The 57,671-nt window shown below is 45.9% G+C and carries 44 protein-coding genes and 4 pseudogenes (2 of these 48 cut by a window edge); 22 read left to right on the top strand and 26 right to left on the bottom strand.

Going from position 1 to position 57,671, the window contains the following annotated elements; translation table 11 throughout:
- A protein-coding gene (locus tag U2F10_RS33940; protein WP_499874618.1) for a trypsin-like serine peptidase crosses the window boundary here: on the bottom strand, positions 1-500 show its 5' portion. It extends 421 nt beyond the left edge of the window; only the first 500 of its 921 coding nucleotides appear in the window; its start codon is at positions 498-500; its stop codon lies beyond the left edge, outside the window.
- 318 nt (positions 501-818) lie between these two features.
- Between U2F10_RS33940 and U2F10_RS33935 the strand changes: the two genes are divergently transcribed.
- Positions 819-3,251, top strand: coding sequence for a CHAT domain-containing protein (locus tag U2F10_RS33935; RefSeq protein WP_499874616.1), 2,433 nt, complete (start codon positions 819-821; stop codon positions 3,249-3,251).
- 249 nt (positions 3,252-3,500) lie between these two features.
- On the opposite strand, the gene U2F10_RS33930 is transcribed toward U2F10_RS33935, so the two are convergent.
- From U2F10_RS33930 to U2F10_RS33920, 3 genes are read right to left on the bottom strand one after another with little or no spacing between them, the layout of a single operon-like run.
- Positions 3,501-4,283, bottom strand: coding sequence for a hypothetical protein (locus tag U2F10_RS33930; protein WP_499874614.1), 783 nt, complete (start codon positions 4,281-4,283; stop codon positions 3,501-3,503).
- 6 nt (positions 4,284-4,289) lie between these two features.
- Positions 4,290-4,745 (bottom strand): hypothetical protein, encoded by a 456-nt coding sequence (locus tag U2F10_RS33925; protein ID WP_163702207.1) that lies wholly within the window; start codon positions 4,743-4,745, stop codon positions 4,290-4,292.
- The gene (locus U2F10_RS33920; protein ID WP_499874612.1) at positions 4,723-5,136 is read right to left on the bottom strand and encodes a hypothetical protein; all 414 of its coding nucleotides are present in this window, start codon (positions 5,134-5,136) and stop codon (positions 4,723-4,725) included. Before U2F10_RS33920 ends, U2F10_RS33925 begins: the two co-directional genes overlap by 23 nt.
- 781 nt (positions 5,137-5,917) lie before the next feature.
- Between U2F10_RS33920 and U2F10_RS33915 the strand changes: the two genes are divergently transcribed.
- From U2F10_RS33915 to U2F10_RS33890, 6 genes and pseudogenes are all read left to right on the top strand, one after another.
- Positions 5,918-7,057: a betaine/proline/choline family ABC transporter ATP-binding protein gene (locus U2F10_RS33915; protein ID WP_499874611.1), complete on the top strand. Its 1,140-nt coding sequence runs from the start codon at positions 5,918-5,920 to the stop codon at positions 7,055-7,057.
- A gap of 21 nt (positions 7,058-7,078) precedes the next feature.
- The gene (locus U2F10_RS33910; RefSeq protein WP_499874609.1) at positions 7,079-7,759 is read left to right on the top strand and encodes an ABC transporter permease; all 681 of its coding nucleotides are present in this window, start codon (positions 7,079-7,081) and stop codon (positions 7,757-7,759) included.
- Positions 7,760-7,770: 11 nt separating this feature from the next.
- Positions 7,771-8,850 carry an ABC transporter permease gene (locus U2F10_RS33905; RefSeq protein WP_499874608.1) on the top strand — a complete coding sequence of 360 codons (1,080 nt, stop codon included), beginning with the start codon at positions 7,771-7,773 and terminating at the stop codon, positions 8,848-8,850.
- Positions 8,851-8,930: 80 nt separating this feature from the next.
- Positions 8,931-9,836: a glycine betaine ABC transporter substrate-binding protein gene (locus U2F10_RS33900; RefSeq protein WP_163669209.1), complete on the top strand. Its 906-nt coding sequence runs from the start codon at positions 8,931-8,933 to the stop codon at positions 9,834-9,836.
- A gap of 11 nt (positions 9,837-9,847) precedes the next feature.
- Positions 9,848-10,122: pseudogene (locus U2F10_RS33895) on the top strand (transposase); the annotation flags it as partial.
- Between the two features lie 1,065 nt (positions 10,123-11,187).
- Positions 11,188-12,036, top strand: a complete 849-nt coding sequence (locus tag U2F10_RS33890; protein ID WP_499874606.1) for a class I SAM-dependent methyltransferase — start codon at positions 11,188-11,190, stop codon at positions 12,034-12,036.
- Positions 12,037-12,297: 261 nt separating this feature from the next.
- Here the strand turns inward: U2F10_RS33890 and cruG are convergent, their stop codons facing one another.
- The 4 genes from cruG to U2F10_RS33870 form a co-directional block, all read right to left on the bottom strand.
- Positions 12,298-13,497 carry a 2'-O-glycosyltransferase CruG gene (gene cruG / locus U2F10_RS33885; protein ID WP_163703051.1) on the bottom strand — a complete coding sequence of 400 codons (1,200 nt, stop codon included), beginning with the start codon at positions 13,495-13,497 and terminating at the stop codon, positions 12,298-12,300.
- A 17-nt stretch (positions 13,498-13,514) separates the two neighbouring features.
- Positions 13,515-14,426 carry a gamma-carotene 1'-hydroxylase CruF gene (gene cruF / locus U2F10_RS33880; RefSeq protein ID WP_163703052.1) on the bottom strand — a complete coding sequence of 304 codons (912 nt, stop codon included), beginning with the start codon at positions 14,424-14,426 and terminating at the stop codon, positions 13,515-13,517.
- A gap of 742 nt (positions 14,427-15,168) precedes the next feature.
- Entirely contained in the window at positions 15,169-15,699 is a 531-nt protein-coding gene (locus U2F10_RS33875) for a hypothetical protein (protein WP_499874604.1), read from the bottom strand.
- 729 nt (positions 15,700-16,428) lie between these two features.
- Entirely contained in the window at positions 16,429-16,803 is a 375-nt protein-coding gene (locus tag U2F10_RS33870) for a rhodanese-like domain-containing protein (protein ID WP_163703054.1), read from the bottom strand.
- Between the two features lie 362 nt (positions 16,804-17,165).
- On the opposite strand from U2F10_RS33870, the gene U2F10_RS33865 reads away from it, so the two are divergent.
- Both U2F10_RS33865 and U2F10_RS33860 read left to right on the top strand, forming a co-directional pair.
- Positions 17,166-17,345, top strand: a complete 180-nt coding sequence (locus tag U2F10_RS33865; protein ID WP_499061421.1) for an NblA/ycf18 family protein — start codon at positions 17,166-17,168, stop codon at positions 17,343-17,345.
- A 64-nt stretch (positions 17,346-17,409) separates the two neighbouring features.
- Positions 17,410-17,625, top strand: coding sequence for a hypothetical protein (locus tag U2F10_RS33860; protein WP_499874602.1), 216 nt, complete (start codon positions 17,410-17,412; stop codon positions 17,623-17,625).
- Positions 17,626-17,636: 11 nt separating this feature from the next.
- On the opposite strand, the gene U2F10_RS33855 is transcribed toward U2F10_RS33860, so the two are convergent.
- Entirely contained in the window at positions 17,637-19,157 is a 1,521-nt protein-coding gene (locus U2F10_RS33855; RefSeq protein ID WP_499874601.1) for a cryptochrome/photolyase family protein, read from the bottom strand.
- 321 nt (positions 19,158-19,478) lie between these two features.
- Between U2F10_RS33855 and U2F10_RS33850 the strand changes: the two genes are divergently transcribed.
- The 3 genes from U2F10_RS33850 to U2F10_RS33840 are packed head-to-tail and all read left to right on the top strand — an operon-like array spanning position 19,479 to position 22,002.
- Positions 19,479-20,315 (top strand): DUF3598 family protein, encoded by an 837-nt coding sequence (locus tag U2F10_RS33850; protein WP_499874599.1) that lies wholly within the window; start codon positions 19,479-19,481, stop codon positions 20,313-20,315.
- 32 nt (positions 20,316-20,347) lie between these two features.
- Positions 20,348-21,802 carry a DASH family cryptochrome gene (locus U2F10_RS33845; RefSeq protein ID WP_499874598.1) on the top strand — a complete coding sequence of 485 codons (1,455 nt, stop codon included), beginning with the start codon at positions 20,348-20,350 and terminating at the stop codon, positions 21,800-21,802.
- A gap of 17 nt (positions 21,803-21,819) precedes the next feature.
- Positions 21,820-22,002, top strand: a complete 183-nt coding sequence (locus tag U2F10_RS33840; RefSeq protein ID WP_163669231.1) for a DUF2256 domain-containing protein — start codon at positions 21,820-21,822, stop codon at positions 22,000-22,002.
- Positions 22,003-22,107: 105 nt separating this feature from the next.
- On the opposite strand, the gene U2F10_RS33835 is transcribed toward U2F10_RS33840, so the two are convergent.
- From U2F10_RS33835 to U2F10_RS33810, 6 genes and pseudogenes are all read right to left on the bottom strand, one after another.
- Positions 22,108-22,365 carry a TIGR03643 family protein gene (locus tag U2F10_RS33835; protein WP_163669233.1) on the bottom strand — a complete coding sequence of 86 codons (258 nt, stop codon included), beginning with the start codon at positions 22,363-22,365 and terminating at the stop codon, positions 22,108-22,110.
- A gap of 210 nt (positions 22,366-22,575) precedes the next feature.
- Complete coding sequence (locus tag U2F10_RS33830; protein ID WP_163697611.1) at positions 22,576-23,955, bottom strand: MATE family efflux transporter; 1,380 nt, start codon at positions 23,953-23,955, stop codon at positions 22,576-22,578.
- A gap of 273 nt (positions 23,956-24,228) precedes the next feature.
- Positions 24,229-24,726, bottom strand: a complete 498-nt coding sequence (locus tag U2F10_RS33825; protein ID WP_163697608.1) for an orange carotenoid protein N-terminal domain-containing protein — start codon at positions 24,724-24,726, stop codon at positions 24,229-24,231.
- A 214-nt stretch (positions 24,727-24,940) separates the two neighbouring features.
- Positions 24,941-25,519: a DUF1997 domain-containing protein gene (locus U2F10_RS33820; protein WP_163697607.1), complete on the bottom strand. Its 579-nt coding sequence runs from the start codon at positions 25,517-25,519 to the stop codon at positions 24,941-24,943.
- A gap of 707 nt (positions 25,520-26,226) precedes the next feature.
- Positions 26,227-27,192 carry an NAD(P)-dependent alcohol dehydrogenase gene (locus tag U2F10_RS33815; RefSeq protein WP_499874596.1) on the bottom strand — a complete coding sequence of 322 codons (966 nt, stop codon included), beginning with the start codon at positions 27,190-27,192 and terminating at the stop codon, positions 26,227-26,229.
- Between the two features lie 15 nt (positions 27,193-27,207).
- Positions 27,208-27,327 (bottom strand): annotated as a pseudogene (locus U2F10_RS33810) (class I SAM-dependent methyltransferase); the annotation flags it as partial.
- Positions 27,328-27,463: 136 nt separating this feature from the next.
- Between U2F10_RS33810 and U2F10_RS33805 the strand changes: the two are divergent.
- The 4 genes from U2F10_RS33805 (at position 27,464) to U2F10_RS33790 (ending at position 36,916) form a co-directional block, all read left to right on the top strand.
- A complete protein-coding gene (locus tag U2F10_RS33805; RefSeq protein ID WP_499874595.1) occupies positions 27,464-27,646 on the top strand; it encodes a pyridoxamine 5'-phosphate oxidase family protein in 183 nt (60 codons plus the stop codon).
- A gap of 681 nt (positions 27,647-28,327) precedes the next feature.
- Entirely contained in the window at positions 28,328-29,932 is a 1,605-nt protein-coding gene (locus U2F10_RS33800) for an SIR2 family protein (protein WP_499874593.1), read from the top strand.
- A gap of 115 nt (positions 29,933-30,047) precedes the next feature.
- Entirely contained in the window at positions 30,048-33,926 is a 3,879-nt protein-coding gene (locus tag U2F10_RS33795) for an nSTAND1 domain-containing NTPase (RefSeq protein WP_499874591.1), read from the top strand.
- A 458-nt stretch (positions 33,927-34,384) separates the two neighbouring features.
- Positions 34,385-36,916 carry a CBS domain-containing protein gene (locus tag U2F10_RS33790; protein WP_163669244.1) on the top strand — a complete coding sequence of 844 codons (2,532 nt, stop codon included), beginning with the start codon at positions 34,385-34,387 and terminating at the stop codon, positions 36,914-36,916.
- 266 nt (positions 36,917-37,182) lie between these two features.
- Here U2F10_RS33790 and U2F10_RS33785 read toward each other — a convergent pair whose 3' ends face one another.
- The gene (locus tag U2F10_RS33785) at positions 37,183-38,517 is read right to left on the bottom strand and encodes a copper amine oxidase N-terminal domain-containing protein (protein ID WP_499874589.1); all 1,335 of its coding nucleotides are present in this window, start codon (positions 38,515-38,517) and stop codon (positions 37,183-37,185) included.
- A gap of 820 nt (positions 38,518-39,337) precedes the next feature.
- Between U2F10_RS33785 and U2F10_RS33780 the strand changes: the two genes are divergently transcribed.
- Both U2F10_RS33780 and U2F10_RS33775 read left to right on the top strand, forming a co-directional pair.
- On the top strand, positions 39,338-41,353 hold the full coding sequence (locus U2F10_RS33780; RefSeq protein ID WP_499874587.1) for a mechanosensitive ion channel family protein: 2,016 nt from the start codon (positions 39,338-39,340) through the stop codon (positions 41,351-41,353).
- A 138-nt stretch (positions 41,354-41,491) separates the two neighbouring features.
- Positions 41,492-41,770 (top strand): annotated as a pseudogene (locus tag U2F10_RS33775) (M48 family metalloprotease); the annotation flags it as partial.
- 44 nt (positions 41,771-41,814) lie between these two features.
- Here U2F10_RS33775 and U2F10_RS33770 read toward each other — a convergent pair.
- The 4 genes and pseudogenes from U2F10_RS33770 to U2F10_RS33755 form a co-directional block, all read right to left on the bottom strand.
- Positions 41,815-42,135, bottom strand: a complete 321-nt coding sequence (locus U2F10_RS33770) for an immunity protein PIM1 family protein (protein ID WP_499874586.1) — start codon at positions 42,133-42,135, stop codon at positions 41,815-41,817.
- Between the two features lie 22 nt (positions 42,136-42,157).
- On the bottom strand, positions 42,158-43,252 hold the full coding sequence (locus U2F10_RS33765; RefSeq protein WP_499874584.1) for a GNAT family N-acetyltransferase: 1,095 nt from the start codon (positions 43,250-43,252) through the stop codon (positions 42,158-42,160).
- Positions 43,253-43,326: 74 nt separating this feature from the next.
- Positions 43,327-43,527: a hypothetical protein gene (locus tag U2F10_RS33760; protein WP_499874583.1), complete on the bottom strand. Its 201-nt coding sequence runs from the start codon at positions 43,525-43,527 to the stop codon at positions 43,327-43,329.
- Positions 43,528-43,530: 3 nt separating this feature from the next.
- Positions 43,531-43,638: pseudogene (locus U2F10_RS33755) on the bottom strand (SDR family NAD(P)-dependent oxidoreductase); the annotation flags it as partial.
- Between the two features lie 284 nt (positions 43,639-43,922).
- Between U2F10_RS33755 and U2F10_RS33750 the strand changes: the two are divergent.
- A complete protein-coding gene (locus tag U2F10_RS33750; RefSeq protein ID WP_499874581.1) occupies positions 43,923-45,293 on the top strand; it encodes an NAD(P)H-dependent oxidoreductase in 1,371 nt (456 codons plus the stop codon).
- A 59-nt stretch (positions 45,294-45,352) separates the two neighbouring features.
- On the opposite strand, the gene U2F10_RS33745 is transcribed toward U2F10_RS33750, so the two are convergent.
- Positions 45,353-46,207, bottom strand: a complete 855-nt coding sequence (locus U2F10_RS33745; protein WP_499874579.1) for an SDR family NAD(P)-dependent oxidoreductase — start codon at positions 46,205-46,207, stop codon at positions 45,353-45,355.
- 275 nt (positions 46,208-46,482) lie between these two features.
- Here U2F10_RS33745 and U2F10_RS33740 point away from each other — a divergent pair, with 275 nt between their 5' ends.
- Positions 46,483-47,559, top strand: coding sequence for an acyltransferase family protein (locus tag U2F10_RS33740; RefSeq protein WP_499874577.1), 1,077 nt, complete (start codon positions 46,483-46,485; stop codon positions 47,557-47,559).
- Between the two features lie 4 nt (positions 47,560-47,563).
- Here U2F10_RS33740 and U2F10_RS33735 read toward each other — a convergent pair whose 3' ends face one another.
- The 4 genes from U2F10_RS33735 to U2F10_RS33720 form a co-directional block, all read right to left on the bottom strand.
- Entirely contained in the window at positions 47,564-47,935 is a 372-nt protein-coding gene (locus U2F10_RS33735) for a hypothetical protein (protein ID WP_499874576.1), read from the bottom strand.
- Positions 47,936-48,335: 400 nt separating this feature from the next.
- Complete coding sequence (locus U2F10_RS33730; protein WP_163669275.1) at positions 48,336-49,040, bottom strand: DevA family ABC transporter ATP-binding protein; 705 nt, start codon at positions 49,038-49,040, stop codon at positions 48,336-48,338.
- Between the two features lie 104 nt (positions 49,041-49,144).
- Positions 49,145-50,332 (bottom strand): ABC transporter permease DevC, encoded by a 1,188-nt coding sequence (gene devC, locus U2F10_RS33725; RefSeq protein WP_163669277.1) that lies wholly within the window; start codon positions 50,330-50,332, stop codon positions 49,145-49,147.
- An 11-nt stretch (positions 50,333-50,343) separates the two neighbouring features.
- Positions 50,344-51,534, bottom strand: coding sequence for an HlyD family secretion protein (locus U2F10_RS33720; protein ID WP_499874574.1), 1,191 nt, complete (start codon positions 51,532-51,534; stop codon positions 50,344-50,346).
- Positions 51,535-51,710: 176 nt separating this feature from the next.
- On the opposite strand from U2F10_RS33720, the gene U2F10_RS33715 reads away from it, so the two are divergent.
- The gene (locus tag U2F10_RS33715; RefSeq protein ID WP_499869444.1) at positions 51,711-52,286 is read left to right on the top strand and encodes a pentapeptide repeat-containing protein; all 576 of its coding nucleotides are present in this window, start codon (positions 51,711-51,713) and stop codon (positions 52,284-52,286) included.
- Positions 52,287-52,461: 175 nt separating this feature from the next.
- Here the strand turns inward: U2F10_RS33715 and U2F10_RS33710 are convergent, their stop codons facing one another.
- Positions 52,462-55,257 carry a protein-arginine deiminase family protein gene (locus U2F10_RS33710; protein ID WP_499874572.1) on the bottom strand — a complete coding sequence of 932 codons (2,796 nt, stop codon included), beginning with the start codon at positions 55,255-55,257 and terminating at the stop codon, positions 52,462-52,464.
- A gap of 437 nt (positions 55,258-55,694) precedes the next feature.
- Here U2F10_RS33710 and U2F10_RS33705 point away from each other — a divergent pair, with 437 nt between their 5' ends.
- Positions 55,695-57,671: the 5' portion of a hypothetical protein gene (locus tag U2F10_RS33705; RefSeq protein ID WP_499874571.1), read on the top strand. Its footprint extends 1,209 nt past the window's final position; the window shows 1,977 of its 3,186 coding nt (coding positions 1-1,977); it begins with the start codon at positions 55,695-55,697; its stop codon lies beyond the right edge, outside the window.

Genomic DNA, 57,671 nt, shown 5'->3' with positions numbered 1-57,671 from the left:
CGGTCTTGAAATTCTGTACCGAGCAGCCCGTCAATGACCTCTGTACGGTCTAGGGGGGAACTAACGGTGCCATCGATAACATTCGGTGAAAAGACTAGCCGAGCAGCAAATTGACTGGTTTCAGGGTCAATGACACAGTGAGAATTAGTCAGAATAATATCGACATCAATTAGGGTGGCGGTGCAATGGTAGCGGCCACCGTCCTGGGTCATGCCATCTAAACGGCCAATGGCTGTCCAAGGGTAGGCGCGTAGGCGCACCTCAGTACGGTCATCAGGGCCAATGATGCCACGACCGCCGTCAGGTTCATTAGAAATGGGCAGATTATCGGGCACAAACGCCGATGTGGAAAGATCAAGTTCGCTGGGGTCAAGGGTGAATGTAGGGGCTGAACGCCGAATCGTTACATCTGCCTTAGCAGACTGTAGCTGTCGCCAGTTCAATCCACTGGTAAAAAGAATACCAATGCCAACGATAGAAGAGAACACTAATTTCTTCATGGGTTAGTCTAAAATCAATCTGATAAACGAAGTCAATTGCAATGTGGTGATCCGTTGATGCACTCTTTGCACTACATCTATCGTTACCGCTCGATGCACCCAGGTTATTCGAACGAGCTGTAATTTTAAGATTTCATTCAGATAGCAGAAGGATGCTGACAACAGTTACAAAATGACCATATATCAATGGAAAGACTGCGATCTAAAGCGACTCTCAATCTATGGTAATGATTGATATTAAATTAGTTAGACTTAATTTGACGGCCTAGCTAAAAATAACGTTTGCCCCAGAGGTGTCCGCATTAATGCCAGTGCCCTATGCTCCACCGTTATTGTCTGCTCCTATCCTGCCTGCTGCTATTTATCCCTAGCAGCGTTACTGCCAGTAGTACACCTGCTGTAAATAGCGTACGATCAACCCTCGCCCAAACAGCTTCTTCTCAAGAGCTAAAAGACCAAGCTGATGGTTTACTCCAGACAGGTGTCACCGCCTATGGTGAAAACCGTTTAGACGATGCTATTGACTCTCTCCAAACCGCCCTCAGTCTCTACCAACAGATTAATGACACGGCTTCTCTATCGTTGATCTGGCAAACCCTGGCTTTGATCTATGGTCAACAAGGATTGGTAGCCTTTAGTGCCGCTGACTATACCGCTGCCATCACCCACTACCAGCAACAGCTCAATGTCGCCCAACAGCTAGGTGATCCATCGCTCACAGCCCAGGCATTCGGCAATCTAGGCAGTGCCGCAGTGCAGGCCGAGCAGTTTGATGTGGCTGAGACCTATTTGCAGCAGAGTTTGGCCCTTTCTCAAACAGACCCGCTGAACCAGGCTAGGGCCCTGAGTTTGCTGGCAGTCACCTATTCTGTTCTAGGCAATTATGATCGTCTGTTGAATACGGCACAGGAGTTGGAGGAGGTGGCAACGTTAACCCAAAATCCAAGCCTCCAAATACAGGCTGCCCAAAGTCTGGGCATCGCCTACTTCTTCCAGGGAGACTATCCCCAAGCCCTGACGTATCATCAACAGGTTGTCACCCTGGCAGAAGCATTAGAAGATCCCTATTTTCAAGCCATAGGACGGGCCAACGTTGGTGAAACCCAGCTGGCGCTAAAACAACCCGAGATCGCTCTAGAAACCTTGCCCCAGGCGCTAACACTAGCCCAAGCAACGGGTGATCCGACCCTCATTGGCAATGTTCTAGGCACCCTGGGGTTAGCCCATGCCACCCTGGGTAACTATGGCCAAGCCACCGACCTGCTGCAACAGCGGCTACAGGCGGAACAGGCGGCAGGTAGTCTGTTAGGGACTGCCCAAACCCTCAATAATCTGGGTAATGTGGCCTTTCTTGATGACCGTCTGGACGAAGCTGCTATCTACCTACAACAAGCCATTCGTTTGTGGGAAGACCAACGCTCTACCCTGGGGACCGATGATCAAAGTCGGATTCAGCTGTTTGATACCCAGGTATTAACCTATCGCACCCTGCAGCAGGTATTTGTTGCCCAAGGCCAGCCTGAGTTAGCCCTGGAAGTGACTGAACAAGGGCGCGCCCGCTCCTTTGTTGAACAGCTGGCAAAAGAGAACCCAACACCTGCCCAACCAAAGCCCACCCTGGCAGGTCTTAAACGAATTGCCCAAGAGCAGCAAATTACGGTAGTAGAATATGCCCTCATTGTTGATAACCAAGAGATTTTTGCACCCCAGCGACGGGATAATCAACTGCAAAATCAGCCTATGGAGCTCCTCATCTGGGTGGTACAACCCACCGGAGAGATTCAGTTTGAGCAGGTTGACCTGACAGACTATCCTGCCCTGGGTGATTTGGTGGCTGATGCTCGTTCAGACTTGGGTGTACTGGGTCGGGGTGGCATTAAGGTTGTTTCTACGTTTGATCCGGAACAACAAGGTAACTCATTACGCCAGCTCCACGATATATTAATAGCTCCCATTGTCCAGCATTTACCCCCAGACCCCACTGAGCCAGTTGTGGTTATTCCCCAGGAAAGTTTGTTGCTGGTGCCGTTTGCAGCCTTACTGGATGATGATAATCGCTATCTTATTGAGCACCATACCCTACTCAGTGCGCCCTCTTTGCAAGCCTTAGGGTTCATTCAACCTGCCAGTGGGTCTGGCGCTGTTGTAGTGGGTGATCCAACGATGCCAGAGGTGCCAGGGTTTGAGCTGGCCCCATTGCCAGGGGCCGAGAAGGAAGCGATTGCGATCGCACCCCTCCTTAATACCACTCCCTTACTAGGGGAGGCTGCAACTGAAGCAACCGTAGTTCCTCAATTGGCCAATGCCCGATGGATTCATTTAGCGACCCATGGATTACTGGATTACGCTGGTGAGGATGAATCGATTACGGTCCCCGGTGCGATCGCGTTAGCTGCCGGAGATGGTCAGGACGGCTTACTAACGGCAACAGAAATTGCCAACCTATCCTTATCAGCAGAGCTAGTGGTGTTAAGCGCCTGTGATACTGGGCGTGGTGAGATTACGGGCGATGGCGTAGTTGGGTTATCCCGTTCTCTTTTGCTAGCCGGAGCAGAGCAGGTGATGGTTTCTTTATGGGCAGTTCCCGATGCCCCAACAGCGGACCTGATGCAAGATTTTTATCAACAAGTGACCAAAAATCCTCATCTTTCTTATGCCCAAGCCCTACGTCAAGCTATGTTACAAGCAATTGAACAGGATCGTACTCCCAGAGAATGGGCCGGATTTAACCTGATTGGCAACAGTCTGTAATCGGCTCAGTTACACCTAAACTTCCACAAGATTAAGAAGTCCCCTTTTCTCAAGGGGGAGACAACAGTGCCCAATAGTTTGATATACAAGCCATCCAGCGAATATATCCCCAGAATCGCATAAGCCTCCTCACCCCAGAAATAGCCAATCAACATCCTAGCCTTCACCCCCATCACCCCATCCCTCACCATTCCCATCCCTCAGCAGAACGTTTGTTGATTTAGAGTTAGGGGTGAGCGATGTTGTGGCTCACCTGCTTGAGTTCATTTCAATTGCCTGTTGCACAGCCTGTTGCCGTCTAGCCTGGTCCCAGCGGATGGAGTTTAGGGTGTTACCTAGACCAGGGGCATTCCAGTGACCGCTATCGGGATCAAGAAATGCATGGGTTCTGGCCCAGATAATGCGGTCGGTTGCACTCATTGTTTGCAGGTTGATGTTGGTGTTGTCACGTCTGTAGAGCTTTGCCAGCCAATTGATATAGCCTCGATCTAGAGCCGCTAAGGGGGCCTGATTAGCTAGATCGATGCCGTTGAGTTCCTCAGCAAGGGATAGAGTGATCTGTTGTGCACTAGCCTGTTGCCGGAGCTCAATAGCCTGGTTGTACAGGCGCTGGAGCTGTTTGTTATCGGCTTCGCCAGGGGAGTTGGCTCCATGCTGATAAGAAAAGCTGCCCAGATTCCACTTGTGGTTGCCAGGATCTATATGGCCGTAGTAAGCAGAGGTATAGCCACCGTCGGGGGTGCGGGTGCCCTCAGCACTGCCCACAGCACGAGCAACTAAGGAGTTGCTCCCGCCGTGGAATAACGTGTCTAAAGTATGGAGAACCTGGGTAACTGGTACTGGTGCCCCTTGAGGCTTGGGCGCAAAGCTGAGACTAACTGCGTTGTTGTTGTCTGTGTTTTTGATTTGTTGGGGAGGATGAGCCTTTGGTGAATCAAATGTCAGGGCAATATCTTTGGCTGGAGCCGGAGCGGCCCACAGTAAGACAATACCCATAGGAATTGACCAGTGAACTGACCAGCGATAGGTCATGATGCATTACTCCGTCAGAAATTGTTCAATCAGATCAGTGGCCGGTTCGATCAGTGCCCAAGTACCATCAGGTTCTTTTCTAAAAGCGGCAAAAACTAGCTGCTGAGCCCGACCAATGATGTGACCTTTGTTGTTTTGCCCTAACTTGGGGCTATTGATGCCGCAGAGTCGAAACAGATAAGCGGGCACCTCGGGGCTGGTGATCGCAATGCAATGCGGATCCATAGGCTGGACTTGGCCATCAAAGGGTAGCCGCACTGGATCATCATCCAATTCAAGAGTAACGTCCCCAAGACCGCTACTAATGCGATAGTCTCCTACCTGATTACCCACCTGGAGTTCCCAGGTTTGTTGAATGGTAATGTTGCGAGTTGGGGGATCTGACTGGCAGGCCGTCAGCAGAGTGAGCAGTGCTCCACCAGTGATTTTTAGTATGTGTTTAGTGCTGAAGTTTAAAGCCATAGCCGACATACTCCTCCTCTTCGTAAAGCACAACCAACCAGGTATTGGGATCAAATGCCAGGGGATAGGCAGTGCGTTCAGCGATGACCCCAGCCCTCACCTCAAGGGTGGTTAGTGTGCAGTAAGGCTCTTCTGCAATGGCTTCGATGGCCTGGCGATTTTCTCGTTCGGGGATCGTGAGCAATTGGGTAAGTTGTTGTCGTGAGAGAACGGCTTGGCTGGATATTATATCCTGGCAGAGGTCTTTCTTGGCTGAGGCAGCTTTGGCTTGGAAGCGAAGGCCGATACCAAGGCTGAAACCTAGGAGTATAAGCATGCTACCGCTGATAAGGCGATAACGCCGTTGTTGTCTGGGCCGTCGTTTGGGTTGTCGTTTGGAGCGTTGGTTCATGGGGTACTCCTTGTGTCCAGATGATGTGAGTATAGACGTGTTTATCTACAAGAAACAATGGCTAAATCCTTATGTATTAGAGGGTTCAGGTTTTGTGCAATAGCCTCTAAAGGAGCAGCAACAAGGGGTGATTAGCTGTTAAAAAAATAAAACTATTTTTGCAACAGCTAGGGCTGGTGGATGCAACAGAGTCGTTGATATAGAAGAACTCTTTTCTACTCCCCAGAACTGGGATAACAGAAAGTGATTATCACCATTAATGATCAGCTCAATTGAGTACTGGAGTTGTTCTTTGCTCAAAAACAATCGTTAGTTTACTCTTGATTTAGTGAGAAAGTTGTTCTGTAATATCTATGTTACTAAAGTAGTATGGAACAACTTAGCCCTTGACCTCAAATTGATATTTAGATATATCACCCCAATTAATTGTTTTTAGGTGAGTTCATCTTTTTGAAGAGAGCCAATCAGCTTAGAAGGGAGTTGTTCATGAATGCTCAGACACCTTCGAATCAAGGTGTTTTAAGAGCCAAATATTCAATTATTATTAATATTCTTCTGAGGTTAAGCTTTGACAATATCTTTGCCAATTACTTGTGGTGTGGCATTAAAGATGAGAAGGTGTCTTTTGTAGCTTGACGAGACACAGTCAAGGATATGGACTTGTTGTATGGCTCTTATCCCTAACAATTACACTATAAAAAATAACTATAGGAAGAACTAAATCTTAAGAATGACTGTTCTCAACTACTGGTATTGATTTTTCACAATCCAGGTAAATGCAATGATACCAATGATTCAATTTGATGATGTCACGAAATACTATCCCAGTTCAGGCAAGCCTGCGGTTCAGAGGTTAACGATTGCCGTGCCTGAAGGCGAAACCTGTGTCGTCATTGGTCCTTCTGGATGTGGCAAAACAACGGCTCTAAAAATGGTCAACCGTCTGATTGAACCCACCAGTGGCAATATCTTTGTTGGGGGACGCAATATCCTGAAGCAGGATACGATTGAGCTCCGTCGTAATATTGGTTACGTTATTCAGCAGGTCGGTCTATTTCCCCATTTCACAATTCGAGACAATGTTGCCCTTGTTCCTCAAATGTTGGGTTGGAGTAAGAGGCGCATTGATCGTCGTGTGAATGAGCTTTTAGACATTGTTGGACTAGATCCTTCGCAGTTTTGCGATCGCTATCCTCGACAGCTTTCAGGGGGGCAGCGTCAGCGCGTGGGTGTGGCAAGAGCACTGGCGGCTGATCCACCGGTAATGCTGATGGATGAACCCTTTGGGGCCATTGACCCCATGACTCGAGATCGGTTGCAAAACGAATTCCTGCGTCTGCAAAAGCAGCTGAAAAAAACCATTGTGTTCGTTACTCACGACATCAATGAAGCCCTCAAAATGGGAACGCTTATCTGTATTTTGCAAGTCGGGGGAGTCCTGCAACAGTTTGATACACCGACTAATATTCTGTCCAATCCGGCTAACCGCTTTGTTGCAGATTTTGTCGGTTCAGATCGAGGCTTAAAAAAGCTTACCCTGGTGCGTGTCGGTGAGGTGATGCAGACCACTCTAATTCAAGGTCAATGTAATGAGTCTGCGTCGGATTTGGCCACTCGCATGCAGCAGTACAACCTGGATAGCATATTTATCGTTGATGATGCTCAAACGCTTATTGGCTATGTCACCCTTGACGGTGCACAAGCTCATCCGGGTAAATATGCCCATGAGATTGTGCATGAGATTATTACGACAACTGAAGAGGAAGCCACCATGCGAGATGCATTCTCTGTAATGTTGAGCTATGGGATAAGTCTTTTGCCTGTGCTTGACAGCGCGCACCACTTAGTGGGACTGGTTTCAGCGGACGATGCCCAGCGTCTGATCAAACGCTCCAAGGTTCTGACTACCTCCGTAAAATAGGCCGTTAACCCCAGTGTAATAATGGAAAATTTCGTTCGTTTTCTAGTCAGTATCAAAGATGGTTTGCTGTATTACCTGCCTGGTGTAGGACGTCCTGACCGAGTGCTAGATTTTTTGGGAGGACACCTGTTGATCACATTGGTGACACTGGTGCTTGCTGTCCTAATTAGTGTGCCATTGGGGATTTTAATCACGCGTGTACGCGTTCTTTATGATCCGGTCATTAAACTTGCTGGAATGTTGTATACCGTCCCCAGCTTAGCGATGTTTGGTATGCTGGTGCCGCTGGTAGGCATTGGGTTTAAGGCGGCGATTATTGCCCTCACCCTGTATTCTTTGCTGGCGATTATCCGTAACACAGCGGTTGGTATTGACGGCGTTGATGCCGCTGTCATTGAAACTGCTCGCGGCATGGGCATGCGCGATCGCAGTATTTTACTTAAGGTTGAACTCCCCCTTGCTTTACCGGTCATATTTGCAGGAATCCGCATTGCAACGGTTTCGACCATTAGTTTGGCCACGTTAGCTTCGTTTTTTGGAGCAACTAGTCTAGGCAATCTAATTTTTGAAGGGATTTCTGCAGGCGGTACCCGGAACGACAAAATTGCGGCTGGCGCGATTGGTGCCGCTGTCCTTGCTGTTTTATTTGATCAGGTCATTGGATACATTGAGCGAGCCTTGCCCGGCTCCGCCACTCAGTAGGAGGAGTCCGCATGTTGAGGGAAATGTTCGATTACATTGTCAGTCAGTCTCAAGAGTTTACAATTGCATTGAGTCAGCATTTGCAGATTACATTCATTGCGCTGGCCATTTCGATTGTCCTAGGCCTGGTGTTAGGCATCTTGAGTTCACGGGTGAGATGGTTACGAGACCCTTTGCTCACCATCAGTAAAATTGGTCGTACCATCCCAAGTTTGGCAATTTTGGCGCTTGCCTTACCATTGTTGGGAATTGGTACGCCACCCACCTTAGTTGCATTGGGATTCATTGGTACCTTACCTGTGTTGCTCAACACAACCGTTGGCATTGAACAAGTTAACCCAGATACCAAAGAAGCGGCCTATGGCATGGGGATGAGAGATCTCCACATTTTACTAAAACTTGAGCTGCCGATTGCGTTGCCCATCATTATGGCAGGTGTGAGAACCGCAGCTGTGGTGGTCGTAGCGAGTGCTACCCTGGCAGCATTTATTGGCGGTGGCGGTTTAGGAGATTTGATTTTGCGGGGACATGCCCTGAATAAAGATCACATTATGTTAGCAGGGGCATTGCCTGCGACCTTATTAGCGTTCTACTTTGAGGAGGCCTTTGGTCGCCTAGAGACTTGGGCCACACCTCAGGGCTTAAGGGATATAGCCAAAACCCCCACTGGATTTACGAGTGTTTTATTAGCTGTTGTTGTGATGCCACTGATCTTTGGAGTTTTGCTACCCTGGGAATTATCTATTGATGTTTCTGGCAATCCTATTGTGCTAACGGGTCTCCACCCTGAGTATCGAGCCATTGGTCTACCCGTTTTGCTTTTGAGTTTAACTGCAACATTGTTTCCTCGACGAAAGCCGCAGGATCATTCTTTTCTGACCTCGTTTATCCTTGCCGGAACAGCACTTGCTGGGTTGATATGGCTGTTGATCGGGATCTTAACCACTATTGAACAACTTCAAATCGGATTGGGAATGTTTCTCTTAGCGACGTTGAGCATTGCGGTGATCACTGGATTTGAATGTATCCTTAACTATCGCAATTATCAGTCCAGAACTAAACAACTCCGAGGGATGGCTTCATCGCCATAAATCCTGATGTTTGTTGACCCTTGTATTTTCGCTATGTTTTTGATTAATTGTTTATCTTGTAGCTTGCCAGGAGAGTACTGATGTTTAGACGACGTATCTTTTTAGGTATTTTATTAGGCCTCTCCATCGGAGGTGTGACCGCTTGTAATAGTAGTAATCCAGACGCACCAAAAATTCGCATAGGTTCAAAAGAATTTACCGAACAATACATTCTCGGCAATCTCTACGAAATCCTGTTAGATGAGTCAGGATTTAATGCAGACTACCGATCTATAGGAGGAACCAGTGAAAACCATCAGGCTATTGTCAGCGGAGATCTTGATATCTATCCAGAATATACAGGTACCGCTCTACTAGTTCACCTCAGTATGGGGTTTGACTCAAGCATGGGAGCAGATGAAGTCTACAATACAGTTAAAGACACCTATGCCGAACAATTCAATCTAGCTGTCCTTGACCCAACAAGCTTTAATAATACCTATGTCTTCCTTATGCCCAAGCCACGGGCGAGTGAATTGGGTATTCAAACTGTGAGTGACCTGTCGAGTAAAGCCAATGATTTGACACTTGGCACCATCCAGGAATTTACTGCCCGAGAGGACGGACTACCTGGGTTGAAAAATACCTACGGTGGATTCAATTTTAGAGATGTTGTTGCCCTTGATCCAGGGTTACTTTATTCCGGCATTGAAGAAGGAGAAATTGATGTAACTGCTGGATTTGGCACAGATGGACAAATTGTCGCCTATGATTTACTGGCCTTAGAAGACGACAAAAACTTCTGGCCACCTTATCCGGCGGCTCCCATTGTAAGACAAGAAATTCTCAATGAATATCCCGAAATTGCAGATATCCTCAATCAGCTCTCTGCCTTACTAGACGCTGATACAATGCGAACCCTCAATTGGCAGGTGGCCGGTAATGGGCGAGAATCTGATGAAGTAGCCCGTGAATTTTTAGAACAAAATGGACTAATTGGAGAATAACAATAATCTGTTCTTACTTTGAGCTGATGGGAGTATTGGTGACCTTACCGGTGCATACAACCCTGTCGCGTCGTCAAAAGATCGTAGCGATTGAGTTACCAACGCAACCCACGACTGGAGGACGTCATGTGGTGGTAGACATTACGGGCATTAAAGTCTATGGAGACGGGGAATGGAAAACCCGTCTCCATGGCGTCAGTAAACGTCGCACTTGGCTCAAACTCCATTTGGGTGTCATGAGCAAATGGGAGAGATTCTGGCAGCCGTGGTGACCTCGAACGCCGTGATATGTGAGGCTGCGAGCAGCAGGCTAAGCAGGCATGGCCCTGGGGGCTCTCATTGTGAAGGTGCGACCCATGAAGGACAGTTCAGCATCAGTTTCCATGGTTTCGATAGTCTGAGCAGCGCTTCTCTGATGCTATGGCCCAGTGAGGTGTAGCGTTGGGCAATGGTTCTAGGGACGCTTTAAAGCACAACAGCACCCAGAACGATCTACCTGAGGAACTCTTCTGCATTAAACGAGGCTTTCTAGAGTTGTTCTAAGAAGGACTATCTTCACTAAAAACAATACTCTCTAGCGCAAGTAAGAAGAAATATCAGTGACCTGTTTGGGTGCTATTTGTAGTCTGTCAAACGATGATATAGAAATATCGATTGTTGACCTCCTTTGTTGTGGTTATAAGCTTTTCAGCTCATGTATTTAGCATATTCCTTGAGGGGTTCAATGTCTCTTCTCTGACATAAAGGTTAATGTTGTAATCTTTTGTGACTGGTCAGTGGGATAGGTCTCTAGGATGTTGTGGTTGATGACACTGCAAGTGGTGATCTGATCTGTTTAGAATTCAGATAATTCAATTTTGGGTTAAGAGTCGATGCGCTGGCCAAGACCGCAAATTGCCAGCCAAGGGGCAGACCCGTTGCCTAAATTGCGGAATGCGACGGGCAAGCTGAAGTATTTTCGATCATTGCCGTACCCTATTGTGCTGAGCCAGGCGACCCGGTTTGAGGCGTGGAATGCAAGACATGGATGCAGGATGTGGATGATGTGGGTGGTCCGGTGGCGGCGGTGGATAGTCGTGATTTTGATCCGAGGTTGATGGAGTGGTAGGGGTGAGGTGGTATAGCTGTAGTTTTATGCAGCTATACCACTGTATAAAGCCTTGGGTGGTTAGGTGGAAAGTGTCTACCTAATAATCCCCAAATCGGTATGTTAGGCTGACAGGTGTCTACCTAATCTTCTTATCAGGGGTATTAGACTGAAGTATTTCTACCTAATCTACTAAATCGGAGAATTAGGCAGAAAGTTTCTCCCTAATCAATTGTTATGTGGAAAATAATAAAGAAGACATCTATGTTTAATAAATTAGAAGAAATAAACTCGCGCCCTATGCCTTTTCAGTTCTATACGGCGGAAGATTTATGGACTGATGAGTATACATCAAAGAAAATGCTTGAATATCATTTGAACGAGGCTGTTGACCTTTCATCCCGAAATAAAGATTTTATAGCCCGATCTGCAAAGTGGATAGTGTCTCATTTTGACATCCATTCAAATACAAGTATTGCTGATTTTGGGTGTGGGCCAGGGTTGTATACCACTCTGTTTGCTGAAAATAATGCTGATGTTACCGGGATCGACTTTTCCGAAAGGTCTATTCGATATTCAAGAAAGATCGCTGACCAAAGAGGATTGAATATTACATACTGTCAACAAAACTACTTGGAGTTTGAGACTGAGAAACGATTTGATCTCATTACGATGATTTTTTGTGACTATTGTGCGTTAAGCCCATCGCAGAGAAAAACAATACTTGCCAAGTTTCACAATTTTCTAAAGCTTGGTGGATCAGTCCTATTGGACGTTCATTCATTAAATGCGTTCAATAATAGGGATGAGGTTGTAACATACGAATATAACCAACTCGATCATTTTTGGTCTTCTGAAAATTATTATGGATTCCTGAACACATTCAAATATGACCAGGAAAAAGTAACACTTGATAAATACACTATAGTTGAAGGGAAGAGAATCCGTGTTGTCTATAACTGGCTGCAATATTTCAGCCAGGATTCATTACGTGAAGAGTTTGAAGAGAATGGATTTGAGGTCGTAGAGTTTTACTCTGATGTTGCAGGCTCGGCTTTTTCCACAAATTCTGTTGATATGGCAGTGGTTGCGAGGAAAGTGGAGAGTACATAACAAGCTAATGAACGCGGATGCCAATTTCGCTGCGCTCCATTTGCACAGGTTATTTGCACCGTTAGCTGGAAGGTGATTGTTTTTCCTTCAAAATAAGAATTGTTGCCCAGAAGATAATTTATAAAGAAACAAGCTCCCACCAAACGGCTCTTCGGGATCTAGTATGCTGATGTAATGTTTGACACATGCACGAGCGATGGTCCTCTACTCACTTTGAAAACAGAACCACCAGTGGTGTTATAGTAAAAGACTGAAATTCAATTAAGCTAACGGCACGTTATTTAGATCATACTTCCGTCCACGCCAGCTTTTAGGTGTGCGAAGTGAGGATAACATAATGCGTAAAACTGCCAGTGGATCGGCCAAAGGCGATAGCCAAAATAACCACTTTCCTTGGGCCTGAGTCAAATCGTAGGAAACCGAAATTGCAAACTGTAAGGCAAATCGAATTGCAATCAGACCGCCATTTAATCCGATAGTTAGCCTTAGCGATAGGCTGGGATTAGTAGCGCCTAACAGTAGGATAGGTAGGCTTAGCCATGGCAACGCCTGCACACTGGTCAAAAACCACAAATCGCTCCAAACCTGACTTTGCGAAGATGCATCCTTGAGATCAAGAGAGCGTCCCCATTCTTTCCAGGTTTCCTCCATCCCCTCATACATGCGAACTTTTAACAACAAAGCTCCATCCCAAAAGCCTACTTTTGCCCCAACGTGAGCAGCGTATCGGGCAAGGGTAACGTCATCACAAAAAGATGTTCTTGCAATGGTGTAACCTCCCAGCTGATCTAGCAGTTCTCGCCGACAAAGAAAGCATTGGCCATTGGCCATGACTCGTTCTGAACAATTATTATTAGCACCTGTAGGACCAAAGCGGTACACCAAAGTCATCAACAGTGCAGGCTGTAACCATATCTCACCAGGGGTCTTCAGAATAAATCGAGGAGATAGAGAGACTAGATCATAACCTTCCTCCTCAGCTGCTGATATCAATGCTGCTACCAAACCAGGTTGGGGTTGGGTATCAGCATCAATACCTAATACCCATTTGCTATGGGGAGAGCTGTGGGTATAGCCATAGTGGAGAGCCCACGGACGTCCTACCCAATTGGGGGGTAAGGGATCATCGGTCAATAAACAAAATCGGAAGTCCTCTGCCTGGGCAGCTTTAACTAAATCACGAGTTCCATCTGTTGAGTGACTGTCCACCACCAAAATTTCACGCACTTCATCAGTTTGATGCCTTAGGCCCTGTAGACAGGGAGTAATCCGTTTAGCTTCGTTAAGCGTTGGTACCACCACACTCACAGCACCTGATTGGTCTGGTGCTGCTGACCGAGGTTGGAGTGGACGACGACGGGTAGGGCCTTTGAACAGCCGTGATAACAATACCATCACGGCTGGTAGCTGAACCGCCAGCAGGATAAGTGAGATAGCACTGAGCCCATCTACCTCCTGCATCAAAGTAGCCACATTTATCACGATTCAGATACCCCAGCCGTATGCATTTCAACGGTTGGTCGTAACCGTATTTGCACCATGACTAAGTCGCTATCGATGGGGGCAGTCAACCAACACATGAAGGCTGGTAACAAACCCAAAATCAGTCCTAGAAACACAGGAGTATAAATGCCGCCTGCTAAGCTCATCAACATGGCAAAGCTAAAGTTGGCCATGTAGATAATCAAGGGTATAGATAGCTCGGAACGAGTCAGCCTATTAACATGCCCATTTTCTCGCCAGAAAGTGGCCGCGATAGACATGAAGATCAACCCAGTGAAAAACCAACCGGCAAAATTCTGATATGGCATACCGAAAAACTCTCCTGGCGTATGCCAATACCAAAATGGCATCGCTGTTTGGCTCATGGCTGGGTCCAACACGAAATCCCAAGACATGAGCAATAACGCCCCTGTCGTTAAGGCTGGTAGTTGCCACAGACCAGACTGGCCTTTCGTCAGGAGGCCACCTCGCGCCAGTAAATAGCAGGAAATGCCTAAATAAAACCAAGACAGAGGAATAGTAAACGGAACTAACCCAGCAATCTTATAGCCCAAACCATTGAGGTAGCTGTAGTCGCCAAATGGCAAACCAGTACTGGTACCCAATAATTCACAAGACAAAGACACACTAATAGCGGGTATCAAAAAAGCGAGCAGTGCCTTAAGCCCAATAGTCCGATAACAATAAAGAGAGGTAGTGACTACTCCCATTAGGATATAGGCCACTCCACCACCTGCTAAACTCCAGCTGTAAAGAGTGGAACCCGCTGGTAAATATTCCAAAATCTCTGGATGAGGCATTACCCAAAGTAACCCTGCTAAACCAAATACCATCGAGAGAACGTGGCCCCAAAGGCACCACTTTTCCACGCGCATTAATAAATTCATACCCGATAAACCTCAAATCAAAGTGCTAGCCATCTAAAAATCTGCTGTGGCCACAGAAATAATGCAAAATAACTTGTTATCCATACGCAAGACTACATCCACACTGGTGAAATAATCTTGAACCCGCCAAAGTATCTGAGAGCAATGAATCAGCGGTAGATGTAACAACTTTGCCGCTCTAATGAGAAAGGTTAAGCTATCAAAACACTATCCATTTGAAAAAGTGCTTTATAAAAGTTCATATTTATAGTTAGACAGTATAGCAAGCTGAGCCCCTGGAGTGAAACATGGAATACATCAATGATGCTGATTGAGAGGCTCACGGCGGTTTCACCTGTCTTTACTACACCCTGGAAATGCTAAGTCAAAATATAAGAAGGGGCTGACAGTGTTTTAATTAGACAGTATCAAGTTCTGGATACCCCTGCTGAATCGAGCTGATAGAAGGGCGTATTTCAATTTGTTCCTACTGTAAAGGTATTCGCAATGACCAGGGCTCTTGGTTAACTGTTGCGAAGTTTATCGAACACTATTCAGATGTCGAGTTTACCCATGGCGTTTGCGATAGTTGTATACAACAGTATTTCCCAGATGTGGCTAAGGTTATACTTTCAGAAACTGCTCCCAAAGCTGATACTTGGGCAGATGCAATATTTGGAGGGAAGTGATGAGAATATCAGGGACCATGCGATCATGATCCCATTCTTAGATTTTTTGTACTCTTTTTGAGCAATCAAAGGAATTACACTCGACTGGTCTCAACATACCCTTGCAAGTTTTCAGGACCGTACTTGCGGAGTAACTGGGTTGCCTCTTGAATGAAAGCAGATGTTCCCTGGGCAATAATGAGATACTTACCCGAATTTAATCGGTTTCGATAAGCGATCTCATCCTTGCTGCTGACGGTCCAACCAGACAAAGTACCTGTAGCAAAAGCACCAAAAGCCCCTGCTGCTGCACCAAAGAGTCCACCTAAAATGTGATTGCCCACATTGCCAAACCAGCTAATGATTTCAATACCAGTTAGCAAGTTGAAGAAATAACCTGCTGCGAATCCAAACAGGATGATCCAGTTTGCAAGCAAATCAATCTGCTTTTTCGCCTCATCATTGGGATTTATCAAGCCAAACTCGTCTGCAGTTTTGTAGCCCCTTCCTAAGATGTCCAGTTGTTCTATAGGCAAGTTGGCTTTCTGTAGAGCTAAATATGCCTTCTCAGCTTGTATCCGTTCTGGTAGTACAGCAACTAAATAGTTTTTCTCGTTTTTATCCATTGGAGTGACTCCGACGATTTTAGACTTTTACTTATTCGACTTTGCAGGGCATATGCGCCATACCAAGCATTGAAGATTCGGAAATAATGATTGGTTGCAATGCTTACAACCAAGGCCGAGACCAATAAAGCAGGCCGGCATTTCTCAGCTACTTGCACTCTTGCATTGAAGAGAAAGGAGTGCTGACGCTGCCATTGCAGCAATACAGAAAGAAAAGAAGTTGTAGACGAGTTCAAATTACCCTACAGAAAGTTCTGTAGGAAGAACCGAAAAAGGTGTTGTTAACATGGTTATCACTTAGAGAACTGTGTAACGTTGTTTGTGACTAACAGTTCAGTCGAGTGCCGTGTATACTCCTCAAAAAAACGTTGACCAACTTGAGCTCTATTCCCAAGCTGTCTGCAACGTTCATCACTAGCGTTAAGTCTAGAAAACTACGGTGGTTGCTAATCACTAGCATCGCTCCCGTGGACGGAATTCTTTCTGCGTGACGAATGTTTACTTGAGTTTCTGTTGTTATCAACAAACTGCGGGATATGTGCAACAGTAAGTCAAAGAACATGGGTCAAACAGATGAATATAACTTTGACTCAGAGCAATTGAGCTACTTTGTAAAGCCTGTTTCATGAAAGCAATCCGCGAAGAAATAAGCTCCCACCAAACCATGTGGCTATGGTGAGGAGCTTGTTTTTTAGAAAATAGGAGAACTTGGCTGAAAGAGGTCAAGTGCTAGGCAGCTACTAGAGCACCTTCGATTGCACCTCTAGCTGCTTTCCATGCTGCTAAGCCACCGGTAAGCTCAGAAACATTGTGGAACCCAACTTCACGGAGTTTAGAAGCCGCTTTAGCAGTCTGCACATCAGAACTTCCATAGATGTAGATGTCACGTTCATACTCAAGAGATGCAGAGGCATTTACCACCAATTCATCCATGGGCATTAGAATTGCCCCGGTAATGTGACTTGAGTTGAAAGCATCTCTACTTCTGACATCAATGATAGTCAGAGCAGGTTCGCCCCAATCAAGACGATCTTTGAGGTCAAAGACAGTGGACTGAGCCTTAAGAGGCCCTGGAATTGAAAAGAGAAATGAAGGGGTGGGCATAACGTTAAACAGCTAAAGATGCTGTAATTAGGAGCGGCATCTACAATGTAACGCAATATAAAGAGAGTGTTAATTTATATTCTAATTAAATTGACCTTTTAGGATGGACTTAATGAATACACCATAAGTAAATATGCTTGTTAATACGATTTTGCAAACCTAAAATGACTGCACCACTGGTGTCACTAGACGACTCTGATATAACGGCTGCAGCTTCTATCCAGCTCCTTAACCCAACACTAAACCACTGACGATGGATACATAGGCATAATTGCTTATCATAAAGTATTTACGCTTGCAAGGTTTGTAACGTAGTGTTAAGTTGTCGATTGTAAAGGTCAACGATCACTGTTGAGGTTGCTATGAACGTCCGTGAACAACTTTCCTTAGAGCAACAATTTGAACTGAAGGCCTTTGAACAGCAAGTTGAGCGGCTCTCCCATGAAGATGCTCAGATATTACTGGTGAAATTGAAAGAATTAATGCTTTTTCAGAATACATCTTTCAGTCAGATCCTTAAAGAAGCTTGGGGTATTGGCTAACCCATTGGTTTTATATTTGGATTTTTTTATAGAGCCAAACCGTCGATATTTTTAGCAGATAACCATGACAACACAACCGTTCAGATTGGAGCAACAGCAGGTGCCTCAGGCCAGCAGTGCTCTGGCGATTATGTTCTTCCTGCTGGGGATGCCAAATTTTTATGTTGCCCTGCAGCACCGATCGCAGCATCAAAGGTCAGCTATGTCGTTTTTGCCAGTAAAGGAGATAGTATTCTTTGGGGTTGCAGCAGGCGGAACCCTCTCCTGGCTAATGTTCTAGTTAGAGTAGAACTACTCATCGGTGTAAGACTTATGCCAATCTGTTGCCTGTTGGTGAATCTGAGCTAAATCCTCTGCAGCCATCTTGTCTAAGTTCTTCAAGATAAAGCCCATACGGCCTTGGGATTGGAGTTTATCTCGATGTCGATCCAGAAAATTCCAATAGAAAAAGTTGAACGGACAAGCATCTTTACCGATACGAGCCTTGGCATTGTACCGGCATGATTTGCAGTAATTACTCATCCGATTAATATAATTGGCCGAGGCCGCATAGGGTTTAGAGGCCAAGAGTCCGCCATCAGCAAATAATCCCATCCCTAGGACATTGGTTTGCATGACCCAATCATAGGCATCAATAAACGCAGCGTGAAACCAGCTTTCTACAGCTTGAGGAGACAGCCCTGTAATCAGGGCAAAATTGCTCAATATCATAAGCCTTTGGATATGGTGGGCATAGCCGGTGCGCTGCACTTGGGAGAGAGTTTGATGCAGACAATTCATCTCGGTTTCACCAGTCCAGAAAAACTCTGGTAGTGGTCGAGTGTGGTTAAACCAATTACGATTGGAGTACTCGATAACGTCATCGGCTACATAGCCATACAGCCCATGCATATACTCTCGCCATCCAAGAATTTGGCGAATAAGTCCTTCCACACTGTTGAGAGGCAGCGCACGTTCGTAGTGAGCTTGCTCTACTGCCTGAATCACCTCCATCGGTTGAATCAGGCCCAGGTTTAAATAGGGAGATAGTAAAGCGTGCCACAGGGTATCCTGCCCTGTCACCATGGCATCCTGATAGGGGCCAAAGGTTGCTAAGCGCTGCTCAATAAAGTTCTCCAATACCTGTAAGGCTTGCTGACGAGTGACTGCCCATCGAAATGGTTCCAAATCTCCATAGGAGGAGAAATTTTGGCTCCTGACATGCTCAATGACGGTCTTAGTCACTGCATCTGGTTCGAACCAAAGAGGTTCTGGCGGATTGAGATCCCCTTTGGGTGGTTTGCGGTTGGCTTTGTCATAATTCCACTGTCCCCCAACTGGAGTCTTGCCCGCCATGAGAACCTGGAAACGTCGTCGCCCTTCTCGGTAGAACGTTTCCATTAGTAAGGTTTTTCGACCCGTTGCCCACGCTTTAAATTCCGCTTCCGTCCAGAGGAAATGATTATTTGGAACAAATGTCAGTTTGAAGGGTAAGTCTAAAGCTTGGATTTGGCTGGCAAAGGGACGGTCATTCGGAGTCATGATCAACAGTTCGGTCACCTGATTGGCCTTTCCCCACTGCCTCAAGGACATTTCAAAGTTGTCAGCTATTTCGTAGGTTACAGGCCACCCCGCCTGCTCCAGCTCGGTCATAAAGTGACGCATGGCAGACCAGACTAGGATCAACTTCTGTCGATGATACGGGCGAGAACGAGCAAACTCGGAGGATGCGATCGCAATAACAGGCGTCTGTGCTTTACGATCAGCACAGCGGAGTAGCGCTGACTGCCCAGCCCAAAGTTGATCGCCTAATACCCAAACTCCTACAACCATAGAATCTCCAAAGACTCAGATCACAAAACTGCTTTGAGCCTACGCCCCAAGAGGGAAGTAGATATTGTTTCACATCCTACTAAACCCTTACAATGTTTACAAAAGTCTAGAAAAATAACTACTGTGACATTCATTTTGCGAATGCTCTAGCAGTTTATACACAAGCTATGGAGAGAGACGTATCTAGATAGGTCTTAAGGGAAGTGATTTGTCCACAAATGCCTGAACATATTGCTTGTTTTTAGGCAATTTTGTAGAGATAGCAAAGCATTTCTATAGCTAAACAGAAGTTTCGCGGGCTTTTAGAGGCCATTCAGATTCATGTTGGAGACCAACTGGGAAAATTTCTTAAAAAATTTAGGAGAATGGCAAGGTTCGTTTACCTCAGTTTCACTGGAGGGAGAGATCTTAGACTCGACTCCTTCGATTCTTAACCTGGAAGGGGTCGAAGATAATCAGCTAGTAAAGTTCAGGGTACGTCGATTTGGTTCTGGTGGCTACGGTGAACCTCCCGTTTCAGACTACTCACAGGAGTATCGCTCCCTAGGAAAACAAGTGGTTTTCTTCGAAACGGGAGCCTTCTCTAAAGGGTCACTGCAACTGGCACCCTTCAGTGAATTTGGAGCAGAATACGGTTTTGTGACTCAAAACCGTCGATTGCGTTTTGTCCAACTCTACGATCGTCAAGGAGAGTTGAGCAGTCTTACCCTGATTCGAGAATTTCGCACAGGCACAAATGCTGCTGAACGCTCTCCCCTGACCATTAAACAGTTGGTGGGGCAGTGGCAAGGGACCGCTTTGACGGTTTACTCTGATTGGCAGCCATCTGCGACCTATACAACTCACTTGGACGTGCAAGAAATCAATGGTGGACGTTTGCAACAAACCCTATCGTTTGGCAATCAAGCCATTACATCAACTGCTCAAATAACAGGTAATATCCTGCAATTTGAAGAGAGTCCTACCCCACGAAAGATTTTATTACTCCCTGATGGCACATCTAGTAATACCCCCCTGCACCTCAAACTCCGGCAGTCGTTTTTTGTTGAGTTAGGCTGGCTCGTGACGGACAACGAACGTCAACGCTTGATTCGTAATTACAACGAAAAAGGTGAATGGGTGAGTGCCACCCATGTGACTGAACACAGAGTTAAGTAAGTTTTTTTGAAGTTCAGATATTGTACTTACGGATGATCAATTTAGTTTGGTACCGCAATGATTTACGCTTGCATGACCATGAGCCAATATTTCGCGCACTTCAAGAAGACACTCAGGTTATTCCAGTCTATTGCTTTGATCCACGCCATTTTTCCACGACTTCTTTTGGTTTCCCAAAAACGGGAGCTTTTCGAGGACAGTTTTTGCTTGAAAGCGTAGCCGACTTGCGCCATTCGCTAAAACAGTTGGGCAGTAACTTAATTGTTCGATATGGCTTACCCGAGGACGTGATTCCACAACTTGCCCGGCAGTTCAACATCAAAGCAGTTTTTTGCCATCATGAAGTGACTGCTGAGGAAGTTGCTGTTGAAAAAGCTCTCCAAGATGCACTGCTTACGCTGGGAATTCCATTGAGAACATTCTGGGGGGCAACGTTATACTATCCTGACGATCTACCTTTTGGGATTGATCAACTGCCAGAACTGTTCTCTAAATTCCGTAAGCAAGTTGAGAAAGCTGTGGTGGTTAGGAACGTGTTTCCTACACCTGTCCAGCTACCAAAACTAGCTGAAGTTGACGTGGGGCAGCTCCCTTCACTAGAGACGTTAGGGCTAAGTGCTCCACTACTTGATGATCGAGCTGTTCTCATGTTTAAGGGTGGAGAGAACGCAGGACAATCAAGATTACATGATTACTTCTGGGCTAAGGATTGTCTCAAGGACTATAAGCAAACTCGAAATGGTATGTTGGGAGCTGATTACTCTTCCAAACTTTCGCCATGGCTGGCCTTAGGCTGCCTTTCACCTCGTTGGATCTATGAACAAGTCCAAGCCTATGAAAGTGAACGCGTTCGTAACGACTCCACCTATTGGTTGATATTTGAACTATTATGGCGAGATTTTTTCCGTTTTATCTGTGCAAAACATGGCGATCGCATTTTTTACCGCACTGGATTGCAACGATTAATGATCGCTTGGCAAGAAGACTGGCCAAGATTCCAACGTTGGCAAGCGGGCAAGACAGGCTTTCCATTAGTTGATGCAAACATGCGAGAACTAGCGATTACCGGGTTTATGTCTAATCGAGGCAGACAAAACGTTGCCAGCTTCCTCACAAAAAATTTGGGCATTAACTGGCAGATGGGAGCAGAATGGTTCGAATCTCAATTAATTGACTACGATGTCTGTAGCAATTGGGGAAATTGGAACTACGCTGCAGGTGTTGGCAATGATGCGAGAGGCTTCCGATACTTCAATATACTCAAGCAATCCAGTATGTACGATCCCACTGGCGACTACATCAGACATTGGCTGCCAGAGCTTATGCAAATTCCTGGAGATAAAGTTCATCAGCCAGAAAAACTCACTATGGAGGAGCAGAAAAGGTATCAATGTCAATTAGGTATAGATTACCCGCGCCCAGTTGTTGACTTCTTTAAGTCCATAAAGTCAAATGAGCGACGTTACAATTCTGCATTCACTAGCTAACACACTCCCTGGAACATATGGCACGTCAGCGCTCTAAATCGAATCTTCCCACTAAAGTTTGCCCTGTTTGCAATCGCCCCTTCAGTTGGCGCAAAAAATGGGCCGCCTGTTGGGAAGACGTAAAATATTGCTCAGATCGGTGTCGCCGCCGCCGATCAAACGTCAAGACTGACAAAGAGAGACCAGATTCTGATTCCTAACTTTCCTAACCTACTGACTTGGAAAATTAGGAAATATAAAGAAGCAACAACTAAGATAACAACATTCCCATAGCTGGAGCTGGTTTTCCCAGTTAGTAATGTTATTTATGAACCCTTTTGATTTTGCGAACGGAAGCGTCCACTGTTAAAGCTCCGCCGCTTCAAATGTTTTGTTTTGCGCCCAGTAACCCGTTTTCGCCACATCTTGAAACTGGAATGCTTCATTTCTCGCCGCATCAGCGTAATGACCTGTTTTTCCTTAAGGCCATATTGCAGCTCAATAGCTTCAAAGGGAGTGCGGTCCTCCCAGGCCATTTCGATGACTCGGTTAACAGTATTGGGGTTTAGACCAGAAAGTTTCATCAAAGGGGTTTCTTTAGTGTTGCGTCAAAGCAAGGAACCTGCATTTTACTCAGACTGAGTAGTGCTCAATCTATTCTCCTATACATATTTCTCAGACATTATAGCAGTCGCCACTAAGCACGACTTTATCCAAGTAATCAGGGAGTCTCTCATAAAACCACAGTAATTACATTGACTTTTCCAGCCTTTTAGGTCCTTAGACAATTCTTGTTACCGAACAACAACCTCTGGCAAAGTTGAAATTTTTTCTGATGTTGCTCTAGGGAGAGGACTAATCCAGCGAGATTGCCACAGCCAAGCTCCTAGACCCACTATTCCATTAGACAGACAGGCCGCACCAAAAATACCGGCGATGCCAAATAACTGACTACCCAAATAAGCTAAGGGAATATAAAGAAGCAACAACCGAGATAACGACATTCCCATAGCTGGAGCTGGTTTTCCCAAAGCGTTAGATGCCGAACTAGCCGTCAAAACAATTCCTAGGGCACCATAGCTAATAGGCACAAGTGTCAAATAAATATTAGCACTGGAGATAACGTCAGGGTTACCATCAAACCAAGCAATGACTTGAGATGACGACATTGCCAGTAAGATACTGATGATAACTCCCCAGCCCAGGCAGAAATAGAAGCTGAGTTGGAGCGCTTGCTTCACCCTGTCATATCTCTGAGCACCCCAATTTTGCCCAACAAAAGGACCAATACTGGCTGAAATTGCCAAAGGTACAATTAGCGCCACGGCTTCTATCCGTGATGCTAGCCCAAAACCAGCCACGGCTTCAGCTCCATAACGAGCAATCAAACCTGTGATAACTCCGACAGACAAGGGGGAAATTAGATTAGTTGCGGCTGCAGGCACACCAATAAATAAAAGGCGATACCAACTTTTTGCTAATGTTGCCAAACTTGGCAAGGTAAATAGCAATAAGCGCTCTCGGAAGTGAAGGAAGGCAAGAGAGGCGACGAGAGTACCCGCACGTGAAAGCACTGTTGCCAAGGCAGCCCCTTGAATACCTAAGGCTGGAAACGGACCCCAACCAAATATGAGCAGTGGGTCGGCCACAATGTTAGCAGCTGCAGCAAACGTCATAATCAGGCTAGGAACCATTGTGTTACCGGAAGCACGAATGGCACTATTACCGACCAGGGGAACAACCAGGAAAACCATGCCTAAATACCAAATACCCATGTAGTCGCGAATCATTGGCAGGAGGACAGAGCCAGCTCCCAAAGCTGTAAATAAAGGCGTAATTGTCATCAAGCCAAGAGCAGCAAGAATCCCAACAATAAGGAAAGATAGCAGTAAACTATCCGTAGTCAGGCGCTGTACCGTTTGCCGATTCCCTTTACCGATTTCTCTAGCAATGACAGAGGCCGCCCCTGTGCCTAAGCCCATGGCTACGCTCGCCAAAATAGACACGACTGGAAAGGTAAAACTGATAGCTGCTAGTTCATTTGTACCCAATTGAGCAATAAAGTACGTGTCAGCCAGACTAAACGCTAATACTGCCAAGACACCCCAAACCATGGGAAGTGATAGCTTGAGGAGCTGAAGCGGAACTCGACCTGTTGTGAGAGAAGACTGCATTATTAAGTTGGAGTGTTTGGCAGGATGTGAGCTGTCAAATTGAAGTGACAAGCTCAACAGATGTTGCGGGTGATGAGCAATTATTACGATCTTGGAGGAGAAACTCGCTGTAGTCAGCCAAATCGTCCAAGCCTAAGCAAGTCAATGCTATTTCTGCACTTAACCAGAACAGAATTTTCAAAAGGAATTGCGGCCAATGAATTTGCATGATCTGATGTTGCTAGTGAGCATTGACTTGCTTGTTGGGAAATAAGTAATCGCTTAAGCAGACGGTTAAGCTGTTAAGGGATTAATGCCCATCTTGCCAACGATTAGGCGTAGGACTGCAATCTGTTGGTTAAAGCCCAGGGCTATGAGCTTATTCAGGACTGCCATTGCTGGTGCAGAGAGCTGATAGTCCTGTGGTACCGGAATGACATCTCCGGAGCGCATCCACTCGGCCAACTGATACCAAAATGCCAATTTGTTGTTGCTAGTCAGGCATCCGTAATCGCGAGTTATGGCGTTGTTAGTTCCTACCACCAAATCGCGCATAAACTGTAGCTGCTCTTCATGGGATAGATTAGCCACTTGATAGATTAAATTTCCGGCTAGCTTGATCCGATCTGTTGCACCGGAAGCTGCAGGCGTTACTAAGCCTCCCATGTTTTCATATAGAACCCATAAGAGACCTAGTTGGTCGTCAACAGGTAGTCTTTGGATGGAGGCCACCGCATCGGGCACAGCGGCAAAGATATTAGAGTAAACTGGCTTGTCAGCAGCAATAGTCATGGGGTGGGTTCCTAGAATCTGAAATTCTTTGTGACTTATTGTAACGCAATGTAAATTTACATTGCAATTGTTTGGTTCTGGTCTTGAGTCCTCGAACTGAGTAAATTCAATTGTGTCAACAATGTCATTCCGATGGAGCCAGTTGATGACGCGATCGCCCCGACTTGGTAACGTCATACCTGCCATGCCACCAAGTATGCCAACGCTGTATGACTTAGCTAGCAAGACTGCCTACTGAAGTAGCTAGAGGAGATATTTGACTATCCTGATTGGCTCTGACCCAGCGACGATAATCTTGAACAAGTTGACGTTCTAACCGAGACTTGATGGTCAACAAGATGCCATTGAGAAATGCCTTGCCAGTTGTCTGCAAAACTTGCTCAGGAAACAGTTTGAGAGTAGGCGGTATTTCTACTTGCACCATTAAGTCTGCTTTTCCGATTAGCTCGGTGATTGTTTTCTGACGCTGAGGTTGCAGTTTGCCAGATAATTCTAGATGGAAAGACTGATTCAGGCGTTCTGCACCTCGAATCTCACAATTTAGCGATCGCAACTGAAGTGTCCCATCAGGATTTGTCCAGACTTGCAAGTCAGCAATAGGCTCAAACCGTAACATCATGAATTGCAAGGGGCGAAGCCGCAAGCGAAAGTGAGATGGGGCTAACTGTTGAATTCGGCTAGAATCAGTAATCGCTTGAACCAGACGCTGAGGCTGGCACAGATAGTGCTCAATCGAAGTTGCTTCGTTGGGCACGTTCATCCTAAGCGTTTGGGTTACGTGGAAATGTTGCATGGCAAGACTCCAAATCTATCTAAATGTTGTTCAAGCTACTCATCCAAACATTTTGGATTGAGGTAAATCTTTTCTGATATGAACGTGTTTATGAGCACTTTTCCTCACATTGAGCCTTTATAAGGCTTTTTCGGTGGATTCTTGTTTGGAAAATTGATCCAGCGCAATTCCAATCGACCAAAGGAATAGCAGAAAAGTTGCAAAGGTCATCAAAGGCATCGTAGCGGCCTCAATTTATTACGTTTAGTAAACACTTACATTAGCTATTCTAATTAGCCGTCCTTTGGAAGATAGAGGGTGGAAACCCGTACAAATGTCTATTTCTAATGGCTATACAGATACTTCGGTTATCCGGCTTCTATAATTACGGTTCTCCACGTGGGTCAGAATTTGAGTAGTGTTTATATTACTCAGAGCTATCTAACTGAATCATTTCCCCACATATACTCAATATTCATAGAGTTGTTCTGACAATTCTCTTTTGTGATGACAAGAATAGAACTCTCTACTAAAGAGACCATAATGATTCTGAGACCCTTTGGATATGAGGTATACCTCCGATCTGTTGTTATCCAAAGATCTCGGGTTTTGGTCTAAGTTATAGAGTCTTCTATCTGGGCGTGGGCCTCTCTGCATCCTTTAGCCGGAGCACATTCAGTGATCCCTGTTGAGTGTATACAATCGCTTTCATGCAAACGGCTCCAAGCTTACAAAGTTATGACAACTTTTCCTCGGGCATGCCCTGTTTCTAAATATCTGATGGCGTCTGCAACTTCGCTCAAAGGGTAAACTCTATCGATAACAGGTACAATCTTGTCGGCTGCAAGCAGTTCTGTCAAAAACTCCAGGTCACTCTGGTTTGCTTTGGTAATATCCGTGTTGCGCATTGTCTGCCCTCCAGTCTTTGATTTCCCTGGTTGCAGCATCAATTGCAACATCAAAGTTGGAGCATAGGCATTTAAGAGATAGGTGCCATTAGGGCTCACTATACGCTTAATATCTGAAATCGAACGATTGCCGACATTATCTAAAATCAGATCATACAGCTGCCCGGTTTGGGTGAAATCTTCACGGGTGTAGTCAATGACCTGGTTTGCTCTAAGCGATCGCACCGTGTCCAGATTCTGTGTGCTACATACACCAGTCACAACTGCTCCAAAAAACTTGGCAATCTGTATGGCAAACGTGCCCACACCACCCGATGCACCATTGATCAAAACCTTTTGCCCTGACTGGATCTGCCCTTGATCGCGCAAACACTGCAAAGCGGTAAGGCCTGCAACCGGGACGGCAGCTACTTGCTCAAACGATAGTTTGGCCGGTTTTAGCACTAATTTATCTTCAGTAACACACCCATACTCAGCAAAACCTCCCCTAGAGATCTCTCCGTACACCTGATCACCCACCTTAAACTGCTTAACGTTTGGGCCAACTGCTTCAACTAGCCCGGCAATATCTGCTCCGAGCATCCTATTTTTGGGGTTTGGTTTTAGCAACCCAGAGATGAAACGAATAATAAATGGTGAGGCTCTCATAAAATGCCAATCCAATGGATTTGCGGCTGCCGCATGGATTTTAACCAGGACTTCGTCGTCTTTGGGAGCCGGTTTTTGGACCTCTTTTAACTGTAGAACATCTGGCGGGCCATACTTGGTATATACGATCGCTTTCATGGGATTTCTCCAAATTTACATTTTCTCAGCTATCACTAGCATTTCAAAGTCTTCAGTGGTTAACTGAACACCCCTTGAGAAAGCACCCAGATTGGCTCCAAAAATAGCAATTTTTTGAAAAGTGAGTGTCTTTAAAGGCGAGTGTCTTTAAAAGCCATGTAATCTCTGATCAGACCGAGCCTCCCGCTTAAGGCTAGAAAAAGAACTTGAAGAACTTGTGAAGCAGTCAGAGATTTGAAGTATTAAGAACAACTATCCTCATAGGTTCGTCATGGCTTTTGCTTACGCTAATGATGGTTTCAAGCTCTATTTCATGACTGGGCACGCATGCCAGAAAGTGCAAAATATCCAGCGTTGCAATAAGGTCTCTCTGACAGTTGATCGCGAGTGTGAAGACTGGGAGCAAATCAAGGGACTTTCCATGGGGGGCATGGCCGCAGTTTTATCTGAGTAACACCTGATATCAGCCGATAAGGTATTTTGCGAGTATAAGCTTCATAACTTTAGTCATGGGAATCAAATGTAATTATATTTGGCTGTAGCGATCGCACCATCCAGGCATCGACATTTTGCTCTGGGATTGGATAGGGGGCCTCAAAGCCAAGGGCACCGATGGGCTTAAACCCAAATCGTGAACAACACCCATTTGACCTAACCGGACTCCCTGGGCGGCTGCTCAAAAGATGTTTTATGGTTTAAATCCTGGTTTAAATTTAGACCAGACGCTGCAACAAGTCAGTGTTTCGTCTATCCCTGCCCATTATTTCTGGGTTGGATAGAGATTTTTATACCCCCCAAGGATCACCATGAAAAAGGAATCATGCCAGCTTTAAAGTTTTAGGGATGGCTTGAGTTAAGTATTTTTGAGGAAGATGATAAGGCCCCGTCGGTCGATATATAGTTTTAGTAGCGAACAATCGATCTACTAAGCTTTTTCATTTTTTCTGATATAAATCTACATCTTAATGGAAACCCCTAAGAGTTAGCTTTAGTGCTTTTAGGATGATGTTTTGGTGTCTCTAAGTGCAGTTTAGATAAGTTTAAAGCCTAAAACCTAGCACAAGCAGATCTTTGATATTTTCTTCAGGTCGCTGACAAGTGTGCGCTTGAAAAAATAGTTATAGGAGATGTTTAGATGGCTAGAAAAGTTCTTATCTTGGCAGCAAATCCCACTGGTACTTCGCCTACCAGACTGGAAGAAGAAGTGCGGGAGATTGATGAGGGTCTGCGGCGATCTAAACATCATAACCAGTTTGAACTTTTTCAGCGATGGGCCGTACGTCCACGAGACATTCAGCAAGCAATGTTAGACGTCGAGCCGCAAATTGTTCATTTTTGTGGATATGGCGTAGAAGACCAGGGACTTATTTTTGAGGATACAGTCGGACAGGCAAAGCTAGTCAGTGGTGAAGCGTTAGCTGCCTTATGTAATCTATTCTCTGAAAAGTTGGAGTGTGTTGTTCTCAATGGTTGCTACTCAGAGATACAGGCTGAGGAAATTGCTAAACATGTCCTCTATGTGATTGGCATGGAGCAAGCTATTAGTGATACAGCTGCCATCGAATTTGCTGTCGGTTTCTATGGCGCTTTAGGTGCCGATCGTTCAGTTGAATTTGCTTACAAGTCAGGCTGTACTGCTATTCAGCTAGTAGGGGTGCCAGAACATTTAACGCCTGTCCTTCATCAGGGGAGGAAGTCGCTTTTAGCTCCCTCTAACATAACTGAAAATTCTGGCTCAGAAAGCTCGGAAGCTCACTACGAGTCTCTTATAAAAGCGATTACTGCTGGTCGAGTAGTTCCTTTTCTAGGATCGGATATTAATTTGTGCGATCGCTCCATTCAAGGCGATGGCGAATTTGAACCCTGGAGACCTCAATGCCCCTACCCACCATCAGGTAAAGAACTCGCTGCCTATCTGGCCAAAACCTTTCCGCCTCAGCCAGAAAAAGTTATTCGTCTGCTGGCTCATCAAGACTCAGAGATCAATGCTGATGAATTACCGACAGAATATCCTCTGATTAATGAGGTCATTCATGAGCATGCAATTTTAATCTATCCCGACAGTGAAGGTAAAGGACGTTTGCATGTAGGCGGAGGACTGCTCCAATATTTATCTCAATATGCATATTTGACGAAAGAGGGTGAGCTGTATGACCGACTGCAATGCCTTGAACTAGGTTGCCAGCCAAACCAATTACATCGGTTCTTTGCCAGGCTGCCAGCTATCATGCGAGATAAGGGATATTATCCCCCCTATCCACTCATCGTGACCACCAACTATGACCGGGCATTAGAACAAGCATTTGAAGATGCTAATGAGCCGTTTGATTTAGTATTTTATTCCAACACTATTGATGCCCAAGAGCGAGATAAATTTGTACATCAGCCACCCGATGGTCCCCCTCAAGAAATTCAAGAGCCCAATAAATATAAAGGTCTCTCATTTGATGAAAGACCCGTAATACTCAAACTTTATGGCACTGCAGATCAAATTAGTGAAGGGGAAAGTTTAGTCATTACTGAAGAGCATTATATCGAATATCTGGTTTCTAGAGATCTCTCTAGTTTACTACCCGCTAAAATACTTGGAAAACTACGTACTAAAAGAACAAACGTATTATTTTTAGGGTATCTCTTGGGTAACTGGAATCAGCGGATTATCTTACACCGGATTTGGCAAAATTTGGGACTAAAAAAAGAGATGCCTGGTGGGCGGTCCAGGCAAGCCCAAGACCCTTAGCTCAGAAGCTTTGGCAGAGTTACAACATCGTTGTACATGATTGGCCTCTAAAAGACTACATTGCTGAGCTAGACCGGAGGGTAAAGAATATCCCTGCTAAAAGGAGACAGGATTTATGAGTGGAGCCAGCAACCGCATATCTAACACAGATCTATCTTCCCTTCCCTATAAAGGATTAGCCCATTACTCTGAAACCGATGCCCCCTTCTTCTTTGGTCGTGCGAGTGAGTGGGAAGTTGTCGCTGATAATTTGATGGCGACCAGACTAACGTTGCTCTACGGTGCTAGTGGTGTAGGCAAGAGTTCTCTGCTACGGGCAGGTGTTGCTTATCATCTCCAACAAGATGCAAGAAAGAATTTGGTAGAGTTTGGTGCACCTGAATTTGCCGTAGTTGTATTTAATGCCTGGCAAGATAACCCATTAGGAGCGTTAACTCAGCATATAGAAAAAGAAATTAAAAGTCTGCTCAATGGAAAAACCTTTGAAGCATTATCACCATCATTAAGATTTAATCAAATGCTAGAAAGTTGGGCAGAACGTCTCAACGAAAATGAGGGTGGCGGTGAGTTATTTATCATTCTCGATCAGTTTGAAGAGTATTTTTTATATCACCCTAATGAAAAAGGAAAGGGCACATTTGCTGAGGAGTTTCCTCGGGCCATTAATCGTCCTGATCTCTCCGTTAATTTTCTAATTTCTATCCGTGAAGATGCGTTAGCAAAGCTAGATCGATTTAAGGTAAGTATCCCCAATATATTCAGTAATTACTTGCGTATTGACCATCTCGATGCCAAGTCAGCCTATGATGCGATTTCCAAACCGATTGAAGTCTATAATCGTCAATCACCTGGTAAAACAACAGTTACTCTTGAAGATAGCTTAGTCAAGGTTGTCGTTGATCAAGTTAGTCAGTTCTTTGGCAGTAGTGATGGTCGTGGTATTTCTAAGGAATCTAGAGTGGAGTTGGAGAAGCAGATTGAAGCTCCTTATTTGCAACTAGTAATGGAATACCTTTGGAAGAAGGAAATAGAAAATAAGCGTTCAAATTCTTTAAAACTGCAAACGTTGTTTGATATGGGGGGAGCTGAAAAAATTGTCAGTGACCATCTCAGCCGACAGATGGACTTGTTACGGCAAGAGGAAGGTGAAGCGTCGTTGGTGGTTATAGCAAGGATTTTTCAATACCTGGTAACGCCTTCTGGAAGTAAGATTGCTTATCCTTTAAAAGATTTAATCGGAATTACAGAATGGCCTGAAACTCGACTAAGAAGATTACTAGAGAAACTAACAAGTGGAAAACAACGCCTTCTTCGAACTACCAGCAAATCATCTGATGCATATTCTGAGCGTTATGAAATTTTTCATGATGTTCTAGCTCAGCCAATTTTAGACTGGCGCAAGCAATACTTACTAGATGAAGAAAAATATCTCCGTAACCTTGCGATTAAAGAAGGTCTGCCAGCTCAGTCGATACGTCAGATCAAATCTATGCAGGATGAGAAAGCTGCTTTATTGGTTCGCCAAGCTTATTGCTTTTATAAGCGAGAGCGCAACAAAGTTCTTTATCAAATTGATGAAGCGTTACGAGAAATACTCTCCATTTCATATTTCAGTAACATTCTGCGAAGCCATGAGAAAGGTGTGTTTGGCTTTGCTGCCCTTGCCTTTAATCCCAAAAATCCTCAAATGCTAGCTTCAGCTGATTATAACGGTATTATTCGGCTGTGGGATCTTCATCGTTCACCGACCGTTCATCCACCTCAGATTTTGCAAAATCAGCAGCACGATGTTCACACGCTCGCGTTTAGTCCAGATGGTAAGATTTTAGCGGCTAGTGGTGCTGATTGTACGATCCATTTATGGTCAACTATAGACCAATCTAATTTGTCATCTCGAATTTTGGGTCACCATGATCAAAATATTACGTCAGTAGCCTTTAACTGGGATGGAACAATATTAGCGTCCGGTAGTGATGACGGCAAAATCAAACTCTGGAATTTAGACAATCAATCAGAAGATGAACCTGTAGCCGTTCTCAGGGGCCATCAAGCGGCTGTTAAAGCTGTTGCGTTTAGTCCAGATAGACAGAGTGGCTATTTGCTTGCTTCCGGTAGCAAAGATAAACTAGTCAATCTCTGGGATATTCGTGACAATACATGCCTTAAAGTCCTAATACGTCATGCTGATGTAGTGCGTTCAGTAGCTTTTAGCCCAGATGGACAATGGTTAGCTTCAGGAGGAGAGGACAAGAATATTGTTCTTTGGGATCTAAGGGATCTTAAACAGGTAGGAGAACTCGAAACATTACTTGCTCATAAAGACAGTGTGCATTCGGTGGCTTTTAGTCAAGATGGACAGTGGTTAGCCTCAGGTAGTGAAGATCAGACCATATGCTTATGGGAACTGGCGGCTGTCAATCAAAAAGCTAGCCGCTTAAAAGAAAGACTTAAAGGTCACAGTTATGGTGTTAGTGCAGTGGCCTTTAGTCCTGACAATCAACTATTAGCCTCTAGTAGCTGGGATAAAACCATTAGACTCTGGCATTTATATCCATCTGAGGAAATTTCTCGGATTATAGGAAAACATACAGATAATATTGTATCAGTCGCCGTCAGTCCAGATGGCCATTGGTTAGCTTCAGGTAGTTGGGATAAGACAGTGAGACTATACGATCTGAGTAACCCAAACGTACAACCTAGAGTCATTGGAGAACATGATGACAAGGTCTTTGTAGTTGCTTTTGATCAAACCAGTCAAATGCTGGCATCAGGTAGTAAAGATCAAACCATAAAACTCTGGAGAGATTTTCAAAACCCTGTACAACAACCTGAAATTCTTAGAGGCCATCTTGACGTGGTCAGTTCTGTTGCGTTTAGTTCAGACGGTCGATGGTTAGCCTCTGGTAGTTGGTCAAAAGATGGCACCGTACGACTATGGGATCTGTTAAATTCTGATGCTACTGGTCAAACCATTGACACAATTTTGTGGAAGCATGAAGAGATGGAAACCCATGCATCAGAAAGTGTGACATCAGTCGCATTTAGTCAGGATGGACAAATGCTGGCTTCGGCTAGCTATGATAAAACTATTAAACTATTAGATCTACGTAAAACTGGCGGGCTGTCCTGGGATTCACTATATGAACAACCCAATGTTGCTCCTATAGTGCTAAAGGGTCATAGTGCTCGGGTTTGGTCAATAGCGTTTAGTCCAAATAGCCAGACGCTCGCTTCAGGGAGTGATGATCGAACGATTAGATTATGGGATCTGAGCCAAACCGAGGTACATCCTACACTCCTAAAAGAGCTTGAAGAACATAATTTTTGGGTGAGCTCAGTGGTTTTTAGCCCAGATGGTAAAAGACTGGTCTCTGGTAGTTATGACAAAACCATCAGGATGTGGAACCTCCGCCACTTAGATGAAGATCCCATTGTTTTGAGAGGGCATGAACAAAGTGTCACCTCAGTTGCGTTCTATCCCGACAGTAAGACACTGATTTCAGGAAGCTACGACAATACTGTTCGCCATTGGATCATCGACACAGATCAACTTGCCGATATGGTCTGTGAGAAGGTGCAGCGTAACTTGACCCAGAAGGAATGGCAATGGTTTATGGGGCCTGATATTCCCTATGAGCAGACCTGCTCCAACCTGCCTCCTGGCGAAGGTACTTTGGCAGAGAGGGTACGCGTACAAGAAGTCAGTGAATTGGAGCGTGAATTTCGAGTCAAACTAGCTCAGCTATTTTCGGGTCAGAAATATGTTTTGCAAGTAATTGCGGAAAGGGATGCTGACCAGAAAGATACGGCTGAGGAAGATATTTCTACACCGTTGAATAAGCCTAAGGGTGATGAAGGAACTTATTATCGTCTAGAAACACTACGCCTGCTAGGTTTTCTTAAAATGACCGATCCGGGACAAGGGCCTGGCTCGATTAGATATGGCTTGTCTTCAAAATATCGAGAATATCTCAATAAAATAAAGGAGCATTAGATAATTCCAAACATGGTAGCTGACAAATTAGTTTGCACCTCTAGCTCTGATTCGGATCAGGTGGGTGCGACAGCTTGCTAGATTCTCTAAAATTCTCTCAAGGCTTGTTGCCAGTATCGTTCATAGTGGTTTAGAAAACTTAACATCCTTACACTCTTCCTCTGAACTATGTAGGATTACTTAAGATAAGTTATGTAAATCTGGATTCATGTGAATTTATTTTTTCAACGCCCATAGACAAACTCTAGCTAGAGCAAACGTTATCCATCCCCAGGATTCAACGTCCGAACAGGCTCTAAATATACTGCTTCCTCAGCCTACTATCCCCTTACCTATGATCTAAGAAGGACATTAACCAGAGACTTTATCCGCCATAACGCAACTCTGAGATGCCCCTAGGCTAACTCAACAGCTCAACCCCATCGACTCGAGCCCCCTTCAACCTTCTTCTTGAGCCAATGAGCAATCCCGCCCCCCTTATGCTGTCACAGGCAATTGATTCTGAGCCCCTGATTGTCGAACCATCTACGTCGCTTGCCGAGGTCATCCGCTTGATGAATCAGGCTTGGGTTAACCATTGCAACTTTGGTGAACCGGCAACGGAGACGCAGCCTCCTGCGGCTAAGGCCAAACAGTCGAGTTGTGTCCTAATCATGACGGATGGGCAATTATTAGGTATCTTTACCGAGCGAGATGTGGTCACTCTAATCGCCAATGGGAGGATACAGGACGATCTAACCATTGCCGACGTCATGACCCAGTCGGTAATCTCGCTCAAAATAACAGGCAATCAAGACATTTTTGTCGCCCTGAATCTGATTCGTGAGCATCGGATTCGTCATCTACCGATTTTCGATGAACAAGACCAACTCCTGGGTATTGTCACGCTTCGTAGTATTCGTGAAATCTTAGAACCCAGTGATTTGCTGAGAATCCGGTCGGTGAAGGAGGTGATGAGCACACAAGTCATTCATGCACCACCCAACAGCTCTGTGATGGAGCTAGCTCAGCTGATGGCCGAGCATCAGACCAGCTGCATTGTGATTACAGAAGCATGCCAGGCCTCGGATAAGGATAAAGAGTCTTTGCAGCTCTTTCCGATGGGCATTCTTACAGAGCGAGATATTGTCCAGTTTCGGATGATGGAATTTAACCTAGAACAACTAGAGGTGCAAGCAGTCATGAGCACCCCGTTATTTCTGGTGGACCCAGACGATTCGCTCTGGGCTGTGCATCAACAGATGCAGGCGCACTTGGTCCGACGCTTGGTAGTAGCCAGCCACCAGGGAGAGCTGCAGGGGGTTATCACTCAAACCGATATTCTGAGGATACTCGATCCATTGGAGATGTACGGTATTTTAGAACTGCTACAACATAAACTGACGGAGTTAGAAACAGAAAATCTCCGACTGCTGCAGAACTGTACTATCCAGTTAGAACAGGAACTTGACACCAAGGAACATGAGCGCCAACAGGCCGAACAAACAATCCGGGCGCAAGCAGCTTTGCTGGATGTGACCACTGATGCGATTATGGTGCGTGGTCCTGAGCAACAAATTCTCTTTTGGAATCGCGGCGCTGAACGCTTATATGGGTGGGCCGTAGACGAGGCCCTAGGACAAACCATTAATCAGCTAATCTATCGTGAATCACTGCCTGAATTTGAAGACATCCAAACAACACTCGATCAGACAGGGCAGTGGCAAGGAGAACTCCAGCAGGTGACCAAAACTGGTCAAAAAATCACAGTCGCAAGCCGCTGGACCCTCATGCAAGAGGATACGGGATATCCCCAGTCAATCTTGGTTGTCAATACAGACATCACCGACAAAAAACAGCTAGAGCGTCAGTTCTTACGTGCCCAACGTCTAGAAAGCATTGGCACCCTGGCAGGTGGTATTGCCCATGACTTAAACAACATCCTGACGCCAATTTTAGGAGTTGCCAAGCTATTACCGATGCTGATTCGCCCAGATAATACCCAGGCACTGCGGCTGATTGAGGTGCTGCAATCGAGTACCCAGCGAGGGGTTGATATGGTTAACCAGGTGCTCTCGTTCTCACGGGGTCTAGAAGGAGAACGCGGTGCACTACAGATCAAGCATCTCATTCGAGAGGTGCTACAAATAGCCCAGCAAACGTTTCCTAAATCGATTAGCATTAATAGCCGACTTGAATCGGACCTCTGGACCATTTATGGAGATGCGACCCAACTTCATCAGGTATTGATGAACCTCTGTGTCAACGCTCGGGATGCTATGCCCAATGGAGGAAAGTTGACCGTAGTGGCCCAAAATTTTCACGCCGATGACAACTATGCTCGGGTGAACTTAGAGGCCAATGTGGGCTCTTACTTAATCATTAGCGTAGAGGATACCGGTGAAGGTATTTCACCAGACATTATCGATCAGATTTTTGATCCTTTTTTTACAACAAAAGAATTGGGTCAAGGTACCGGATTGGGACTCTCTACCGCTATCAGCATTGTTAAAAGCCACGGTGGATTTTTAAAGATTTACAGTGAAGTTGACCGAGGGAGTCGATTTCAGATTTATCTGCCAGCGTCTGAGGCCTCTGAGACGTTACCCACTGTCGAAGAGAACTTACCTCAGGGACAAGGGGAGTTAATCTTGGTGGTAGATGATGAAGCTCCTATCCGTGAGGTGACTAAACGATGGTTAGAAACCTATCACTACGAAGTCTTAACAGCCTATGATGGGATTGATGCGATCGCCACCTTTGCTGAACACCAACAAGATATTGCAGTGGTCTTAATGGATATGATGATGCCCCAGATGAATGGCCCCACTGCTATCAAAACCTTACAAAAAATGAATCCTCAGGTAAAGATTATTGCCACTAGTGGCTTGCCTTCGGATAGTAATCTAGCCACCACCCTTAGTATTGATGTCGAGTCGTTTTTACTCAAGCCCTATGCTACAGAGTCTTTGCTCAACACTTTACACAAGGTACTTCGTACTCCCGAATGAGTAACTAGCTACCTTCCGGATAAAATGAGAATATCTTTGAGTCATGTTGTTTCAATCCAAGGTTTTGTGATTACAGCCAAAGGCAGATCTAATATCCGCTCGCTGCGATTGCTTGCTTTAATGGAAATGCCTGCACTTCTGTTTTAATCGGTACCTGCGGGACAAGCGCTAAAAAATCTTCCCCGTCTTGTCGAGTTAGATTAGCTGCCGAACGTATAGCCCGCTCTCCCCATAAATCTCATGCCTCTGACACATATTGCCTGAGATTATAAGTAGAAAGGAGAAATATCCGTTTCTTTCCTAAAAACAAACTGTTCAGCAATTTCTTCATAGAGCTGAGGTTCTAGCCTCATTAGACTATAGATATTCTTATATTGACGAATATTTTCCATGCGAGTAATTTTCCAAATCTTGTTATTCTGAGATAACTCAATATTCAACAGAATAGGCCTCATATTGACACTATCTACGGTCCAGTTGCCAAGGATAGTTGCAGTAATCTGGTCTTCCAATGAAGATGCACTCAGAACTGTAAAGGTAGGATCTTTAGAGTTTTCTAGCTCCAGAAATATCTCCCATTCTGGACTACTTCTAACAGACTCAGAAAAATAGCTAAATATCACTTCGTCATCCAATTCTGATAGATGAAATGAGTTCTGTGTAGTGACTCTAGTCAATAGTTCCGAAAAGCTTGGACGGTCTACTTCTGTAACCATATGGTCAAGTATCTCCAATAGCTCGGGAAGGGAATAAAAATTCTCTGCTTCCCAATCGTTGGCAATTCGAGAAAAATCAGATTCATCTAAAAGCGGAATGGGAGCACCGAGTCCAGTTCGATCTGATTGCTCTGAAGTCAGTTCAAGATGAGGCTCACCTTCTCTGATCCGGACGAGATAGCTATGCTCATATTGTGTCTTTCCTGCTTGGCTAAACAACCAAGCCTCTTCAGGTACAGGCTGATAGGTTGTTGAAAAGCTAACAACTACCTTTACCAAGCCATTATTAACTATACCCGACTCTGAAAGCTGCTGTACACTCTCAATGAGAATCTCCTGTGGTGATTGTGGCAATTCTGATGGAGATCTTGTCAGTTCAATGTGCTGTGTCTGAAGATACTGTTTCACTGCTGCGACAGCCGCATCTTCTAAATCGGTCTGAACCTGGTCAGGTTCAGGGAATCGATAGATTCGATATACTTTCTCAGACTGATCCCAGTTGGCATAATCAACGTCAAACATCCTAGATATGGCACTCCCCGGCAGCCAGTTATATCCAGGCACCCAAACCTGATCATCAATCATTTGGGGGGATTCACGAATACGAAGTAGATATCCATTTCGTATCACATTTAGATCCCCCACTCTAAACGTTATGACCATCTCATCTTGTTGCTCAACAGTAATAGTTTGAGTCGCTTTATCCCAAATATATGTTCCTCCCAATGCCTCTACAATAGGCATAATTGGGACATATCCTGCAAATCCATCTGGCTGAGCAGAAATAGTTGCAACCTCTTCACCATTAACAATTATTTGGTGAGGCTCAGTTGTTTTCTCGCTCGTCAAAGGATGCCTATCAACACCTAATTGAGACTGGCCCATAAACTTAGTGCATCCAGATACCATCGGCCCCGTTGTGGCTATCATCAATGCCAGGCAAGTCATACCTTTGTGAGGCTTCATGAAATAAGCTCCCCTTCAACACCTATCTCCATCATATTAGACGTCAATTATTGTGATGGGTAATTGTCGTCTAATCCAACCTCTATAGTACTTCCGGTAATGGTTCCGTGCAGTAGGATAGCTAAAGAGACTGCTATGTATACTGTTGGGGGATAATATCTGCTAGCAGACTCCCCTCACCTATGATGTTATGGATCTATTTTCCCATCCGTATCCTGGTGGCGCGGAACGGCTATAACAGATTGGGACTGTTAACAATAGTGCCTTCACCCCATCAATACTTGAATAAAAAGATGAGGATTATGTGTAGACGTCAAAAACCTGTCAGGATATCGGTGACATTGAGAGCAAATCCTATGCATACCGGGTTTTCAGCAAGTCTCAGTTGAAAGTTGTTATCTGCCAGCCTTACATAATCAGGGCTTTAGGAATACATAATTCGTAACAAATAATAGAATGTCCTTGGGTTTTACCTTATCTGAGATCTTGTACCTGGCAAGGAAGCATTAACCCGCCTTGGACTCAAAGTCGCAAGGCTAACTGGCTCAAAACCGCTCAAGCGGTTAAAAAATCCCTAAAAGCTCTCTATTTAGAGCTGCCCAGCCAATCTTGTCCCTTGAGTGGACAGCCCTCAATTAGCGTTGGGTTCAAAACCCAACGTGGGTTTGAGCTTCACAACCGACCTTAGTGCAAGATCTGAGTTATCCCAGTCCGGTTTGCGTGAGTGATAAACCTGAGCATGCCATCGGTTAGGTATCAGTTGGTTCCGTCATCACTTCCTCGTTACACTGATATCGTAGTCGTTTTCTTGCCCTTTATCCCATTGCGATGTCGTCTCTCCTACGCCCTCATCACTTTTAGCAGTGTCCTGCTGCTTGCCTCTCCAGCGGTTGCTCAATTGCCACCTATCGTCCAGCAATCTAACCACCCTACCGAAGCCGTTTTTGGTTGGCGTCCTAATGCTGAGTACCCCTGCGGCAGGCTGATGTGCAGTAATGTCTACCTCTATGGTTCAACGGGGATTAGTTTTAGCGTTGCAGGCCCAACTCAAGTAGCCGCTCCAGATGCTCAAACCCTGGATGTCGAGACCCGTTCTAAGCTTGTGCAGCGAAGCTTTCGGGAAGTGTTGCGCACAATGCAGCAACAGGAGGAGGTTCAGAAAACCTTGGTAACGGTTAATAGTTACTGGATTGACTTGTTTCGAGCACGAACTGAGCTGCACCCGAGCACCCCCAGGGTTGAGGTGGGGTTCGAAAATGATCAGACGGTCGTGTTTTTGCCTGCCCAGCCAGAGTATAAGCTCCAGCAGCAATCCTTAGTTACTGTTAATGAGTTTGATGCGTTACATAATGGTCAAGACAAAGAACTTCTAGCCGCAGACTGGCAAGAGAAAATTCGCAACGGCCTTAGCCATCGGCTATGGGAACAATCATTTGATCAGCAGTACCCATGGGCAAGGCCGCTGATCATGCTCACAGTCCTTACCTTGGCTGCTCTCCTTATCGCTAGCTTTGAGCATGTGCGTCGCTGGTTGCGTCGTCGCAAGCGTACCCTGCGCAAACGCCTCAAAGCGTCAGAAAAAGAACTCCAACAGTCAATTACGGTGGCCCCTGAGTCTAGCAACCCAGGGACCACTCAGCCCCCCGCCGACCCATCGGCCCAGCAGTCGCTCCAACTTCGCTTTGATCGGGCCTTCAATCCGCTGATTGCAGTAACCGAGGCGGGTCAGTCGATGAATCAATTGTGGATCAACTTTTCTACGGGATTTCTCAAAGAACAAACTCTACTTAAGCAACGGCTTAATCTGATAAAGTTTGTTGTGCGTTTGGTCTTTTGGTTAGAGGTGTGTACCGGCTTTGGAGCAGGTGGTGTAATTGCACGGCTATATCCGATGACCCGACCCTATGCCCCCTATCTCTTCAGCCAGGCAATTTGGGTACCTATTATCTGGCTAGTGATGGGCCTGCTCGACACGGTGGTTGACATTGAGATCGACTATCACCTCAATCAGTGGGGTAAAGTGACCCAGCTCGATGATCCCAATTCCAGCCGGGTTGCGTTGCGCGTTAGCACCTATTCTCCTGCTCTCAAAAGTGCCACGACTATTTTTTTTATAGCCCTTGGCATTTACCTCACTATCCAGGCTCTGGGGATTAATCCCACGGTACTCGCTAGTGTTGGTGCGATCGCAGTTGTAGCAGCCGTTGTTTCGCGAGATGTCCTGCAAGATATGCTCAATGGTGCGGTAATTCTATGGACCGACCGATTTGTCTTGGGAGATGTGATTACAATTGGCGAATATTCTGGTCTGGTCGAGCACATGAGTTTATTTACGACCCAACTTCGCGATCCTGAAGGCCGATTGATTACTATTCCAAACGGTCAAATCTCTACTATTGCAAACCTTACTAAAGACTGGTCGCGGATTGACTTCACCATCGAGATTGCCTATGACGCTGATATCAAGCAAGCCCTTGAGCTCATTCGCACGGTTGCTGACACCCTGTTTGCCGATCCCCGATGGCAAGACAAAATTCTAGAACCCGCTTCTGTTCTTGGTGTTGATCACATCTCCCATGCTGGTATCTTGATCCGAGTATGGATCAAAACCCAAGCGATGCAACAATGGCCCGTTGGACGAGAGTTTCGCCTGCGCCTTAAACAAGCCTTTGACAAGGCCAATATTCAGATTGGTCTGCCGCAGCACAAGATTGTGTTGGGCCATGGCATAGATCCTGGTCAAGCCACCAGATAGACCCATGGCAATGACACAAAACAGAACAGAGAACCGCTTTGGTCTAACTATATTTATAATTCCCTATTTATAATTCCCTAACAGCGCCATAATCCAGAATATGTCCGAATTATGGCGTTTTATACTGAATGCCGCCAAATCCCTTACACCTTTCAAGTCATTGAAGACGATGGGGTGAATGCTTTTGCCACATTGGGAGGATTTGTATATCTCAATACAGGTTTGCTACAAACGGCAGATAATGAGGCACAGCTAGCCAGTGTGATCGCCTACAAAATTGCCCACGTAGACCGTCGTCATGCGGTTCAACAACTGCAGCAGGCAGCGATCGCCCAGGGCATTTTGACGGCAGGGGGGGTAGATCAAAGTGCGGAGATCGCACTCGGTGTGGAGTTAGCCCTACATCGCCCTAACAGCATTTTGTAGGCTAACGTTCGCAATACGACTCCCATCGAGAACTATCAGCTTTCCCAGTTACAGGGAACTTCACCTCTTGCATAACAACTCTTTAGATGCGTTAAGAAATCAGAGGTGATTCCGATTTTGTCTGCACGATATAATAACTCAAGATCATCAGCGATATACGAACAAATCTCATGGTGATTGGTGATTTTTGACAATTTCACGAAAATATCTTCTAAATCAAAAGGTTCTTCTACTTCTGGGACGGCTCCATTCTGTGTACACCAGGCATTGTCAAAGGCACCCGAATCCCGCTTATCCAAAATTTCATCAAGCTCTGAGGAACTTAAATGCACTAAATTTTCGATGAGTTTGTCCATAGAATGGATACACATTGATTTCCTATGTTTTACCAATCAAAAAGACTGCTATAGTTGCCGTTACCAACACTGCCCAAATACCTTTATGCCAATCCCATAATCGCCGTCCATTAAAACTGAAAAATGGAAAAAATGGCATAACAATATCGAACAGGATCAACGGTTTACCTACTAAAAACAGTATCTTTAGCCAGGTGGTAGAGAGTAAACCTAACTGAGATATCGTCCAAGCACCCCATAGGATGAGCAACACCGGAAGAGTGCCAGCTAATGCCATTCGACCCAACTTGGGCAGCAAGTCTCGATAGCGCCACTGGGTTGTTGTGGGATAAACGCTGCCGGGTATGGGGTACATTGCCCCCGCAAAGACTAGAGCGATGGCTGCACTGAGCATAAATCCGGATTCCCAGGCACGAAACCGGACTGCCAACCCTTGCTGCCGTGCCATCAGCACCATGCCCAAATATCGTACACCAAACAACAGCATCACTATCGGTGGTAGTTGCCACCACATCCATGGATCAACTGCTATGGAATCGCCCAGTCGCCACCACATCAATAGCCCAATCAGAGAGTTGGCTATAATCGTGCCCCACCACTGCAATGTGGGACTATCTGATGACTGCGGGGCAGGACGTGCCCATATGAAATGACCTAGATCAAAATAATGAGAGAGCTTTGCCCATACAGCAAATGTTGCTAGACCATAGCGTCGAAACTGCATTCCAGGGGACAGGATCTTAAATCCACGGGTAGAAAATAGTTTACTGGAGCTAGTATTAAAACCCTCAACGGTAACCAGAATCTCATCACATCTCTGTTGCTCAAAGAAATCAAATCCAGCCTCAACCAAACGCTGCCCCAAGCCCTGACCACGCACCTCTGGTGCTGTAAATAGCCATGAAATCGAGCCTGCTTTACGATGGTGGGGGAGGGCAAACAGTTTGAGGACAATCGCTCCCAATAGTTGACCATCTCCCTCGGCAACTAGGACGTTAGGTGTCCATGAAAAAGCCAGTTGATCGGACACTGAAAAAGCTCGACACATAAGAGCATGTACACTGCGTCGCTCGTTATCTTCTATGGGACGAATAACAACATCGAATACTTGAGCCACAGTGTGCTTCTCCTGATCGGGGTGGTTAACGATGTCCCATCAATTGTACGCGCATCTGAATAAATTGAGCTGCCTTAGACTTGATCAAGCGTTAGGGGGCTAGGTTGTTTGCCATCAATATCAGTAATCCCATAATCCATAGCTAATTGGGCGGCAACTAAAACCTTGCCTGACTTTGCCATGATAGTTGGGGCTAATGCCAAGGCAGCAATCACTCTTCCTAAAAACTGGGGAGACTCAGAATTACTTAAATCCAGGTATTCTGCTGCTCGCATGACTCTTTCCGTTCGAACCAATCCCGGATAAAGAGAAACCACGGCTACTTGATAGGGCTGAAAATCATGGGCCGTGTCTGCCGTTAACCGGTCGGTGGCTGCTTTGGATACACCGTAGCAGACAGGGTTTCCTTATTTTGATGGTTGGTTACGATAGATTCAACGCCACATCTTCAGTTCACATTCCCCTTTTTTAAGTTTGAGGACAAACCATAAGGAACTTGTGAAGCTCTCTAAAGCGGATCCCCCCACAAGTTCCTCAACTTTTTTGCTGAAACTTGGAAGTAAGCAATGGGATGTATCTTCGCCGCCAATGATGACGGCTCATAATTCTGTTGTGTGCAACGGTGACCGAAGATGAACAGACACTCTTTGTAGTATGTGGGAGGTTTCCTATGTTGAATCAAAAAATTGTTCTTCTAGATGGCTCAGGCGTAGGTGATGAATCCCTATCCCTGATATTAGACCTTCTGTTGAATGAGCTGCACCGTAGTGGCGCAACGGTGCAGACTTTTCCATTGAGAGACATCAAAATGGGCACCTGTATCGGCTGCTTTGGCTGCTGGGTAAAAACGCCGGGCATCTGTCTGGAGCCTGATGCAGGGCGTGATATTACTCAGGCAGTCGTCCAGAGTGATCTGACCATCCTCTTTACTCCTGTTACATTTGGGGGATATTCATCGGAAATCAAAAAAAGTCAAGATCGCCGGATACCGCTAGTTCTTCCTGATTTTGGCATTTATCATGGTGAATTTCATCACCACCCCCGGTATTCAAAAAATCCGCGACTGGTCGGCATTGGCGTCCAGCATCAGTCGAATGACGCGGAAGCCAACCTGTTTAAGCTGCTGGTTGGGCGCAACGCCCTCAACTCTCATGCTCCCACCTATGCTGCCGACGTTGTCTTAAGTACGGATGCTCCAGAAGATGTGCGCCAGCAACTTCAATCCGTGCTGGTTAGAAATGATAATCTTCCGTCAAGTAAGGTGGTTGCCTCGCTAATGCCAGCAGTGACAGCTGGCGTTGACACTCCAACCCTGGGTGGCCCAGGTCGGGCTTTGCTGATCATCGGTAGCCCCAAGGTTAAATCCCCCAGCACCTCCGGCGTCTTGGGCGGATATGTGTTGGCGCAACTCAATCAGCGGGGGTGGGAAACCGAGTCATTAACACTTAGGAAAAACCTTTTACAGGGCGAGGGGCAAGCGGAATTTTTGGCGGCTGTGGACCGAGCTGAGCTGATACTGTTGGCGTTTCCACTGTATGTCGATTCACTCCCATTCCTGGTGATGAAGTCACTTGAGGTGATGGCTAAGCATCTCTCCACCGACCCACCGGAAAGTCCGAAACGGCTTTTTGCGATCGCTAACAATGGATTTCCCGAAGCCCATCACAATGCGCTAGCGTTAGCCATCTGTCAACGCTTTGCCATTGATACGGGGCTGATTTGGTTAGGAGGGCTGGCTCTGGGAGCCGGAGAAGCTTTGTTTGGAGGTCAACCTATCGAGGGAACTGAGCGCGAGGGGCCACCAGTAGAGCATGTTATCCAGGCCCTGGATATCACCAGTGCAGCCCTGGCGGATGGGCAACGGGTCCCACCTGAAGCCGCCAAGCTGATGACAAAAACACCGATTCCCTTTATGCCCTTCAGCCTGTGGCGATGGCTGTTTATCCAATTGGCCCAACGGCACTGGCGGCAAAGTGCGGCTGAAAATCAAGTTGGCGAGAAAGAACTGTTCGCCCAACCTTATGCAAGAGTAAGGCCATGACTACTGGTGATTTTTGATGTGATGGCATTTGATGTGATGGCGTCACTCCGTTGTTCAGTTTAGGCTTGATCAAGTGTTAGCGGTCTAGGTTGTTTTCCATCGATATCAGTAATCCCATAATCCATGGCTAATTGGGCGGCAACTAAAACCTTACCTGACTTTTCCATGATAGTTGGGTCTGATGTCAAGGCCGCAACCACTCTTCCTAAAAACTGGGGAGACTCAGAATTACTTAAATCCAGGTATTCCGCCGCTCGCATGACTCTTTCCGTTCGAACCAGCCCCGGATAAAGAGAGACCACTGCCACTTGATAAGGCTGCAAATCATGTGAGGTGTCTGCCGTTAACCGATCGGTGGCCGCTTTGGATACCCCGTAGCAGACGTTGCCACTATACTTTTGTCCTGCCCAATGCGAAATATTGACGATGAGTCCTGACTGTTGAGTGACCATTATTTTCGCTGCCAGACGACTGGCGATCCAATGGGCTCGAACCCCGGCAGCAAACATGGAATCCCACTGTGATGAGAGTTGCTCCCAGAAGGGATACTCCCAGACATATTCCCCCTTCTCGTTGAACAGGGTTTCATACCCACCCCACACGTTATTGACAAGGATATCAAGGCGGTTTTGATCCTGTTCAATTTGCTCAAAAACTTTCTTGACTTCACTGTCGTTTGTATGATCGCAGCGAACAGCTATGCAGATGCCGCCTTGCTGTCTGATCTCTTCTTCTGTTTGCTGAAGTCCGCCAGGAAGCCCATTCTTACTATCTCCCTGATTCATTGTTCTTCCTGTGACATAAACGGTAGCTCCTGCTTCCGCTAGGCCAATGGCAATTCCTTTGCCGTTGCCACGGCTTGCCCCCGTCACCAGAGCAATTTTTCCTAATAGTTTGTTCGTTCTCATTGCCATTCTCTGTCCCATAAATCAGACTACGTCTTCAGTTTGCCCGACCCAATTTTTAAGTGTGAACGCAAAATATGAGCAACTTGTGAGGTTATGAGGTGAACCTATCGTCTAACTGAGCTGATGTTTGGCAGCTCTGGCGTGCCAAACTCTTCTCGTCGCAGGATAGAAATATGCTCACCAGTAGAGGTTTCTGTTGAGTCAATCATGTAACCGGTTGGAGTGTTAAATTGAAACCACAATTGCTCACTCAACAATTCAGCCAGTAATTCTCATCAATCATGACACCACAAGGCAAGGTTAACAAACGGAGTTACTATTTAGATATTGCTCGGGGTTTTGCTGTATTTGGCATGTTTACCCAGCATTGCATGATTGTCCATGAAGTGTCTGGCGGCGAAGGAGACAGCTTATTAGCGAATCTTTTTGTCCTCTTAGGGACGGCTCCCGCTGCTCCAGTATTTATGCTACTGATGGGAGCATTTTTAATAAAATCAAAGGCAAGTACGCGCCAAAATATGTGGCGGGGGATTAAGCTACTGATACTTGGGATTATTTTAAACCTACTGCGATTCACGATCCCTGTGCTCATCGCGATATCGCTATATGGCAGGGATAACCTTAACTTAGCTGAAGGTGAGACTCTTCTAACCCTGCTATTTGCTGTTGATATTTTTCATCTGGCTGGCTTATCTCTAATTTTCTGCACCTTGATCAAAAAAATAACTGATCAAAAAAATACGATACCTTTGCTGATTCTCACTGTACTTTTAGCTTCTCCGTTCTTGTGGGGTAGGTTCAGTAGTAATCCATTTTTTGATCCTTTTTGGGGCGAGGCTAACACTATCTATTTCCCATTTTTTCCATGGATAATTTATCCACTATTGGGCATGTATCTCAGCCGGTATTTGCTCAGTGGTGACAGGCTCAAGAGTAGCCTACGGAAAATGGGCTGGTATGGTTTTGCCCTAAGCGCTTTGGGAGTAGTTATATTTCTTTTAAGTGCTGTTGGAGTTTTAGCATTCGATATTCTTTCCCCTACGGGCGATTACTATCGAAGTGGCGCAAGCATCCATTTGTTAATGATTGGGTTCGTTTTGGTATGGTTTAGCGTTTGCCATTGGCTTGAACAAACGTTGAGTATTGAAAATCGAATCATCAAAGTGTTGATTTATTGGAGTAAGAACGTTACCGCAATATATTTTGTGCAGTGGGTGCTTTTTGGGTGGAGTATGTTGCTCCTTGATACTAACAAGCTCAATGCCGTTGATGCAGCACTCGTTGGCTTAATTGTTCTTTTGCTCACCCATTTTTCCGTAAAGCGGGCGGGTGTGAGAAAATTATTTGCGTGGGTTTAGTTCTCTACTCCAGCAGCAAATAGAACGCTGCGATCGCAAGCAGCACCGTCATATACGAGACTACTTTGTGAATAGCCGCAATCACTGTTGGTGCTGATTTGACTGCACTCAGCACGCTACCCGATGCAATCATGACAACAAATGCCAGAACCGCAAGTGATATAATCAGCCATGCGCTCCCCCCCAATGCTGATGTCTTGTAAATTTTGTAGATGTTTACCCCAAGGAAGACCAGTATTCCAGTTGCAACCAGCTTATGCGCTGTAAAAAGAGCCACACCATATGGCCTACCGAAATGGGTCAAATAGAAGCCGGTTCCAAAAACCAGCAGAAATGCAACTGCTACACCGATCATGCGCAAACCGTTTTCATTCATCGTCTTTTTCACTAGAAAAGAAGCCGCTTTGCGATCATTTTGTGATCATATTCATGGGTTGCTCCTTCTCACATTGTTAAAACATCAGACTGGAATAATCCCCAGAACACCCAATATTGCGACGATAAATCCAACCACTCCTAGCAGGCTAAGATACTTTAGCTCTTCTCTCACATAACGAAAAGCACTAAAAAAAGAAAAGAACGAAAAATAAAATAGAAATGCCGGAATATCTTGAACAAATCCTAGAAATCCCAGAAATCCTAGAAATCCCAAAAAGCCAAGCCAGGACTTCTTTCGATTAAGGTTGTTCCGATTTAAGTTGTTCATATCGTTCAGCTCAAGTTGGCGTTCTTATCCCTTCAGTATGAAAATAAAGCATGAGGAACTTGTGAGGAAATCACTCACTGCTGACTAGCGCCGTATCATGGGCCAGGCGACCGTCTTCCATATGGACAATGCGATCGGCAATGTCGAGAATGCGGGTGTCGTGGGTGACGAGCAAAATTGTGCCGCCTTGTTGTTTGGCTAAACGCTGCATAATGTCGACCACATCACGGCCAGACTTACTATCGAGAGCAGCGGTGGGTTCATCGGCAAGGACAATTTTCGGTTCGCTGACCAGGGCTCGTGCGATCGCAACCCGCTGTTTCTGCCCCCCTGACAAACTATCTGGATAGTAGCTAACCCGATCGCCCATACCAACTGCCTCCAGAATTGCCTGAGCACGATCAATCCGGTCCTCAAGCAACAGATTGTCATGTAGCCGCAGTGACATGCCCACATTCTGCTGTGCCGTCAAACAAGCCAACAAATTATGAGACTGAAAAATAAATCCAATCTGATTACGCACCTGCACCAGCTGCTGTTTACTCGCCCCAAGCAACTCTTGCCCCAGGATATTAACACTGCCTTCCTGCACAGACCGTAGCCCCGCAATCAAGGTCAGCAGCGTGGTTTTGCCACTGCCAGACGGACCAGTTAACAGGACAATCTCCCCTGCACAGATATCTAAATCTACATCAAACAAAACCGGCTTGCGTAATTCGCCCTTGCCAAAGGCATGGTTGAGATGACGAACGGTAACAACAGGTTGAGAAAACATGGCTTGAAAGTGAGTTTTGAATTTTGAGTTTTAGACTCGGAGCTTCAAACGGTAAGTAGTGGGTAATGGACTGGAACTAAGAACTAAGAACTAAGAACTAAGAACTAAAAGACATCTGCCGGATCCGCAGACTGCAGTTTTCGCATGGCAATGGCTGCTGAAATCATGCACATTGCCACCGTGGCCGTAAACACTTGCAATGTCACCCCCAATCGCATGCCAAGGGGAATCTTCGTTAAATAAGCCAGCAGCTGATACATCCCTAACGAAACCCCATAACCAGGCAAAAAACCTAATATCGCTAGAATCGCCGCTTCTTGAAAGACTACCATCAACAGTCTTCGATCAGAGTAACCCATGGCTTTAAGGGTGGCATATTCTGGCAAATGGTCGTTAACGTCGGAGTACAACACCTGATTAACAATCACAATGCCAACCACCAGGCCCATAACCGCTCCAAAATTGAAGATAACCCCTGAGGGTTGACTCGCCCAGAAGCCGACCTCAATTTGAATAAATTCTTCAGGGGTAAGTACTTTAACCTCCTTTGGTAAACGGGTATCAAGGGCTTGTCGAACAGTTTCAAGATCGGCATCAGGTTCCAGAATTAATGCCCCTACATTGACCGTTTCCAAACTATCTGGGCCAGTAAAGCGTAAATAGTTGGAATCGCTGGTAATTAAATGCCCCTCAGTAAAAATGCTACTCCCCAGGGTAAACAATCCTTCCACCTTAATGCGATGCCCTGAGAGTTCGGTGGTTACCGATTTGCCTTGATCCAGGGTCTCCGCAACAGGGCCAACTTTGGGCTGAGTTTTTCGATCAAGCAAGATTACATTGGGCAGTTTAATCTTGTCGAGCTGCTGATCAACTTCGGGTAAATCCAAGACAGGATGGGCAGGATCAAATGCGAGCACCATCACATCAGTGCTTTCGCCATCCCAGGGATTTATCCACGCACCCCCACCAAAATAGAACGGCTTAGCAGAGGCCACCCCTTCAACGGCATTGGCCTGATATAGGTGACGTCGAGAGAATGTTTGCCCGAAGTACAAGGCCTCTGTACGCTGGCTCAGCAACACCAGATCGGCCCGCAGATTTTTGTGGACAAAGGTGGAGCCTTCAAACAACATGCTCTGAAAGCCCAGCATGGTGAAAATCAAAATATCGGCAAAGGCCACTCCCGTTAGAGCAACCAATAAGCGTACTTTTTGATGGCTCAGCTGCGCCCAGCCTAGGGGCGGCTCCTGACGTAAATGCTTGAACAATATCTGGAAAGCAGGAGACTTCATCAGCCCACCTCTCAGCGTTCTACATTGATTGTGATGCGTACCTGCAGATTGGTGAGACCTGCCACCTTATCGTTATCTTCCGGATCAATCCGCACCTTCACTTCAACCACCCGTGCATCTTTATCCGCCGCCGGGTCGGCATCGATCACATCTTGTTTTTTGATTTGCATGCCCACATGGTCAATGGTGCCTCGGATCTCACCCTCAAAACCACCATGTTCGCTAATCACGGCAGCCCGCTGTCCTGGCTGTACCAGACCCACATCGGTTTCATATACTTCTGCGATCGCATACATCTGAGCAGTGCGCCCCAGTTCCACAATGCCCTGGCTGGTATTGACCTGCTCCCCCACGCGGGTGTTGATTTTCAGAATTTGGCCTGCCACCGGTACCCGTACATAGTAGTCTTCCAGTTCGGCTTTGATGCGATGGACCTGTGCGATCGCATGCTCCACTTCTGCCTGGGCTACGTGCAAGTCAACCGGACGAACTTCCTCAAGTTTGGCCAATAAGGCCTGCTCATGCCGAATCCGTTCTTGCAGAGTGGATACCGTATTTTCTAAATGGGCCTCAGCTTCACTTAAGGCTGCTTGAGTCGTTTCGAAAGTCTCCTGTCGTTCATCTAGTGCCATTGTTTCAACAGCCCCTGATTGATGGAGCTGGTGATACCGCTGATAGGTTTGTTTCGCGTGTCTGAGTTCAGCTTCAGCACTGGTAATTTCAGCCTGTCGTTCAATGGTTTCAGTACGGAGCTGGGCTTTGAGCTGATTAATCACGGCTTGTTGGGCGGCGATGTCTGCTATCTTGGCATCCCCAGTCTCAATTTGGGCTTGTCTGGCCTGATAGATGACCACATTCTGTTGTGCCTCTGTTAATTCGGCCTGTTTTTTATCCAGTCCTTGCAAAACGGCAATTACCTTGCCAGCCTCTACCCAATCTCCTTCTTCAACAAAGAGCTGGTTCACACGACTATCCTGAGCATTCGCCACCGAAAGCTTAATCACCTCCCCTTGAGGTTCCAGCCGTCCCAGGGCAGTCACTGCTTTAGCAGGAAGAATTTCGACCTGGGTATCCTGCGCCAATTTCTGCTCTTGTGCCTGAGACAGAACAAAATAGGTACCTGTTGTCCCCACCAGTAGGATGGCTATCGTACCTGTGACCCAATCCTGGGGAAATAGTTTGCGATGAAGAATACGAGCCATTGTGCCAACCCTCTAATGTGGTGTTGACTTTGTTGACGGTTTAGAATCTCCACTTAGATTTTACGTTAGAGTAAATATACTTAAGAGGGAAACCTTACAAGTCTTATCGCTATCAAATTCAATGCTCCCAGGCACCTGGGTTAAAGCTCAAATATCGCAGCACCGAGGAGAATTCCATGGATCGCGAAGAGCTATTAGAACGATACGCGGCTGGAGAACGAGATTTCAGCAAAGTTAATCTGAGTGGAGTAAATTTGGCTGGAGCAAAACTCAGCGGTATTAATTTAATCCGGGCTGATTTGTCCCATACTATCCTGGAAAATGCCAATCTGAGTGGTGCCTTTCTAGTCATGGCCAATCTGAGTGGTGCGAATTTACGCAGGACCACTTTGATTGTTGCCAATTTAAGTGGGGCCAATCTCAAACAGGCCAATTTGCAGCATGCTAACCTCTGTGAAGCAGTGCTCACGGGAACGCTTCAGTCCCAGATTGATCTATCTTCAGCCAGCTTAAAAGGAGCCATACTGGCTGGTGCAAATTTACAGCAAGCAAATTTACAGCAGGCAGATCTACGTGGGGCCAATCTCTATGGGGCTGATTTGCAAAATGCTGATCTCAGTCAGGCCAAGCTGACACGCACCAACTTACGTGAGGCAAATTTACAAGGAGCAATTTTGCCTGAGATCCGGCTACAGGAGATTCCCCTGTTGGAACGATTGAGTAAGCCTCAGCATTGGGAGACACCTTGGTAATTGTTATGAAGACAAAAGTTACTTCATAACCTCCCAAGCACGGAGCTTTTCCAGCACAACATTGATGGGATAAGCGATCGCAATCTCGCCTGTCTTAGGTTGGAATCTCCTCAGACCTATTTCCTAGATGGGACGCAAGAGACCCCAACCATCATCTTTATCCTTGAGCCACTATCTAAACTTCGTCATCCTCAAAGATCAAGATTTGGCCACGAAACTCCACATCAGGTATATCCCAAACATTAGGTAATCCGGCTCTCCTTCGAGGCCGACGCAAAACATTGGTGCCGCAATGAATTTGGCCCTCGCGGATGTGATAATACCAACTATCTACAAAATGAATAGTGACCCCTAAATGAGCTGCGATCGCTGCTGTAAACAACTCAAACAGGTCGACCATACCATCATTCACCAAGAGCCGCGTATGATCGCGGCGTAAAATACCACGTGCGTCAAAATGACGCCTGTTGGGGAGAATCAATCGGCGTTGAATTTCACGGTCTGAGGCACCGGGGAAACTATCCTTAAAAGCATCAATCACATCTTGTTGATCCATTAAGCCACCATAGGACGCTCGAATGGAGCCAATAGGACTGAACAGGTAAGCGGGAGACACTTTTTCAATCCAGTAATGGGCGCGTGTCATACGATGTTGCCTGATCAGTCGATGGCCGACCTGGGCACGGATGGTACCTGGCACCCCAACGTCTTGCATCGCTGCTTGAACCACTGCCATGGCATCCCTGGGTCGCATACGTGGGCCGTAGGGCTTGGGAACCAGCAGATGATTGTTTAGGACTTGCATATTTGCAATATCCGGCGAATATGCGGTCGTGGGCTGTTGCCAAAATGCTTCCTGAAAGCGATTGATATCATCTACTCTATCCCAGAGAACAGGAATAGGATAAATAGGCACCCCTAACTCTCGTTGTAAATGGACACGGCTTGGCTGTAGAAATTCGCTGTCAATAAAGTCATTGGTACTGTTGTTGCGGGCATCACGCTCTGCCCAAATAATCTCAAAGGGGGTGATGTCAGCCGGATAACGACGTGGCGGCCCTTCCCCTGGGACATAGCCAATTCGGTGTATATTAAACCCATTTCCAGCACTCAACTCTTCGGCTAATTTAATGTAAGTAGCAGGTGGTTCGTGGGATTCGGGTATCTGACCACGCTGGGCAGGAGGATGGCTGTGTAGCCAGGCTTTACCGCGAAAAAGCCGCGTGACCGGAGAACTGCCTTCATTCATCAACCGTGAAAGTACACCGGAGGGGCGGTTACGGAAAGTATCAGGATGATTGGCAGGGAGCCCAGCCCGATAACGGGTTTCAGCTCGCTGTAGAAGGGCCATTGCTGCCCGTGATGAGGCGTGCAGAACAGAAAAGTCGGACCGTCCGTGTGGTACAACAGCCATCATCTCGTCTATGTGACCAACCCGCAGCCACGCCGTATTAATCTCAACAATGGGTTGTTTTTTCTGTTTGGCGAGTACGCGCAGTAGATCGGGATCGACAAATTCACTGCCGTCACCAAAGATGAAATTACCAATGATTATCTTGCCAAGCGGAGCACCAGGAACGGGCGGTGTCGATTCAACATTCCCGCCATAGTTCGCTGAGCTATTCATTTGATTGGCCCGATCAAAGAGGCGTTCTGCTGTGTCGCGATTTATTGTAGCGGTCTGTCCAGCAATCTCAGATCGAAGGCCTAAGTCTCTACCACTACCACCGCGTACGACAGTAAATTCAGTAGTTACCTCATCTACAAGGCTCTCCGCTGCTTTCTTCAACCCTCTGATCAGTTCTGCCCGTTCTGGTCTCGCTTCATCAATGGCATGGTCGAGGGTTTGATTTAATCTAGCAAGCTCCGATCTAAGTCTGTTGAGGGTATCAACCCAAAACATCACATTAATTTCTTGCCAGGTGGTGTCTATTAATTTCCCAAAGTGATTAAGTCGTTCCGCTACGTCTAGAATTCGCAGTACTCGCTTAGCCCAATCGGTAACTGCGCGAAAGTCAATCCTAAGGACATTTCCATTGGTGGTATTAACGACGATAATCCGGTCCCAAAGATCGTTGTAAAGTCCAATATTGCGTGAACGAAAATGGCTGTTGACAAAATCTTCCAGGTTGTCAGTTACGGTTGCGTTCGTATTTTCATGACGTAGACGAGGAAGATGTAGGATGAGCTGACGAAAGTGATTTGGCCCTTGTAAAAAACTGTGCTGATACTGGTCCTGTAACCAGGTATCACCATTGCTAATCTCAGGTGGCACCTGGACCATCGGGACCGCCGCCGCCCGTGTAGCATTCTGAACATCAACAAATGACGGATGATTGGCATCGGTGTTGACCATGTAGAGCCGTACCGCTGGTGCCTGTCGATCATCCAAGATAAAGGGGGCAACTGAGAAACGACCGCGATCTTCCTCATGGACTCTGCCAAGGTTATCAACTCGAAATAGTATGAGTTCGAAGCGAGTCTCCTCACGGGCATCTGCTCGATAGGCGAGCTCGAGATTAGATAATCGCCCAAAACTGGCCCCTGCAATTGTCCGAACTTGGAGTGTAAGGTTTAAGCGACCATTAGTGGGGATGGGAGGCAGTTCAAACACCTCAGGCTCTCCTAGCCGCTGGGGAATGATCTGACCTGTACTGTCGGAGAGGCGAATACGGGTATGCATAACACCAGGACAACGGATATGAAGACTCTCGTTGGGACCAAGCGCACCAGCTATCACTTTAATTTGCAGGGGGACTAGTTCATCATCACCACTGTTGGCGGTAGCTAAGCTGTAATCGGCCCGTGGAATTGAGCTGCTGGAGACAGCTGCAGGTAAGCGACGCTGATCGCGGTCAAGATTCGGAACCACAATGGCACCTGGCCAGTTCTGGCGGGCAGTTCGCTCACGCGGGTTTCCCGTGAGTCCTCCATCACGGTCAAAGTCAGCATGGAGCTCAATTCCAGGCATGTGAAACACTCCTTTACAGCGCTTATGGTTCTGGTTCAAATAAAGTCAGTTCCACTTTATTTTTAATGCTTTCTAGCATTGTCGGTATCTTATGCCAGCTGTTCTTAGTATGATAACGGCTCTTATTTTTTTGTTGATCATTAAGTTCCGAGAAGCAAACTCTTTGTTTTTTCTCCGATTAAGTAATGCTGCGCAGAATGCCGTCAGGTATTAAAAATGCTACAAAACCGTCAAAATGAGGCTTTACTAATAACTAACAAGAATATAATTTGTAACATGTAAGTTACTAACATCAATTTTCACGAGATATGATATCTCTAAGACCCTATGCCTGAGACGAATTCTCTGAAATAACAGTTATGTTTGCAGTGGCTGTTACTTGTTCAAGTGTGCTTTAAACTTCAATAATTTTCAATAATTTAGCTGGAGGCCTACTTATGAGACCTGAAAGCTCACCAAATGACCTGTTTAGGTTTGTTCAGCTGCGTCCACCTATTAGTCTGGCTGAAAATCAATTTATTCCGTTGGTAGCGTCGACGAATTTCTTTACGCAGATGCAAAGTGCTACAACGGTCACTGAGAGGCAATCCATTGCCGATACTTATATTGCTAATAATTCTGAAAGTGGGCTGTTTGTTCGTTCCCCTGAGCAACTTCACCATGGCACAGCTATTCAAAATTCGATAGCCACCACCTCAGACGCGGATGAGCCTTCTACAGATTTGTTTATTGTGACGCTTACAGGTTTGTTGGAAATAGCGGATATCTCTGAACTAGCAAACGATGCTGCGTTTCAACAAGATAGGGTGCGTTTATCTGACACGCTTTTGGCAAGGATGTTTACTACTAATTCATTGCCAAATCTGAGTATCTTACAAAACATTTATCGCGCTTACTATCTTATTGTCCAGACTGCGGCTGAAGAAGATATACAGCTATCCTGGGATAGATTTTTGCGCATGTCCATTATTATTCCAGAGGATGCCTTAACGTCAGTTGTCAGCTTACGAAAAGCAGCTTCATCGGAACCGACTGTAACTGCTGTCACTACTCAATCAGAATATACGACGATTGATCGAAAATCTCAGCTTTATAACGCTTATCAAGAATTAATGAGATGCGATCGCAACCAGAACCTGATACAGCCAGAATCAGCTGAAGTAAACACTGAAGGGACAAATGTTTTTGCGCTAAAGGAGACTGTCGTCAACAGTTTATCGACTGAGACACGGGCGGTGCTTGAATCACAACAGATTGATCCAGAAAATACGCCCATTCATGCCATCGTGATGGATATATATACGACGCTTCAGCAAGAGTCGTCTGCGATCTCATCTACCAGTGTAGATCCTAATGCTCAACCGCAGATTGCTCGCGTAATTCGTCATGCAGAGCTTGGCAGCACCCAGAGAGATATTCGTCCTTCTGGAGTCGGTAATCTTCTTGTCGTTAAGCAACAAATTAAGCGCTATGAGCCTACGGAAGTCGCACATATTGAAAATATTTTATCTGGTGAGGCAAAATCAAGAGAACAGCGTGAACTTCAACTGGTTGAGGAAACATTCTCCAATGTCTTTGAAACAACCCGTGAAGAGCAGAATGAACTCGAAACCTCCCAGCGATTTGAGTTAAATCGAGAGGCTTCTCGAACTATTCAACAGGATCAGAATGTAAATTTCGGCGTCAATCTATCGGGTAAATATGGACCATATGTTGAATTTTCCACCAATTTCGAGTTAGAGACCAGTCAATCAGTTGAGGAAACCAATAGCAACTCAACCAGCTATGCCCAAAATATTGTTGAGCGTTCGCTTGAGAAGATAGTTGAGCATATTCGTGAAGAAAGAACACGGCGAATATTGCGAGAGGTTGAGGAGAAAAATACCCATTCCTTAACCAATAATGGGGCGGAACATATTCGTGGGGTCTATCAGTTTGTAGACAAAATTTACGAGGCTCAAGTCTTTGACTATGGCATCCGCATGATGTATGACTTCATGATTCCGGAACCCGCCTCTTATTTGCATTATCTCCGTAATCAGCCAGATAGTGAGCTAGAGTTACCAGATCCCCCTCCTAGGTTTACGCTAACCTCTCATACGCAAATCAATGAGACCAATTATGGCTCTGAAGCAGCTAAGTATGGCGCTACTGAAATTGATCCCCCACCTGCTCCTTATGTATTAGCATCTGCAGCCATTACGAATGAGGGTGGTGATGAAGGTGGTACGCCTCGGTTTGCAAAAACGAAAGAGCTCACCATACCAGAAGAATATGGCCCTGAAAGAGTGGAATATGCGGCTCAAGCTACCACTGACGATGACCTAGCGATTACAGTGCTGATCGGATCAAGATTTCACCGCATTACGCGATCAGAAGGTGGAAATTGGCCTGGATTCCCACAATATATCAGC

The sequence above is a fragment of the Leptothoe sp. EHU-05/26/07-4 genome, assembly GCF_043421015.1.
GTDB classification, from domain to species: domain Bacteria; phylum Cyanobacteriota; class Cyanobacteriia; order Phormidesmidales; family Phormidesmidaceae; genus Leptothoe; species Leptothoe turfae.
This window is presented reverse-complemented; position numbering and strand designations above follow the sequence as displayed.

Coding starts and splice junctions, on each gene's coding strand:
- U2F10_RS33935 (WP_499874616.1), top strand. CDS start 819: ATGCTCCACCGTTATTGTCTGCTCCTATCCTGCCTGCTGCTATTTATC.
- U2F10_RS33930 (WP_499874614.1), bottom strand. CDS start 4,283: ATGACCTATCGCTGGTCAGTTCACTGGTCAATTCCTATGGGTATTGTC.
- U2F10_RS33925 (WP_163702207.1), bottom strand. CDS start 4,745: ATGGCTTTAAACTTCAGCACTAAACACATACTAAAAATCACTGGTGGA.
- U2F10_RS33920 (WP_499874612.1), bottom strand. CDS start 5,136: ATGAACCAACGCTCCAAACGACAACCCAAACGACGGCCCAGACAACAA.
- U2F10_RS33915 (WP_499874611.1), top strand. CDS start 5,918: ATGATACCAATGATTCAATTTGATGATGTCACGAAATACTATCCCAGT.
- U2F10_RS33910 (WP_499874609.1), top strand. CDS start 7,079: ATGGAAAATTTCGTTCGTTTTCTAGTCAGTATCAAAGATGGTTTGCTG.
- U2F10_RS33905 (WP_499874608.1), top strand. CDS start 7,771: ATGTTGAGGGAAATGTTCGATTACATTGTCAGTCAGTCTCAAGAGTTT.
- U2F10_RS33900 (WP_163669209.1), top strand. CDS start 8,931: ATGTTTAGACGACGTATCTTTTTAGGTATTTTATTAGGCCTCTCCATC.
- U2F10_RS33890 (WP_499874606.1), top strand. CDS start 11,188: ATGTTTAATAAATTAGAAGAAATAAACTCGCGCCCTATGCCTTTTCAG.
- cruG (WP_163703051.1), bottom strand. CDS start 13,497: ATGCAGGAGGTAGATGGGCTCAGTGCTATCTCACTTATCCTGCTGGCG.
- cruF (WP_163703052.1), bottom strand. CDS start 14,426: ATGAATTTATTAATGCGCGTGGAAAAGTGGTGCCTTTGGGGCCACGTT.
- U2F10_RS33875 (WP_499874604.1), bottom strand. CDS start 15,699: ATGGATAAAAACGAGAAAAACTATTTAGTTGCTGTACTACCAGAACGG.
- U2F10_RS33870 (WP_163703054.1), bottom strand. CDS start 16,803: ATGCCCACCCCTTCATTTCTCTTTTCAATTCCAGGGCCTCTTAAGGCT.
- U2F10_RS33865 (WP_499061421.1), top strand. CDS start 17,166: ATGAACGTCCGTGAACAACTTTCCTTAGAGCAACAATTTGAACTGAAG.
- U2F10_RS33860 (WP_499874602.1), top strand. CDS start 17,410: ATGACAACACAACCGTTCAGATTGGAGCAACAGCAGGTGCCTCAGGCC.
- U2F10_RS33855 (WP_499874601.1), bottom strand. CDS start 19,157: ATGGTTGTAGGAGTTTGGGTATTAGGCGATCAACTTTGGGCTGGGCAG.
- U2F10_RS33850 (WP_499874599.1), top strand. CDS start 19,479: ATGTTGGAGACCAACTGGGAAAATTTCTTAAAAAATTTAGGAGAATGG.
- U2F10_RS33845 (WP_499874598.1), top strand. CDS start 20,348: ATGATCAATTTAGTTTGGTACCGCAATGATTTACGCTTGCATGACCAT.
- U2F10_RS33840 (WP_163669231.1), top strand. CDS start 21,820: ATGGCACGTCAGCGCTCTAAATCGAATCTTCCCACTAAAGTTTGCCCT.
- U2F10_RS33835 (WP_163669233.1), bottom strand. CDS start 22,365: ATGAAACTTTCTGGTCTAAACCCCAATACTGTTAACCGAGTCATCGAA.
- U2F10_RS33830 (WP_163697611.1), bottom strand. CDS start 23,955: ATGCAGTCTTCTCTCACAACAGGTCGAGTTCCGCTTCAGCTCCTCAAG.
- U2F10_RS33825 (WP_163697608.1), bottom strand. CDS start 24,726: ATGACTATTGCTGCTGACAAGCCAGTTTACTCTAATATCTTTGCCGCT.
- U2F10_RS33820 (WP_163697607.1), bottom strand. CDS start 25,519: ATGCAACATTTCCACGTAACCCAAACGCTTAGGATGAACGTGCCCAAC.
- U2F10_RS33815 (WP_499874596.1), bottom strand. CDS start 27,192: ATGAAAGCGATCGTATATACCAAGTATGGCCCGCCAGATGTTCTACAG.
- U2F10_RS33805 (WP_499874595.1), top strand. CDS start 27,464: ATGGCTTTTGCTTACGCTAATGATGGTTTCAAGCTCTATTTCATGACT.
- U2F10_RS33800 (WP_499874593.1), top strand. CDS start 28,328: ATGGCTAGAAAAGTTCTTATCTTGGCAGCAAATCCCACTGGTACTTCG.
- U2F10_RS33795 (WP_499874591.1), top strand. CDS start 30,048: ATGAGTGGAGCCAGCAACCGCATATCTAACACAGATCTATCTTCCCTT.
- U2F10_RS33790 (WP_163669244.1), top strand. CDS start 34,385: ATGAGCAATCCCGCCCCCCTTATGCTGTCACAGGCAATTGATTCTGAG.
- U2F10_RS33785 (WP_499874589.1), bottom strand. CDS start 38,517: ATGGGCCAGTCTCAATTAGGTGTTGATAGGCATCCTTTGACGAGCGAG.
- U2F10_RS33780 (WP_499874587.1), top strand. CDS start 39,338: ATGCCATCGGTTAGGTATCAGTTGGTTCCGTCATCACTTCCTCGTTAC.
- U2F10_RS33770 (WP_499874586.1), bottom strand. CDS start 42,135: ATGGACAAACTCATCGAAAATTTAGTGCATTTAAGTTCCTCAGAGCTT.
- U2F10_RS33760 (WP_499874583.1), bottom strand. CDS start 43,527: ATGCGAGCAGCAGAATACCTGGATTTAAGTAATTCTGAGTCTCCCCAG.
- U2F10_RS33750 (WP_499874581.1), top strand. CDS start 43,923: ATGTTGAATCAAAAAATTGTTCTTCTAGATGGCTCAGGCGTAGGTGAT.
- U2F10_RS33745 (WP_499874579.1), bottom strand. CDS start 46,207: ATGGCAATGAGAACGAACAAACTATTAGGAAAAATTGCTCTGGTGACG.
- U2F10_RS33740 (WP_499874577.1), top strand. CDS start 46,483: ATGACACCACAAGGCAAGGTTAACAAACGGAGTTACTATTTAGATATT.
- U2F10_RS33735 (WP_499874576.1), bottom strand. CDS start 47,935: ATGAATGAAAACGGTTTGCGCATGATCGGTGTAGCAGTTGCATTTCTG.
- U2F10_RS33730 (WP_163669275.1), bottom strand. CDS start 49,040: ATGTTTTCTCAACCTGTTGTTACCGTTCGTCATCTCAACCATGCCTTT.
- devC (WP_163669277.1), bottom strand. CDS start 50,332: ATGAAGTCTCCTGCTTTCCAGATATTGTTCAAGCATTTACGTCAGGAG.
- U2F10_RS33720 (WP_499874574.1), bottom strand. CDS start 51,534: ATGGCTCGTATTCTTCATCGCAAACTATTTCCCCAGGATTGGGTCACA.
- U2F10_RS33715 (WP_499869444.1), top strand. CDS start 51,711: ATGGATCGCGAAGAGCTATTAGAACGATACGCGGCTGGAGAACGAGAT.
- U2F10_RS33710 (WP_499874572.1), bottom strand. CDS start 55,257: ATGCCTGGAATTGAGCTCCATGCTGACTTTGACCGTGATGGAGGACTC.